Genomic DNA, 55,911 nt, shown 5'->3' on the forward strand with positions numbered 1-55,911 from the left:
GCTGTCTATTTCATGGCGTTTGGCGATCTCACCATAGCCTGCCTGACCGTCCAGGTAGCTCTGGATAACTGTCAGCCTGAACTGCTCCGAGTACCGATACATGAAAACACCCCAAAAGTTGGTGTCCAACTTTTGGGGTGCAGTTCACGATGCTCTGGCTTTTTTTGGTTCATCGCCGATCACGAATCCGGTTTGCAAATCCGTACATCGATGCAGAATATACGGATTATCATTGGCTTGAATGCATACAAACGATGTAGTTGTATGGATTGCAGTAGGCTCAGCCATCGAACTGGTTTGTCCGTCAGGCGCTGAGCCAGGCGGACTCACGATCGGCGGTTGGAACGGTTTGAGCGGACTGAGCCGACGTCTCAAATGACCTGAAACGTGTCGCGCACCGGCCTTCGCGCGAGAAGCCCTGACAGCTTCTTGAGCGCAAGCGACAACTGCCCGCGTTCGGCGACCCCACCGAGTGAAATCCGGATGGCACCTGCAACGGACGTGCCGTCCGCAAAAGCGTCGGCGCCGGTCACGCGAAGATCTTCGGAACGCGCGGTCCGGGTGAAGTCTGCCGATGTCCAGTAGCTCGGCAGTGGATGCCAGATATGAATGCCCAAGGCAGGGTTGGCATCGAAGCCCGCCAGCCATTGTCTGGCGATTTGCTGCCGCGCGTCAGCCTCCGTCCGAATGCCGTCAAGGAGCGTCTTCGCGGCACCATCGAGGATCCACTGCGTGGCGAGCGCCGTCGCCAGCGGCGACGCCATCAGCGTGATGGCCCGGAGCGCGGTCAGCATCGCGTTCTGAACGGTCGGATCCTTCACGACCACATACGCGGTCCGCAGCCCCGGGCTCAGACACTTCGAGAGCGTCGAGACATAGGCGGTCTGCTGCGGCGCCAGGGTAGCGATAGGTGGGGGCGCATCAGGTGTGAGCAGCCAGTAGGGGTCGTCTTCGATGATCAGGATGCCCTGCTGCTCCGCGACACGGGCGATGTCTCGGCGTCGTGCCTCGGGCATCGTATGCGTCGTCGGGTTCTGTAGCGTTGGATTGAGGTAGACCAGCCGGACCCCTTCCGTCTGACATGCCGCTTCCAGGCTGTCTGGGCGCATGCCGTCGCCATCGACCGCAATCGTGACGATGCGCCTGCCGAGTTGCGATGCGGCGGCCCGGACCCCGGGATAAATCAAGGGCTCGGCGGCAATCGCGCCGCCTTGTTCCGTGCCAGCCATGATCAGGGCTGCCAACGCCGTTTGCGCACCGGGGCATGCCACGACGTCGTCCTCGGCGACCGAGCCCAGCATCGGCGCTAGCCAACGCGCGCCGGCAGACCGGTCGGTTGTCGTGCCGCCACCCAGGTGGTAGGTCATCAACAGTGCCGGATCCGCGCGCAGGGTGAGTTGCCCAATTCCCCGTCGCAGCATCTCGCCGACATCGATGCCGGGCGCCGGAGGTGGCACGTTCATGCTGAGATCCACGGCCTGGGACAACTCGTAAGCCGGTAGCGCAATGAACGTCCCTTGAGAGCCACGGGCGACGGTAAGACCGCGTCGGGCCGCCTCGTTCAGGCCACGGGTCACTGTCGTCAGGTCGACGCCGAACAGGGACGCGAGCTGTCGCTGCGAGGGCAGGCGGTCGCCCGGGGTAAGACTCCCGCCTTGCATCGCCGTCTCGATCAGGTCGGCGATCTGAAGGTATCGCGATCCGCTTCCTTCTCGAAGTGGCCGGGCCCAGTCGGGCCGGGCGGGTGCCTCGTTCGAGTGTTGATTCGGCATCGAAATCTCTTGTATGGACGTTGTCTTACATTAGCATGCCTCGCGGTTCGGGTAAATCCATACAAAACAGGATAACCCGTTTTTCTTGCGAAGGTGGTTGTTATGCATGTGCGTGTGGCCGATACGCGGGGCGTCCGTCGGCGAAAGTCTCCCCGTTTCCTTTCTCCTGTTCTCTGGCGTTGGCTGACCCTCGCCGCGCTACCGCTAAGCCTGGCCGGTTGTTCGTGGGATCTGCTTGACCCCAGCGGGTCCATCGGCGTGCAAACGCGGGACCTGATCGTGCTGGCCACGGCGTTGATGCTGATGGTGGTGATCCCCGTGATCATCCTTACGCTGGTGTTTGCGTGGCGGTACCGCGAAGGCAATACCAAGGCCGAGTACGCGCCGCGCTGGTCGCATTCGACCCGCATTGAAGTGGTGGTGTGGGGGATTCCGTGCGTGATCGTGGCGCTGCTCGGCATCATCATCTGGGACACCACGCACAAGCTCGACCCGTTCCGCCCGATCGAATCGAAGGTGGCGCCGCTGGAAGTGGACGTGGTGGCGCTCGACTGGAAGTGGCTGTTCATCTATCCGCAATACGGCGTGGCGTCGCTGAACGAGCTACCCGTGCCAGTGGGGACGCCGATCAACTTCCGCATCACGGCCGAATCGACCATGAACGCGCTGTTCATCCCGCGCCTGGGCAGCATGGTCTACGCCATGGCCGGCATGCAGACGAAGCTGCATCTGATTGCCGACAAGCCTGGCGTGTTCGATGGCCGGTCCGCGGCGTATAGCGGCGCCGGTTTCTCGGACATGCATTTCCGCACCGTCGCCACGTCGCGCGCCGAGTTTGATGCGTGGATCGAGCGCGCCCGGGCATCGGGCCACACGCTTGACGAACAGACCTACCGCAAGCTGGAGCAACCCAGCAGCAAGGACCCCGTCACGCTCTACGCCAAGGTCGATCCGCGCCTGTTCCAGGGCGTGGTGGACCAGTACATGGCCAGCAATGGCGACATCTGCCGCGCTGACAGCCCGGTGACCATCAGCGCCATTGCCGGCGCCAACATGCCGCCGCTCCCGGCGCAGCAGCAGACCCTGGAGCGCTAATCATCATGCTTGGAAAACTCTCTCTCGACGCCATCCCCCTGCACGAGCCCATCATCATGGGCACGCTGGTGATGGTGCTGCTGGGCGGCGCCGCGCTGTTGGGCGCCATCACGTACTACGACAAATGGTCCTACCTCTGGAAAGAGTGGATCTGCTCCGTCGACCACAAGCGCATCGGCGTGATGTACATCATCCTGGCGCTGGTCATGCTTCTGCGCGGCTTTGCGGATGCCATCATGATGCGCACCCAGCAGGCCATCGCCGTGGGCGAGGCAACCGGCTACCTGCCTCCGCATCACTACGACCAGATCTTTACCGCGCATGGCGTGATCATGATCTTCTTCGTGGCGACGCCGTTCATCCTCGGCTTGATGAACGTGATCGTGCCGCTGCAACTCGGCGCGCGCGACGTGGCGTTCCCGTTCGTCAACTCGCTGAGTTTCTGGATGTCGGCGATGGGCGCGGTGCTGGTCATGATGTCGATGTTCGTCGGCGATTTCGCGGCCACCGGGTGGGTCGCTTATCCGCCCTTGAGCGGGCTCGGCTACAGCCCCACGGTAGGCGTCGACTACTACATCTGGTCACTGCAGATATCGGGGCTGGGCACCACGCTGACCGGCATCAACTTCATCGTCACGATCCTGCGCATGCGCGCACCGGGCCTGAACCTGATGAAGATGCCGGTGTTCACGTGGACCGCGCTGATCACCAACATCCTGATTGTCGCCATCTTCCCGGTGCTGACCGCCACGCTGGCGCTGCTGGCCGCCGACCGCTACCTGGCCATGCACTTCTTTACCAGCGAGCTTGGCGGCAACGCGATGATGTACGTGAACCTGATCTGGATCTGGGGCCACCCCGAGGTCTACGTGCTGATCCTGCCTTGCTTTGGCGCGTTCTCGGAGATCATCGCCACGTTCTCGCGCAAGCCGCTGTTCGGCTACACGTCGATGGTGTACGCCACATCGTCGATCGGTGTCCTGTCGTTCTTCGTCTGGCTGCACCACTTCTTCACCATGGGCTCGGGCGCCAGCGTCAATGCCTTCTTCGGCATCATGACGTCGATCATCTCGATTCCGACCGGCGTGAAGCTGTTCAACTGGCTGTTCACGATGTACCGCGGACGCATCCGCTTCCATTCGTCGACGCTATGGACGATTGGCTTCATGGTGACGTTTGCCGTGGGCGGCATGACCGGCGTGCTGCTGGCCGTGCCGGGCGCGGACTTCGTGCTGCACAACAGCCTGTTCCTGATTGCCCACTTCCACAACGTGATCATCGGCGGCGTGGTGTTTGGCTGCCTGGCGGCCATGACGTTCTGGTTCCCGAAAGTGTTCGGCTTCACGCTGAACGAGTTCTGGGGCAAGGTCGCGTTCTGGTGCTGGCTGATTGGCTTCTACCTGGCGTTCATGCCGCTGTACGCGCTGGGCCTGCAAGGCATGACGCGCCGCATGAACCACTATGAGAATCCCGATTGGCAGCCCTACCTGATCGTTGCCCTGGTGGGGGCGGTGGTCATCGGCTGCGGCATCCTGGCGATCCTGTGGCAGCTGTTCGTCAGCGTGCGCGACCGGAACAAGAACCGCGACCTGTCCGGCGATCCATGGGACGGCCGGAGCCTGGAGTGGGCTACTGCCTCGCCAGCGCCGTTCTACAACTTCGCGCACGTCCCGCACATCACGTCGCTGGAACAGCATTGGGATGACAAGGAAGCGGGCCGCGCCTACGTGGCGCCTGCCGCGTACGAAGACATCCACATGCCGCGCAACACGTCAGCGGGCTTCATCGTCTCGGTGTTCGGGCTGGTGCTCTGCTTTGGCCTGGTCTGGCACATCTGGTGGATGGCGGGCTTTGGCCTGGCCGCGATGATCTGCACGTTCATCGCCCGCGCCTATGACCGCGATGTGGACTACTACGTCCCGGCCGCCGAAGTGGAGCGCATCGAGCGCGCCCGCTTTGCGCAACTGAAGGGGGCCAACTGATCATGACGACGACCTTGAAACTGCGCGCAGACGCCGCGCAGGCACCGCACCACGAGACCCACGCCGCGCATGCGCACGATGACGATCACGCGCATCACGCCGAACAGGCGCAAGGCAGCCTAACGCTTGGCTTCTGGCTGTACCTGATGAGCGACTGCCTGATCTTCGCCTCGCTGTTCGCGACATTTGGCGTGCTCGTCAACGGCACGGCCGGCGGCCCGACCGGACGCGAACTGTTCGATCTGCGCTTCGTGCTCGGCGAAACGGTGCTGCTGCTGACCAGCAGCCTCACCTTCGGCGTGGCGATGCAGAAGGTACGGAACGGCAAGGGCAACCCCAACGAAGTCATCCGCTGGATGGTGCTGACGTTCGCGCTCGGTGCCGCCTTCGTCTGCATGGAGATCTTCGAGTTTCACGAACTGCTGCACGAGGGCGCAGGCCCGAACCGCAGCGCCTATCTGTCGGCGTTCTTCATGCTCGTGGGTACGCACGGCCTGCACGTCAGCGCCGGGCTGCTCTGGATCATCGTGATGGTCAACCAGGTGCAGGTGTTCGGTCTCGATGACATCGTGCGTCGTCGCCTGGCCTGCCTGAGCCTGTTCTGGCACTTCCTGGACCTGGTCTGGATCGGCGTTTTCACCATCGTCTACTTGCGGGAGTTCCTGTGATGGCCAACCAACGACATGCGCATGAGGATGACCATGGCAGCCTGCGCAGCCACCTGACCGGCTACGTGCTCTCGCTGGTGCTGACGTTCATCTCGTTCGGTGCGGTGATGGGCGAGCTGTTGCCGCCGCGCGCGGGGCTGCTGATGATCGTGACGCTGTGTATCGTCCAGTTGCTGGTGCAGCTGGTGTTCTTCCTGCACCTGGGCCCGCGCAAGGGCCAGCGGGGCAACACGGCCATCTTTGCGTGTACCGTGTTCCTGATCGCCATTGTCGTATCGGGGTCGTTGTGGGTCATGCACAACGCCAACCTGAACATGATGCCGATGCAGTCGGTGCCTGTTGGCGGCAGCCGATAGATTGCAGGCAATTGGCACGTCCATCGGTGAGGCTGATGGACGTGTCTTCAGATCATTCCCCTATCGGCGATTGCCGCGATGGTGTTGTTGCCACCGCCCCCACGCAGTACGCCGCAATCGCGTCCAGCACGCTTTCGGCCTCGCCCACCGCCGTGGCGCAGCCAATCCGCATCGCCGGAAATTGCGCCCGGCATTGGTCGATCAGCGCCGGCAGGTCGCGGCGGATGTGGCCGCCCTGGCCGAAGAACACCGGTACGACAGTGACTTCCGCCACGCCAACGCCGGCCAGTTCGGCCAGCGCCACGGGCAGCGACGGTTCCATCAGTTCGAGGAAGGCCAGCCGCACGGCGGTGTCCGGCAGCAGGGCAGACAGCTTGGCCTGCAGCCGGTCGAAGGGCTCGCGCCAGCGCGCGTCGCGCGCGCCGTGGGCGAAGAGGACCAGGCCGGTGGTGGCCATGGCCGTCAATGCCGGTCCACCCAGCGCAGGGCGCTCAGCGCCAGGGCCAGGTAGAGCGTGCCGGGGACGAGCGCCGAGACAATCGGCGGCCAGGTGTGCAGCAGGCCGACGTGCGAGAACAGCGTGTTCGACAAGTGGAACGACAGCCCCAGCATGATGCCGCCGAACACCTTCACGCCCACCGCGCCGGCGCGCGCGTGCAGGTACGCGAACGGCAGCGCCAGCGCCACCATCACGAACAGCGTCAGCGGATAGACCACCTTCTTCCAGAAGGCGATTTCATAGCGCTGCGTGTCCTGCTTGTTGTCGCGCAGGTGGCGGATGTAGCGGAACAGGTCGAGCGTGGACATCCGCTCCGGGGTGACCAGCAGCACCGACAGGATCTGCGGCGTCAGCTCCGAGTGCATCACCATGTTCGGGAACTTGGCCTGCTCGGCGCGGAAGTCCGGCGCCAGGGCGTCGCCCTTGGCGCCGTCGGGGTGGGGCAGCTCGATGAAACGGGTTTCGTTGACGTCATTGAGCTGCCACGCCTGACCGCCCTGGTAGCGGCCTTCCTTGGCCACGCGGATCACGCGCAGGCGGTATTGCTGGTCGAATTCGTAGATGGTGATGCCGTTRATGGTCTGGTCCGGCTTCAGCCCCTGCACATTGACGAAGCGGGTGACCTCGCCGCCGGCGCCCTCGGGTGTGGTGTCCTTGTCGCGATCCTTGACCCAGACCCCGGAGCGGAAGCCCGCCGACACCGTGGCGCCAATCGCCTCCAGCTTCACCTTCTGGGCGTATTGCTCAGCCGCCGGGCCGATGAATTCGCCGAAGATGAAGGTGACGACGGCCAGCGGCACGGCCAGCTTGAACAGCGAGAACAACGCCTGCCGCGTGTTCAGGCCGGCCACGCGGAAGATCGTGTATTCCGATTGGCTGGCCAGTTGCGAGAAGACGTAGATCGCGCTGATCAGCACCGCGATCGGCAGCACCTCGTACACCCGGGTGGGCGCTTCCAGCATGACGTGGAAGAACGCCACCAGCGAGGTGTAGCCGCCTTGCACGCTCTCCAGCTCATTGAGCAAGTCGAAGAAGACGAACAGCGACAGCACCGCGAACAGGATGAACGCGAACACGCCATAGATCAGGCGGCCGAAATACCGCTCGTAGACCTGGAGGATCCTCATGCCTGGCTCCCCTTGGGCGCCTTGCGGCGCATGCCGAACACGGCGCGCCAGCCGCCCAGGCTGCGGTTCTGCCGGTATCGGAACATGCCCACGGCGCCCAGGAAGGCCAGCACGTGGATCGGCCAGAGCGCCATCCAGAAGGAAAGCGTCCCGGAGCGCACCCAGGCCTGCGCCAGGTTGATCATGTTGCTGTAGGTCAGGTAGATCAGCACGGCGAAGACGAGCGGCGTATAGCGGCCCAGGCGCGGGTTCACGTACGCGAGCGGAATGGCGATCATCACGAAATTGAAGGCGAGGATCGGCAGCGAGACACGCCAGAGCAGTTCGCCCAGGTTCTCACGGGTGGGATTGCGGATCAGGTCGATCGTGTCGCGGGACTTGGGCGGGATGTCGCTCTCGCTCTCGGGTGGCTTGTTGTCCACCTTGACGGCATAGCGGTCGAATTCCAGGATGCGGTAGTCGAGCTGGCCCGGCGTGCCGGCGTAGCGCCGGCCGTGTTCCATCACCACCAGGCGGTCGCCGTTCGGCATGGTCTGGAACTGGCCCTGGTGGGACAACGCCACGCCGATCTTGCCCGCCTCGGCATTGGCCACGAAGACGTTGCGCGCGTACTTCATGTCCGCGTCGATGCCCTCGATGAACAGCACGTAATTGCCGTTGGCCGGCTCGATGAAGCGGCCCGAGGCGATCATCGACAGCACGCCGCGCTGCTGGAAGCGGTCGCGGAACAGGCTGCTCTGCTGGTTGGCCCACGGCCACGCGAACATGCCCAGCAGCAACGCCATGACGAAGAACGGCGCGGCGAACTGGAGCACCGGCTTGATCAGGTCGCGCAGGGAGATGCCGGCCGAGAACCACACCACCATCTCGGAGTCCTTGTACCAGCGGGTCAGGACGATCAGCGTGGAGATGAACAGCGTGGCCGACAGCAGGATCGACAAATAGCCGATGGTGGCCAGGCCGATCAGCATCAGCACGTCGTTGGGGCTGGCCTTGCCATTGGCGGCCATCCCCAGGATGCGGATCACGAGCGACGTGAGCATGAAAGTCAGCATCACCAGGAACACCGCGCCGGCGGTGTAGGCGAGCTCGCGTCGCAGGGCTTGTTGAAAGATCATGCGGAATCGCTTCCGGCTGCCGGCCGGAGCGGGCGATGTACCGGGGGCCGAGGGACTGGCAGGACCGCGGGCTGTCAGCGTGGCGGATCGGCGGCGGCAGATCGCGGATGAAAATCGCGGATAATGGGGCCTTTCTTTTCGACGAGCCCCTGAAGGAAGCGCGATGGAATTTAGCACAAAAGCCCTGGATTGGAGCAAAGCCGGCCAAAATGGTTTCCTGGCCACGAAGACCGACTGCCTGGTGGTTGGCCTGTTCGAGGGCCAGAGCCTGGCTGGTGTGGCCAAGGCACTGGATGTCGCCACCAAGGGGCTGGTGGCGCGTCTGGTGAAGCAGGGCGACTTCGAGGGCAAGCGCGGCACCCAGCTGATGCTGCACGAAGTGGCCGGGATTGGCGCCGCCCGCGTACTGCTGGTGGGCCTGGGCAAGGAAGCCGAGTTCTCGGACAAGGCTTTCGTGGAGGCCGTGCGCACCGCCGTGCGTGCGCTGTCCGGCACGCGGGCCGCATCCGCCCTCTGGTGCCTGGCCCAGCAGCCGCCGGCCCAGCGCGACGTGGCCTGGGCCGTGATCACCACCATCACCCTGGTGCGTGACGCCGGCTACCGCCTGCTGGAGCGCCATCCGGAACTCAAGCGCCCGCCCAAGGGCGTGGGCACGGACAAGTCGTCGCTGCGCAAGATCGTGCTGGCCGTGGATGCCGCCGACGCCAAGCAGGCCACCCAGGCCGTGGTGCGCGGTACCGCCATCGCCAACGGCATGGAGCTGACCCGCGACCTCGGCAACCTGCCGTCCAACATCTGCACCCCGACCTACCTGGCCAATACCGCCCGGGCCATGGCCAAGCGCCACAAGCTCAAGGCCGAGATCCTGGGCCGCAAGCAGATCGAGGCCCTGAACATGGGCGCCTTCCTGGCCGTGACCAAGGGCAGCGTCGAGCCGCCGCAGTTCATCGTGCTGCGCTACGACGGCGCCGCCGCCAAGCAGGCCCCGGTGGTGCTGGTCGGCAAGGGCATCACCTTCGATACCGGCGGCATCTCGCTGAAGCCGGGCGAGGGCATGGATGAGATGAAGTACGACATGTGCGGCGCCGCCTCGGTGCTCGGCACGATCCAGGCCGTGGCCGAAATGGGCCTGAAAATCAACGTCGTGGCCGTGGTCCCGACCTGCGAGAACATGCCCAGCGGCATCGCCACCAAGCCGGGCGACGTGGTGACGAGCATGTCCGGCCAGACCATCGAGATCCTGAATACGGACGCCGAAGGCCGCCTGATCCTGTGCGATGCGCTGACCTATGTGGAACGCTTCAAGCCCGCCGCCGTGGTGGACGTGGCCACGCTGACCGGCGCCTGCATCATCGCGCTCGGCCACGTGAACAGCGGCCTCTTCGCGCGCAACGACCTGCTGGCCGACCAGCTGCTGGACGCCGGCCGCAAGGCCATGGACACCGCCTGGCGCATGCCGCTGGACGATGACTACCAGGACCAGCTCAAGTCGAATTTCGCGGACATGGCCAATATCGGCGGCCGCCCGGCGGGCAGCGTCACGGCGGCTTGCTTCCTGGCGCGCTACACGGAAAAGTACGACTGGGCCCACCTGGACATCGCCGGCACGGCCTGGAAGAGCGGGGCGGCCAAGGGCGCCACCGGTCGTCCGGTACCGCTGCTGACGCAGTTCCTGATGGATCGCGCGTCGTAATCGACGGAAAAGGTAGCCGGGATGACGCGCATCGACTTCCACAGCAACGTGCCGGACACGCTGGCCTACGTCTGCCGCCTGGTTCGCAAGGCGTACGGGGCGGGCCAGAAGGTGGTGGTATACGGCACGGCGCAGCAGCTGACGCAGCTCGATGCGCGGCTGTGGACGTTCTCGCCGCTCGACTTCCTGCCGCATTGCGGGCTGGACAGCCCCAACGCGGCGGTGACGCCGATCATCCTGGCCGCCACGCTCGAGGGCGTGCCGCACCACCAGATCCTCGTCAACCTGTCGCCCGAGGCGCCGGCGCAGTTCGCCAGCTTCGAGCGGCTGATCGAGGTCGTGGGGGCCGGCGAGGCCGAACGTGCCGCCGGGCGCGACCGTTACCGTTTCTATCGTGAGCGCGGCTATCCGCTCACGCACCACGACATTGGCCAGTCCGCCAAGGGAGAATCCGCATGAGTGAACGTACCATCTCGCGGGTGATTCCGCGGCTGGGCCCGAACGACAGCGTGCCGTTGCTGACCGAGGTCGTGGACCTGCCCGACCTGCCGGAGACCGCCTTCGCGCCGCCGCCGGGGCATGCCTCCATGTCGACCAACACGCCCGCCAGCACGGTCATCGACACGGCAAACATGCCTGAGTCAGGGCTGGTGTCGTCAGTCGGAGATACCGAGGGTGGGGTGGAGGACGATCCGGAAGCGCCGATGATCGACCCGGTGCCCTTTCTGCCGGGTGAGGATGACCTGCGCGCGGTGCGCTCGGAACTGCTGACGCGCGTGATGATGCGTTTCCGCACCGAGTGGCCGCAGGTGGTGGAAGCCCATACCGAAGCCACGCTGCAATCGCGGCTGGCGCCGCTGACCGCGCAACTGGCCAGCGAGCTGACGCAGGCGCTGGAGGCGAGGCTGGTGGAATGGCTGGATGCGACGCTCGAGGAGATCGAGCGCGATCCGGGCGGGATGTAGCAGAGAAAGCAGAGAGTTTTCCCCTCTCCCGCAGGCGGAAGAGGGGAGACGGGGACCCAGGCAGGGTCAGTCCGTCACGGCGCCCTTGCTGGCCGTCGAGGCCAGTTTCGAGAACTTCGCCAGCACGCCACGCGTGTAGCGCGGCGCCGGCTGCTGCCACGTGGCGCGGCGCTTGGCCAGTTCCTCATCGGACACGTTCAGCTCCAGCTTCAGCTGGTGCGCGTCGATCGTGATCGAATCGCCTTCCTTCACCAGTGCGATGGTGCCGCCCACGAACGCCTCGGGCGCCACGTGACCGACCACCATGCCCCAGGTACCGCCCGAGAACCGGCCGTCGGTGATGAAGCCCACCGATTCGCCCAGCCCCTTGCCGATGATGGCAGAGGTCGGCGCCAGCATTTCCGGCATGCCCGGGCCGCCCTTCGGGCCCAGGTAGCGCAGCACGAGGATGTCGCCGGCGTTGATCTTGTCGGCCAGGATGGCGTCCATCGCGCTTTGCTCGTCCTCGAACACGCGCGCCGGGCCGGTGATGACCGGGTTCTTCAGGCCGGTGATCTTGGCGACCGCGCCTTCTTCGGCCAGATTCCCCTTCAGGATGGCCAGGTGGCCCTGCGCGTACAGCGCCTTGTCGAGCGGCAGGATCACGTCCTGGTCCGCACGCGGCTGGTCGGGCACGCCTTCCAGTTCCTCGGCCAGCGTGCGGCCGGTGATGGTCAGGCAGTCGCCATGCAGCAGGCCGGCGTTCAGCAGCAGCTTCATCACCTGCGGAATGCCGCCCGCGCGGTGCAGGTCGGTGGCCACGTACTGGCCCGACGGCTTTAGGTTGCAGATCACCGGCACGCGGCGGCGGATGCGCTCGAAGTCGTCGATGGTCCACTCCACCTCGGCCGAGTGCGCGATGGCCAGGTAGTGCAGCACCGCGTTGGTCGAGCCGCCCGTGGCCATGATCAGCGTCACGGCGTTCTCGATCGACTTGCGCGTGATGATGTCGCGCGGCTTGATGTCCTTCTTGATCGCCTCGACCAGCACGCGCGCCGATTCCGCGGCGCTGTCGACCTTTTCCTGGTCCGGGTTGGCCATCGTCGACGAGTACAGCAGGGACATGCCCAGCGCCTCGAACGACGAGCTCATGGTGTTGGCCGTGTACATGCCGCCGCAGGAGCCGGTGGACGGGCAGGCGTTCTTTTCCACGCCCTCGAAGTCTTCCTGGCTCATGCGGCCGGCGGTGAACTCGCCCACGGCTTCGAACGACGACACGATGGTCAGGTCCTTGCCCTTCCAGTTGCCCGGCTTGATGGTGCCGCCGTAGACGTAGATGCCCGGCACGTTGGTGCGCGCCAGCGCGATCATGCCGCCCGGCATGTTCTTGTCGCAACCGCCGATCACGACCACGCCGTCCATCCACTGGCCCTGGGCTGCGGTCTCGATGCAGTCAGCGATCACTTCGCGCGAGATCAGCGAGTACTTCATGCCCTCGGTGCCCATCGACATGCCGTCCGAGATGGTCGGCGTGCCGAAGATCTGCGGGTTGGCGTCGGACGCCTTGATGGCGTCCACGGCCGCATCGGCCAGGCGCTGCAGGCCGGCGTTGCAGGGGGTGATGGTCGAGTGGCCATTGGCGATGCCCACCATCGGCTTGTCGAAGTCTTCCTTCTGGTAGCCGAGCGCGTAGTACATCGAACGATTGGGGGAGCGCGCCACGCCTTGCGTGATGTGCTTCGAGCGTTTGTTGAATGCCATGGTGGGGGTCTCTCCGGGGAGTTTGCGGCGGGCTCGGACGTGGTCGATGCCACGGCCTGCCGGTTTGTGGCCTGAAGGATGCCGCCTGCGTAGTATCATGTCAAATATATTATTTGACATGTATTGAGTCGAAAAACCTATCACAGCGACGAACGGGAGCGTGCGTGGACCTGCGGCAACTGCGGTACTTCGTGACAGTGGCGGAAGAGCTACATTTCGGCCGCGCGGCACGGCGGCTGGCCATGACCCAGCCGCCGCTCTCGCAGCAGATCCAGTCGCTGGAGGAGGAGATCGGCGTGCAGCTGTTCGCGCGCACGCGCCGGTCCGTGATGCTGACGCCCACCGGCCAGCAGTGGCTGCCCGAGGTGCGCCGCGTGCTGGCCGATGCCGCCGCGCTGCCCGGGCTGGCCCAGCGGCTGGCGCGGGGCGAGGTGGGCTCGCTGGCGCTGGCCTTCGTCAGCACGGCCGACTACGGCATCCTGCCCGAGCTGCTGCGGCATTTCCGCGCACGGCACCCCGAGGTGCAACTGCAACTGCGCGAAGCGACGAGCGATGTCCAGCTGGAGGCGCTGGCCGAGGGCGCGATCGACGCGGGTCTCGTCATCCGTCCGCAACTGGCCGTGATGCCGCACGGGCTCTCGTACCTGCCGCTGGTGCGCGAGCCGCTGGTGCTGGCCGTGCCCGATGGCTGGCGGCCCGCCAGCCTCGCCGCCGATGCCCCCGCGCCGACCGAGATCGCCCTGCGCGACGCCGCGCACGAGCCGCTGATCATCTTCCCGCGTCGTAGCGCGCCGGCGTTTTATGACATCATTACGGGCTACTATGCGCGGGACGGCCTGACGCCGGCGATTGCCCAGGAGGCCATCCAGATGCAGACCATCGTGAGCCTGGTGTCAGCTGGCATGGGCGTGGCGCTGGTGCCTGCATCGCTATGCAACCTGCGGCGTACGGGCGTGTCCTACCTGACGCTGCGCGATGCCGGCCCGCTGATCGAGACCGGCCTGGTCTGGCGCGAAGGCGCCGCCGGGCCTTCGGCCGGGCAATCGGGGATGGCGCCGGTGCTGCGGTCGTTCATCGACATCGCGGCCGGGCTGGCCACCGCCATCGGCCTGTCGCAGGACGATGGTATCAAGGCAGCATGACCCCGACGGCATCACCCCAGACACTATATAAATACCTCTCCTCCGCCATGCTCGTTCATCCGCAATTCGACCCGGTCGCGCTTCACCTGGGCCCGCTGGCCATCCGCTGGTACGGTCTGATGTACCTGGCCGGCTTCATCATGTTCCTGTGGTTCGGCCGCCTGCGCGTGCGCCAGCCGCACATCGCCGCGCGCGGCTGGGCCACGCGCGACCTCGACGACATGCTGTTCTACGGCGTGCTCGGCGTGATCCTGGGCGGGCGGCTGGGCTACGTGCTGTTCTACAAGCCGACCTACTACCTCACGCATCCACTCGAGATCTTCAAGGTCTGGGAGGGCGGCATGGCGTTCCACGGCGGCTTCCTCGGCGTGCTCGTGGCGATGTGGGTGTTCGGCAAGGTGCGGCGCCGGCACTGGCTGGAAGTGACCGACTTCATCGCGCCGATGATCCCGTGCGGGCTGGCTGCCGGCCGCATCGGCAACTTCATCAACGGCGAACTGTGGGGCCGTCCGACCGACCTGCCGTGGGGGATGATCTTCCCGCAGGCTGGCGACAACATCCCGCGCCACCCGTCGCAGCTGTACCAGTTCGCGCTGGAAGGCGTGGCGCTGTTCCTCATCCTGTGGCTGTTCTCGCGCAAGCCGCGCCCGATGGGGGCGGTGTCCGGCGCGTTCCTGATCGGCTACGGCGGCTTCCGCTTCGTGGCCGAGTTCGCGCGCGAGCCGGACACCTTCCTCGGCCTGTTGGCGCTGAATTTCTCGATGGGCCAGTGGCTGAGCCTGCCGATGGTGCTGGCCGGCGTGCTGATGATGGTCTGGGCCTATCGCCGCCAGGGCAACGGCGCCGCGGCGGGCGCGGCGCGCTGATCGCCGTCAGTTCCCGGCGGCCCGGATGGCCTCGATCCGCTCGCGCGTGAGCGGGTGGGTCGAGAAGAAGCTGGCATCGTCCTCGGACTTGTCCGAAGATTTGTTCGACGACTTGCCGCCATGGGCGCCTTCCAGCTTGCCCAGCACATCGGCAAGGGCGGAGACCGGCAAGCGGTTCCGCCGCATCACCTCTACCGCGTAGGCGTCCGCCTCGCGCTCATGGTCACGGGAATAGCGCATGGTCAGCATCGCGGCCGGCACCGTGGCGAGCACCGTCGAAAAATCCCCGAAGAAGTACGCCGCCAGCGCGCCGACGGCCGATGCCTGGATCACCTGCTGCAGCCCGTGGCGCTGCGCCACGTGGCCGGCCTCGTGCGCCAGCACGCCCATCATGCCGGCACCGGTGCCGATCAGGGCCACCAGTTCGTCCGTGACCACGATGGTGCCGCCCGGCAGCGCCAGCGCGTTCGCGCCGAGCCGGTCGCCGTGGCGGAACAGCAGTTGGTAGGCGTGGTCGGGATCGTCGGGGCGACGTAGCGCGGCAAAGTTGTCGCGAATCCGCTGCTGGTCGGCGGCGGCCAGCTTGCTTGGCGTCACGAGGCCGTGGTCGAGGCTGTCGAGCGTGGCCTGGCCCAGTTGCGCCTCGATGGACGCCGGCACGGTCGACGCCAGCAGCCCGGCGCTCCACGGCAGCAGGTAGAAATAGGCGCCCAGCACGACGGCCAGCATCCCCAGCAGGGCGAGGCCCGTAAGCCGCCAGCTGTTCTGCGCGCGCGACACCCAGCCCTCGCGGTGGCCGGTGCTGGCCAGCATGGCCTCGAACGTGGCGTGGTCAGCCACCTCGCAGTACGCGCCGTCATCGAAGGTCACCAGGCGCGGCGCCCGCTTGTTGCGCTCGGACACCCGCAGCGAGGCCAGCGGCGCACGGCGCACCTCCACGCCCTCGGCATCGTGCAGGATGGCCTGCCCGCCCTGCACGATCAGCACGACGGGATGGGCGCGCGACGAGCGCGTGTCGAAATACCGGGCCGCTACCATGGCGATGCTCCGCGCCGCGCTCAGAGCGCGATGTCGATGTCGTACCAGTCCACGGTGGCGTCGCCCAGCGCGCTGACCTGCTCGGCTTCGCCGGCCACGAAGGCGTCCAGCGGACCGGCGGCGAACATCGTCACCGATTCCACGCGGTAGCGGGTGGAGCGGACTTTCGCGAACGGCAGGAACAGGCCGCAGGTGAGGGCGATGGCGATCCAGTTGGTAATCGTGATGAAGATCATGCGGCCCGCGCCCACGCGGCTCTCGAAGCGGTGCGGGGCCAGCGTGGTGTGGCTCCAGACCAGGTTCTGGAGCTTGGCCGTGAAGTAGGGGCCGGTCAGCATGATGCCGAAGTAGGTGAACGCGACCGTCCCACCGAGCACGATGGCCACGCCGCCCTTGGTATCGGCCCCGGCCGGGATGGCGATGGCGCTGAGCACGGCGCCGACGATCATGAACAGCGCCGTCACCATGCCGGTACGCAGGTACACGCCATAGAAGTCACCAGACGTGGCATCGAACGCGAACGGTGCCGTGCCGAACCGCGTGTGGTTGTGCTGGTACTGCTTGAAGCGCTGGTGCGCCAGCGGCGCCAGCAGGCCGAGCGTCAGCGTCGACAGGATCGGCCACAGCAGGAACACCTTGTAGGCTTCCTTGTCGCCGCCGGTGAAGGCAAAGCGCAGTCCGCGATAGCTCGAATTCGCCATGCGGAAGCGCAGCGAGCGCACCAGCAGGTACGGCCACACGGCGGCAAAGACCACCGCGAACACCAGCGGCAGCACCGGGCTCACCACGCCGCTGAACTGGACCACCATGGCCAGCACCAGCACGATGGCGCGGCCCTTGAGGATGGCGCCCGGTTTGCCGTGATAGTCGAACGCGGCGTCATCGAGCCGTGTGTTGCGATAGAAATACTGGAGCGTGCGGACCTTGGCCCACGCGGAGTAGATGCCGAGCGTGACCACCGTGAGCAGCGCGTTGACGATCCAGATACGGAAGTATTCCGAGCCCGATCCGGTGAACGAGAGCTGAAGCGGTGCCGGCGGCGGGGGCGTATGCCCAAAATCCGGTGATCCGGCACCGATGAAGTGCTCGCCCTTGTGATCCCATGCCATGTTTTGACCTCCCTGGTCGTCGGGGCGTCGTGGGTCGGCATTCTGGCGCCAACCGCCCTCGTTTCATATTTGCAACCGATTTGCCCGGGCCTTTCGTGCGCCGGGCGACACATTGTGGCACTGCGCTGACGGCTGTCCATCACAAAACGCCGGAATAGACGTGTCAGAGAGTGTTGGCGCGTCGAGGTCAGTCGTAACGACGGAGAAACATCCTGTTACATGCTCCATGAAATGTAACAAGTCGTCAATCGTCCACCTCAATAAAATCAATGACTTAACTCGGATGGCACGGTATTCGCTTTATGACTTGTTACAAAAAGACGGGTGGCATGGCGAAGCTGCCCGCGGCGATGGACCGAGGGAGGACATCGACCGGGATGACGCCACGCAGCAGAAAAGCAACGGGAAAGTCCGCGTCCAACGGGACGCTTCAGCGGGGGCAGGCGCGGGCCAGCGCCAGGTAATCACTCTGGTCCACGCACGTCGGCAACGAACGCCGGCAAGCGATGAGATGTCCGACGGCGGTTCTTTCAGGCGCGGACGATTTCCCCGGCAGGGAGGCCTGGGGAAGTCGTCCGCTGCACCTATTTGTACTCCCCGAATGTCTCCGAAACGGCTGGCGAGGTTTGCGCGCCACGCCTTTTGTCGCTTTCCGCATTGCAGCATCGAAACCGCTTGCCACGCTGCCGGCGCTCCCCATAATTATGAATTATTGCGGCGCATACGCCGCGTGGGCAGTCTTCCCCGGCATCCCGGGACCGGAGGCATCGTGCGAATCATCCGGCAGGCGCTGTACCTCGAAGTGGCAGACCGTTTGCGGGCGATGATCGACGATCACACGCTGATGCCCGGCGCATGGATCGACGAAGTGGCGCTGGCCGCCTCGCTCGGCACCTCGCGCACGCCGTTGCGTGAGGCGCTCAAGGTGCTCGCGGCCGAAGGGCTGGTGCGGCTGGAGCCCCGGCGCGGCTGCTTCGTCAACGCGCTGACCGAGCAGGATCTCGATGAGATCTTCCCGCTGATGGCGCTGCTCGAAGGCCGCTGCGCCTACGAGGCCGCGCGCAACGTCACGCAGGCCGATCTCGACGCGCTGGAGGGCCTGCACGCCGACCTCGCGCGCTACGCCCAGGCAGGCGACATCGACGCCTATTACGAAACCAACTACCAGATCCACGAGGCGCTCCAGCGCCTGGCCGGCAACCGCTGGCTGTCCGGCGTGGTCAGCGACCTGCGCAAGGTGCTGCGCCTGTCGCGCCACAAGAGCCTGAAGCTGCCGGGCCGGATTCACGAATCGTGCGCCGAGCACATGTCGGTGTTTTCCGCGCTCAAGGCGCACGACCCGGAAGGGGCCGAGGCGCTGATGAAGACCCACGTGCTGCGCCAGCGCGGCGCGCTGCGGGCGCTGGATCGTGCCGATCCGGCCCCGGAGCCTGCCGCGTCCGCAGCCGCCGCCTCACCCGTTCTCCGCAACGTTCTCGCCGCAGGAGTCTCATGAGCGCCCTCGATCCCGCCGAACAGAAAGTCAGCGCCCCGCTGGAAGCCACGGAACCGGTCGGCGATACCTTGTTGTCGCGCTTCGGCCGCTGGTGGAGCCGCAAGGGCGAAGGGGAAACCGCCCCGGCCAAGCGTGCCAAGGCGGAGGAGGCTGACGCCCCGGCGCTGTCCACGCGCGCGATGAAGCGCCAGCGCGAGCAGCTTCGCCCCTGTTTCGATGCCCGGCTGACCGATGGCGCCGCCAACGCCGCCGCACAGGCCTGGCAGGCCGAGTACGAGGCCGCGCCGGAGCCGGTGCGCCAGGCGATGCTGACGGTGCTGGCCGAAGTGGCGGCGGGTGCCGATGGTGCTGGCGCGAAGTCGGGCAGCGCGCAATCGGCCTCCCAATCTGGCGCGGCGTCCGGCCTGTCGCAGGCGCTGTCCAACGCACGCATCCGCTTCTTCAAGCGGCTGGCCGCGCACCATGGCAAGAGCGACAACAGCGCGTGCGGCCTGCACTTCCTGATCCAGCTGCGCGCGGACATGCTCCGCTGGCACAAGCGCGTGCCGGGCCTGCGCGTGCTCGACGAAGATCTGGAAGCGCTGTTTTCGAACTGGTTCGATGTCGGCCTGCTCGAGTTGCAGCCCATCACCTGGGACTCGCCCGCCTCGCTGCTGGAAAAGCTGATCCGCTATGAGGCCGTGCACGAAATCGCCTCCTGGACCGATCTGCGCAACCGGCTCGACTCGGACCGCCGCTGTTACGCGTTCTTCCACCCGCGCATGCCGCGCGAGCCGCTGATCTTCGTCGAGGTGGCCTTCGTGCCCGAGATGGCGGCCAACGTGCAGGCGCTGCTCGACGAAGCCGCGCCGCTGGAAGACCTGCGCCGGGTCAAGTGGGCTATCTTCTATTCGATCTCCAACACGCAGGCCGGGCTGCGCGGCGTGAGCTTCGGCAATTTCCTCTTGAAGCGTGTCATCGAGGAATTGCAGCGCGAGTTCCCCAAGCTGAAACAGTTTGCCACGCTGTCTCCGCTGCCCGGGTTTGCCGACTGGCTGCGCAAGCAGCACGGCGACGCCATCGTGACGATCCTGGGCGAGAAGCGCCTGGCGCGCTGGACCGAGCGCCAGGGCACGGCGCCCACGGATGGCGCCGGCTGGCTGGCCGCGCTGCCCGCCGACGCGCCGGACCCCGTGGTGCGCGATACCGCGCTGACGCTGGCCGCCCACTACCTCGTGCGCGAGGGCGCGCCGGGGCAGCCGGCGGACCCCGTGGCGCGCTTCCACCTGGGCAATGGCGCCTGCGTGGAGCGGCTGAACTGGGCTGCCGACCTGTCGCGAAAAGGCCGCGCCCAGTCGTGCGGCATGATGGTGAATTATCTTTACGTGCCGGAGGCGCTGGATGACAATCTGGCACGCCTTGGCGATGGCAATCCCCGCATGAGCCGTGCGGTGGGCAAGCTGCTGTGACCCCTGGGTCGGGCACGGATGGCGCCAGGCATTTTTGTCGGGTGAATGTAGTACTTCGATTGACTTTCCGCAGCAAGTAGAGAGAGGAGACAGTACATGAATCGTCGTCAGTTCCATCTGACCGCGTGCGCGCGTGCGTTCGCGGTCGTGGCGGGTGTAGCCGCCGCGTCGGCAGGGTCGATGTATGCGCCGGCCGCGCTGGCCGATACGTGGCCGAGCAAGCCGGTCACCGTGATCGTGCCGTTCCCCGCCGGCGGCGGCACCGACGCCTTCGCGCGTCCGCTGACCGCCCAGTTGTCCAAGCAGCTCGGCAAGCAGTTCGTGATCGATAACCGCGGTGGCGCGGGCGGCACCGTGGGCGCCAGCATCGCCGCCAAGGCCGCGCCGGACGGCTACACCATCTTCATCGGCGGGGCGCACCACGCCATCGCCCCGTCGTTCTACAAGAAGCTCGATTACGACATCGAGAAGGACTTCATCCCCGTCACCGTGATTGCCCAGCCGCCGCAGGTGGTGGTGGTGAATCCGACCAAGGTGCAGGCCAACACGCTCAAGGAGCTGATTGCCTACGCCAAGGCCAATCCGGGCAAGCTGAACTATGGTTCGGCCGGCAATGGCTCGTCGCACCATCTGGCGGGCGAGCTGTTCAAGCTGCAGACGCAGACCTTCATCACGCACATCCCCTACAAGGGCGCCGGCCCGGCGCTGTCGGATTTGATCGCCGGCCAGGTGGACATGCTGTTCGACGGCCTGGGCTCGTCGGCGCAACACATCCGCGCGGGCCGCATCAAGGCGCTGGCGGTGGCGGCGAACAAGCGCTCGCCGGCCTTCCCGAACGTGCCGACGGCGGCCGAGGCGGGCGTGCCGAACTACGAGGTGTCGACGTGGTACGCGCTCTGGGCGCCGAAGGGCACGCCGAAGGAAGTGATCGACCGGCTCTACACCGAGACGACCAAGGCGCTGAACTCGCCGGAAATGAAGCAGATCTGGCTCCAGAACGGCTCGGAAACGCCGGCGTTCACGCCTGACCAGTTCGCCACGTTCCAGCATGCCGAAATCAAGCGCTGGGCCGAGGTGGTGCAGCGCTCCGGCGCCAAGATCGACTGATGGGCGGCACCGTCACGTTCGCGCGGGACGGCGCCGTGGCCACGGTCACGCTGTCGCATCCGGGCAAGCTCAACGCGATCTCGACCAGCATGTGGCAGGCGCTGACCACGGGCTTCGCGGAGCTGGCGGCGGATACGTCGCTGCGCTGCGTGGTGGTGCGGGGCGCCGAAGGCAATTTTGCCGCCGGCGCCGACATCGCCGAGTTTCCGGTCGTGCGGGGCGACGAGGCGTCGGTGCGCCGCTACCACACGGAGATCCTCGCGCCGGCGCTGGCGGCCATCGCCACGTGCCCGCATCCGACGCTGGCGATGATCGAGGGTGTCTGCGTGGGCGGCGGGCTGGAAATTGCCTGCCACTGCGACCTGCGCATCGCCGCGGCGGGCAGCCGCTTCGGCGTGCCAATCAACCGGCTGGGATTCCCGATGGCGCCCGGCGAGTTGGGCGGGCTCCTCGCGCTGGCCGGGCGCGCCGTCACGCTGGAAATCCTGCTGGAAGGCCGTGTGTTCGATGCGGCCGAGGCGGAGCGTAAGGGCTTGCTCACACGCGTGGTGGCCGAGTCCGCGCTCCACGACGAGGTAGCCGCCACCGTGCAGCGCCTCTGCGCCGGCGCGCCGCTGGCCGCCCGGATCAACAAGGCGACGATCCGTCGCCTGTCGCCCGATCCCGCGCCGCTCACGGCGGCCGAGATCGACGCGCATTTCGCCTACGCCGGCAGCCGCGATCACGCCGAGGGCGTGGCCGCCTTCCTGGCGCACCGGCGGCCCGAGTTCACCGGGGAGTAAGATGGCGGCCGGCCGGCACGTCCGCGTGCCGGTTTCGCCACCGTAATCCCGTCTTATTCGCCGGCATCCTATTTCCTTCGATTCCGTACCATGAACGCCAATCTGTTCGCCCTGTTCGAATCCCGCTTTCCCGTCGACCGCAGCGCGTGCTGCATCGAGACCCATGACGGGCTGTACTACAGCTGGGATGACCTGGACCGTGCCACCGCCAAGATCGCCAACCTGCTCGCCGGGCTGAAGCTGCCGGCCGGCGCGCGCGTGGCGGTGCAGGTGGAGAAATCGCCCGAGGCGCTGTTCCTGTACCTGGCCACGCTGCGCGCGGGCTATGTGTACCTGCCGCTGAACACCGCGTACCAGGAATCGGAAATCGACTATTTCGTGGGCAACGCCGAGCCCGCCGTGGTGGTCTGCGGCAGCAAGAACTTCGGTTGGGTGTCGAAGGTGGCGTTCCGCCACAACACCGCGCACGTGTTCACGCTGGACGACGACCGCAGCGGCTCGCTGCTGGCCCGCGCGGCCGCCCAGCCGGACACCTTCGAGACCGTGACGAAGGGCGACGATGACCTCGCGGCCATCCTCTATACCTCCGGCACCACGGGCCGCAGCAAGGGCGCGATGCTGACGCACCGCAACCTGGCTTCCAACGCCCAGACGCTGCACGAATACTGGGGCTGGCGCAGCGACGACGTGCTGCTGCACATGCTGCCGATCTTCCACGTGCACGGGCTGTTCGTAGCTTCCCACGGCGCGCTGCTGGCCGGCGCCAAGATGATCTGGGCGCCCAAGCTCGACATGGCGCAGATCCTTGCCTTCCTGCCGCGCGCGACGGTGATGATGGGCGTGCCGACCTACTACGTGCGCATGCTGCAGGAGCCGCGCTTCAACCGCGAGGTGTGCGGCAACATGCGGCTGTTCGTGTCTGGCTCGGCGCCACTGCTGCTGGAGACGTTCGACGGTTTCCGCGAGCGCACCGGCCACACCATCCTGGAGCGCTACGGCATGAGCGAGACCGTGATGCTGGTCTCGAACCCGTACGATCCCAAGCTCGGCGAGCGCATCGGCGGCACGGTGGGCATGCCGCTGCCGGGCGTGTCGGTGCGCGTGATGGATGGCGAGGGCAACCCCTGCGCGCCGGCCGCGATCGGCAATGTGGAGGTCAAGGGGCCGAACGTGTTCAAGGGCTACTGGCGCATGCCGGAGAAGACCGCCGAGGAATTTACCGCTGACGGCTGGTTCAAGACCGGCGACGTGGGCCGCTTCGGCGGTGCCATCGTCAGCCAGGCCGGCGAGCGCAAGGTGCCAGACGACTACCTGACGATCGTGGGCCGCAGCAAGGACCTGATCATCTCGGGCGGCTACAACGTCTATCCGAAGGAAATCGAGAGCTTTATCGACGAACTGCCGGGCGTGGTGGAATCGGCCGTGATCGGCGTGCCGCATGCCGATTTCGGCGAGGCCGTGGTGGCCGTGGTGGTGCGCAAGCCGGGGGCGGAGATCGACGAGGCGGGGATGATCGGCACGCTGCGTGGCCGTATCGCCAACTTCAAGGTGCCCAAGCGCGTGCACGTGGTGGACGAGCTGCCGCGTAACACGATGGGCAAGGTGCAGAAGAACGTGCTGCGGGAGCAGTTCGCCGCGCTGTGATGGATTTCCCCCTCGCCCTGTAGAACTGGGGGAGGGGGAAGCCGAACTACCTGTTTACTTCACCATCTGGACCGACCCATTGACCGACACGGTCACATGGGCTTTGCCGCCTTCCATGGGGATCGGCGCGCCGGCGTCTGCGGACATCGCCTTGGCGGCATACATGCGCGGCGTCGGCGGCACCACGCCGCCGCTGTCGTTCATCGACACTTCACGAATCGTATAATTGCTATAGCCGAACAGCTTGGTGCTGGTCTGGGCCTTGTCGCGGAACGCTGACACGGCCTGCTCGGCCAGCTTCGCCTCGGTGGCCTGGCGTGCCTCGCGCGAGAGCGAGAAGGCGACGTTCTGCACCTGCATCTGGTTGGCCAGTTCGCCGGCCAGCTTCGACACCGCCGCGAAATCCTTCGACTTCAGGATCACTTCTGAGCGCCCGCGCCACGTGCTGATGCGGCCGTTGCGGTCCGTGCTCGGATGGATGGTGAAGCCGCCCGACTGCGCTTCCACGCCCGAGGTGCGCTTGGCCTGCGCCAGCACGGCCTGCGTGCGGGCCGACAGCGCGGACGAGATCGCCGACGGCTCGGCGCCTTCCTGTTCCGCGGCCAGCGTCAGTTGCACCACGTCCGTGGGTACTTCGGTGACCGCCTCGGCGGACAGCGACAGTACGCCGGCGGGCGGCGGCAGGGTCTGGGCCGATGCCACGGCAGCGGTGGTACACAGCAAAGTGGCCGCAAGCAGTTGTTTCATTGTTGTTCTCCCGATCAAAGTGGTGGCTTTCAGACGCCTTTCCGCGCACTTCGTTCCGTGCGCGGCTGCAATGACTGTATCCGGGTGTTTCGCCGTGTAATACGGAGGGAGCGGCGCGCTCAGAACGTCCGCCACGCCTTCCAGAGCATGTACGAGGCGAGGCAGGCCAACAGCACGGCGAACACGCGCCGCAGCGCGTTGACGTCCATGTTGTGCGCCGCCCGCGCGCCCAGCGGCGCGGTGAGCACGCTGGCGATGGCGATGATGCCCAGCGCGGGCAGGTACACATAGCCGAGCGAGCCGGCCGGCAGGCCGCCCACGTCCCAGCCGCCCCAGACGTAGCCGACCACGCTGGCGAGCGCAATCGGGAAGCCGAGCGCGGCCGACGTGGCCACGGCGTTGTGGATCGGCACGTTGCACCAGGTCATGAACGGCACGGAGATGAAGCCGCCGCCGGCGCCCACCAGGCTCGAGATCAGGCCGATGACCGACCCCACGCCGACCATGCCCGGTGTGCCCGGTAGCCGGCGCGCGGCCGGTGGCCGGCGGCTGCGCAGCATCTGGAGCGCCGAGAAGCCGACGAAGACCGCGAACAGCAGCGACAGCCAGCCGGTCTTGAGCACGCTGAAGATCTTGCCGCCGCCGATCAGGCCACCCACCAGGATGCCCGGCGCCAGCGCCAGCACAATGCCCCAGCGCACCGCGCCGCGCTTGTGGTGGGCGCGCACGGAGGAGAGCGAGGTGAACAGGATGGTCGCCATCGACGTGGCGATGGCCATGTGGACGATGTGGCTGTCGGAGACCTGCATGGCTGTATAAAACAGCGTCAGGAAGGGCACCATCAGCATGCCGCCGCCCACGCCGAGCAGCCCGGCGCAGAAGCCGGTGAAGGCGCYGAGGATCAGCAGCCCCGGAATCAGGACAGGACTCATGGTCGCCCCGTCACTTCATCAGCCGTTCGGTGATATAGCGCCATTCGGCCGGCGTGACCGGCGTGATGGAGAGGCGGTTGCCGCGCCGGAGCACGACCATGTCCGCCAGCGCCTCGTGCTCGCGCAGCGCGGGCAGCGGGACCAGCGCGCTCTTGCGCACGAAACGCACGTCCACGAGCGACCAGCGCGGCTCATCGGGCTTCGAGGCCTTGTCGTAGTAATCGCTCTTGGGATCGAACTGCGTGGGATCGGGGTAGGGCTGGGAGCAGACCTCGGCCAGTCCGGCGATGCCGGGCTCGGGGCAGGAGGAGTGGTAGAACAGCACACCATCGCCGATGCGCATCTGGTCGCGCATGAAGTTGCGCGCCTGGTAGTTGCGCACGCCCGTCCACGGCAGCGTGCCGCGCCTGGCAAGATCGTCGATGCTGGCTTCGTCCGGCTCGGACTTCATCAGCCAGTACTGGGGGGCGCGTTGGCCCGATTTGGCGGCGGGTGGCGTCACGATACCAGTATCCGTCGATCAAAGAAAAAAGGCGGTGGTTCTGAAAACCACCGCCTTCTGAGGGGTCCCCGCCTCGGCCGCTGGGTCGGCATCCTGAACCCAAGTGAGGTTCAGAGTGGCTGCGGAAGTCGCATTTTGGGTACATCACCCACTCAGGGAGTCCAGGCAGAACCAAGACTATGAATGCGGTGACGCGCTCGCCCACACGACATAATCCCGCACCATGCAATGCATATCGGTTCAAGGAGTTATGACCCTCACGAACCAGGCAGGGAAACTGTCAAACGTCTGACTTTATATTCACCTTACGCTGCGAGCAGCTGGGGTGATGTCAGACGTTTGCCGTTTCGAAACAGGATGGGATGAAAACGGCGGTCGGGCGCGATAACCTGACCTGTATGCTGCACCGGTAAGGCGTTTGTGCAGTCTGGCTACACTATACACCGCGTCGTCTGGCATACCAAGTTCGGCATGTTGCATCGTTACATTTTCAACACCGGACATCGGCCAAATCCGACATTGCGCCATCGGCTTCACATGCCTGTCATGTGCGGCCGATGCGGTGTGATTTCAAGTCCGGCCAGATCCGTCCGATGTCGATGTCAGCCCGGCGCGCGCGGGTCGGTGCCCACGTGCGCGTACTGCCGCAGTGCCTCGTCGGCGCGCTCGTTCAGCTCGCGGATGCGGGCGCGCACGGCGTCCACGGGAATCTGCCCGTCCTCCTCCTGCTTGCGGCGCATGGCCAGCAGGTCCGAGGCGATGCTGATGGCCGCCATCACGGCCACGCGCTCCACGCCCTTGGCGGAGACGTTGCCCTTGAGCTTGTTCATCTGGTTGTCCACCAGCGCCACCGCCTCCAGCAGCGCGGCTTCGTTGTCCGGCGCGATGGCGAAGCGGTAGGGCTGCCCCGCGATGTTCACTTCGACTTGCTTATTGCTCATGCGTGTTCTCCGGGGGCGGGGTGCGCGCCGCTGGCATCGGGGTCCGAGCCGGTGGCCGGGGCGCCTTCGCCCAGCAGGTCGAGCTGGCGCGCATCGCTGGCCGTGGGCAGCTTGTCCAGAATCGACTGGATGCGCAGCTGGGCTTCCTCGATCTTGATATTGAGCAGTTCGCGGTCGGCCGCCATGGATTCGCGGTCCGTGCGCAACTGGCTCGCCTCGGCCCGCAGGCGGTCGATCTCCGCGCGCAGCCGCTGGTTTTCCGCCGCCAGGGTGTCTGCGTGATGCAGCACGCGCCCGATCTTGGCGGCCAGTTGTTCGAGTTCGTTGAGCATAGTGCCTGTCTGTCCGATGGAATGTGGGTCAGGTTTCGGGATTCTAGCCGATGCCGGATCGGCCACGTCGTCAACGAGACGTTTCTGACTGTAGCGTCGCCAGGAAGTTGCATCGATCGTCACGCAACGTGCGGGTAACCGGCCCCGGAGTGGACGGTTCCGCACCACGTCCGCCAGATTGACGGCCCCGGTGAAACTGCCTACACTCGCGCACGTTCCAGGTGCTCGCGACCCTGCCCACAGGGCCGCAGTTCAACGGGAAACAGGGAGTCCGGGGCGCGCCGCGCGCTGGGCCAACCTGTGCTGCCCCCGCAACGGTAAGCGACCGCGCACGCGCCATGCGCCGCGCAAGGGCCTGCCAGCATGCCACTGATCCACCCCGCCATTTGACGGGGATCCAGCGATCGGGAAGGCGGCCGGCCTGATGTCGTCAGCCCGGATACCGGCCTGAACGCGGGCGCACTGCTCCACAGCGGCGCGCCACTTCGCCACAAGGCCCGCGGGGACGGGCCCGGCCGTACTTCCATCCATCCAGCAACATGCGTTCCTCGCTCCACAGGCAGACCGCCGCGACCCAGCCGCCGGTCCGCCCGCGCGTGCCCGCCATCCTGGCGGCCATCGCCGCCTTCGTGCCCGCCCTTGTACCCGCTTTCTACCCCGCCATGGTCCACGCGCAAGCCGCGCCGGATGCCAGCGGCGCCGCCCCCGGCCAGACGCTCGCGCCGGTGGTCGTCACCGCCTCGCGCACCGCGCAGGCCGTGACCGAGGCGCTGCCGCACACCACGGTGGTCACTCAGGAAGACATCGTCAACACCCAGGCGCCGGACCTGCGCTCGCTGCTGCGCGGCCAGGCGGGCGTGGAGTTCGCCACCACGGGCGGCATGGGCGCCAACACCACGCTGTTCATGCGCGGCGCCAATTCCAACCAGGTGCTGATCCTGGTGGATGGCGTGCGCATTGCCGGCGCCAGCGGCGGCACCGCGCAGCTCGCCAATATCCTGCCGGACCAGATCGACCATATCGAAGTGGTGCGCGGCAACGTCTCGGCGCTGTACGGCTCCGACGCCATCGGCGGCGTGGTGCAGATCTTCACCAAGAGCGGCGCCGGCCAGGCCCCGGCGGCCAACGCTTCGGTGGAGTACGGCAGCAACAATACGCGCCAGGGCACCGTCGGCTATGGCGGGCAGGTGGGCGATACCTCGTTCAACGTTACCGGCTCGATGTTCAAGACCGACGGCTATTCGTCGATCGACGCCGCGAAATGGAATCGCGACAACCCCACGCGCGCCCGGCAGGGCATCGGCCCGAACCCGGCCGACAACCCGTACGAGAACAAGAGCGTCTCCGGCCAGGTGAAGCACAAGTTCAGCCAGGACTGGGACGCCGGCGTGGCCGCGTACTACTCCAACAGCCAGTTGTCGTACGACAGCACCAGCGGCAAGCCGACCGACGACCTGCGTATGGATAGCGAGCTGTACACGCTGTCCGCCTTCGTCAACGGCAAGCTGCTGCCCGACTGGCGCACCCATTTCAAGGTCGCCCAGAGCGAGGACCGCGCCGAAACCACCAAGAACGGCCTGTTCGACAGCCTGTTCAGCACGCGCTCGCGCCAGTTCAACTGGCAGAACGAGTACGCGCTGACGCCTGACCACACGCTGCTGTTCGGGACCGACTACCTCCAGCAGGAACTGTCGTCCAGCGCCTACAACGCGCCCATCCGCAATGTGTTCTCGGTCTACGGCGGCTACGAAGGCAAGATCGGGCGCCACCAGCTGCAGCTGAACGCGCGCAACGACCATTATTCGGACTTCGGCAACCAGGGCAGTTTCTTCGCCGGCTATGGCTTCCACCTGACCCAGGCGGTCAAGCTGATCGCCAACGTCAGCAACGCCTTCCGCGCGCCGACCTTCAACGAACTCTATTACCCGAACTTCGGCCAGCCGAACCTCCAGCCCGAGCGCGCGAAGTCGGCCGAGCTGGGCGTGCAGGTGGAGACTGCCGCCACCGGGTTGCTGCGCGTGACCGCGTTCGAGACCCGCTACAACGACCTGATCGTCTCCACGCAGCAGGCCAACGGGCTGTTCCTGGCGCAGAACGTCAACAAGGCCAAGGTGCAGGGGGTGGAGGCGTCCTGGCGCGCCAACCTGCTCGGCACCGATGTCGGCGCCAGCGTGACCTTCCAGAATCCGGTCGATGAAACCAACGGCACCCAGTTGCTGCGCCGCGCGCGCCGCCATGCGTCGTTCGATGTGGGCCGGAATATCGGCGATTTCCGAGTCGGGGGCGAGTGGCTGGTGTCGTCGTCGCGGATGGACAACGGCTCGCGCCGGCTGGGCGGATACGGTATCTTGAACCTCACCGCCCGCTACAACATCGACAAGCAATGGTACGTCGCCGCCCGCGTGGAAAACCTGTTCGACAAGAACTACCAGCTCGCCTATCCGTACGCCACGCAGGGCCGGGCGGGGTTCGTCACGCTGGGATGGCGCCAGAAATGAGGCCCGGCAAGGCGCCGCGCCCGGGCGGGGTCCGCCATGGCTGAGGCGCGCCGCGCGCTGGCCGTCTGGCTGCTCCTCGCCCTGGCGGGGCTGGCCGTGTTCGGCCTGTCGCTCGCGCTGGGCAGCGTATCGCTCGATGCCTCGCAGCTCTGGCAGGCCCTGACCGCCACCGATGCCGGCATGGCCGGCGCGATTGTCAGGGAATTGCGACTCCCCCGTGCCGTCGCCGCCTTCGCGTGCGGCGGCCTGCTGGCGCTCTCTGGCGCGCTGATGCAGGTGCTGCTGCGCAACCCGCTGGCCGAGCCCTATGTATTAGGCGTCTCGGGCGGCGCCGCCACCGGCGCGTTACTGGCGATGCTGCTGATGCTGCCGCTGTGGACCGTGCAGGCCGGCGCCGCCGGCGGGGCGTTGCTGTCGATGGTGCTGGTGGCTTCGCTGGCGCGCCGGGACCTGCTGCACCCGCGCGTGCAGGGCGGCCACCACGAGGCGGGCGCCCGCCTGCTGCTGACCGGCGTGATCCTGGCCGCCGGCTGGGGCGCGCTGATCACGCTGATCCTGGCCATCGCGCCGGAATCGCGGCTGCGCGGCATGCTGTTCTGGCTGACGGGCGACCTCGGCGGCACCGCCAGCTACGGCGCCGCGCTGGCCACGCTGGCCGTGGCGCTGGCGCTGGCCATGCCGATGGCCCGCTCGCTCAACGTGATGCTGCTCGGCGAGACCGTGGCGCAATCGCTGGGCGTGCAGGTGGGCCGGGTGCGGCTGGCCACCTTCCTGATCGCCTCGTTCGCCATCGCGGCGGCGATCACCACGGCGGGGTCGATCGGCTTCGTCGGCCTGGTCGTGCCGCATATGGTGCGGCTGGCCTGGGGCAACGACCAGCGGCTGCTGCTGCCGGCCTCGGTACTGCTTGGCGGCACGCTGCTGATGGCGGCGGATCTGATCGCCCGCACCGTGATCGCCCCGACCCAACTGCCGGTGGGCGTGATTACCGCGCTGCTCGGCGTGCCGACCTTCCTTTATCTGTTGCTGCGGAGGCCGCGATGAACCATTGGTCTACGCCGCTCGCGCCTTGTCCCAGCCTGCACCTGCGCGATGTCGCCCTGCGCACCGGGTCGCGCGTGCTGGTGGAGCATCTGTCGATGGCCATCGCGCCGGGCGAGTTCTGGTGCGTGGTCGGCCCCAATGGCGTGGGCAAGTCCACGCTGATGGGCGTGCTGGCCGGCCTGCGCGCGCCCGAGGGCGGCGAGGTGCGCATCGACGACACCCCGGTCACCCGCGCCGTGCCAGCCGCGCTCGCCCGCCAGCGCGCCTACCTGCCGCAGGCCGTGCACGACACCTTCTCGATGGCCGTGCAGGACGCCGTGCGCGTGGGACGTCATCCGCACATGAGCGGCTGGGGCTGGGGCCAGGGCGACGATGACCGCGTGGTGCGCGACGTCATGACCGAACTCGACCTCGACGCCCTGACCACGCGCGATGTCCTCACGCTCTCCGGCGGCGAGCGCCAGCGCGTGTCGCTGGCCGCCGCCATGGCCCAGCAGGCGCCGCTACTGCTGCTGGACGAGCCGGTGGCCCACCTCGACCTGCGCCACCAGATCCTCGTGCTGGAACTGCTGCGCCGCCTGACCACGGCAGGCCGCCACGCGGCCGTCGTGATCCTGCACGATCTCAACCTGGCGCGCCGCTACGCCACGCATGCGCTGCTGATGTCCGAAGACGGTCAGGCGCTGCACGGCCCCGCGCCGGAAGTCCTCACCCCCGCGCAGTGCTCCCGGGCGCTGCGCACCCCCATCGTCAGCGTCAGCGACGGCCTCCATACGGCGCTGATTCCCGATGGGATGACTGGAAATTCGTAAATGAGCGATATCGATAACAACACGCCGGACACCCCGGAAACGCCCGACACCCCAGACGATGCCGGCCGCGACGCCCGCCACAAGGCCCGCATGGCGCGCAAGAAGGAAGTGGTGGACGCCAAGATCTCCGCCGCGCAGACCGAGCGCGGCGTGATCGTGATCACCACCGGCAACGGCAAGGGCAAGTCCAGTTCGGGTTTCGGCATGGTCGTGCGCGCGATGGGCCACGGCATGCGCACGGGCGTGGTGCAGTTCATCAAGGGCGCCATCCCGAGCGGCGAGGAGATGTTCCTCCAGCGTTTTCCGGAAGCCTGCGCGTTCCACGTGATGGGCGAGGGCTACACCTGGGAGACCCAGGACCGCGCGCGCGACGTGGCCAAGGCCGAGGCCGCCTGGGAAATCGCCCGGCGCATGCTGCAGGATCCTGCCATCGGGCTGGTCCTGTTCGATGAACTGAATATCGCGCTGAAGCTGCACTACCTCGACGTGGAGCAGGTCATTGCCGACCTGCGCGCCCGTCCGCCGATGCAGCACGTGGTCATTACCGGCCGCGGCGCGCCGCCGGCGCTGGTCGAGGCCGCCGACACCGTGACCGAGATGACCCCGGTCAAGCACGCGTTCCAGCAGGGCATCAAGGCCCAGCGCGGCGTGGAAATGTAAAGACACTGCGGAAATGACGATGTCCACCTTCACCGACACCCCCCTGCAACTTCCCCCGATCGCCCCGCTCGACGATTCCCTGCGCGCCGCGCTCCAGGCCGCCATCGACGACAAGACCAAGCCGCCCGGCTCGCTGGGCCGGCTGGAGTCGCTGGCGATGCAGATCGGCCTGATCCGGGGCGAGACCCAGCCGGTGCTGACCCGCCCGACCATCATCGTGTTTGCCGGCGATCATGGCGTGGCCGATGCCGGCGTGAGCGCTTTCCCGCCCGAAGTCACGGCCCAGATGGTGCTGAACTTCCTCGGCGGCGGCGCGGCGATCAATGTCTTCACGCGCCAGCACGGCATGGTGCTGGAAGTGGTCGATGCCGGCGTGCGCGCGCCGCTGCCGGCCGCGCCGGGTCTGGTCAACTGCCGCGTGGCGGACGGCACGCGCAATTTCGTCGAGGAAGCCGCGATGACGCCGGCGCAGGCTGGCGCGGCCATCCAGGCCGGCATGGCGCGCGTGCTGCGCCATGCGGAGCAGGGCACCAACGTGATCGGCTTCGGCGAGATGGGCATCGCCAACACCTCCGCCGCCGCCTGCCTGATGAGCCGGCTGACCGGCCTGCCGCTGGCCGACTGCGCCGGGCGCGGCACCGGGCTGGACGACGCCGGCGTGGCCCGCAAGCGCGAGATCCTCGAGCGCGCGCTGGCCCGCCACGCCGAGGTCACCGCGCCGCTGGACGTGCTGGCCACCTTCGGCGGCTTCGAGATCGCGGCGATGACCGGCGCCTACCTGGCCGCCGCCGCCTGCCGCATGGTGATTCTGGTCGATGGCTTCATCGCCTCCGCCGCGCTGCTCGTGGCGGCGCGGATCGACCCGGCCGTGCTCCAGTACTGCGTGTTCTCGCATTGTTCCGATGAGCGCGGCCACAAGGCCCTGCTGGCCGAGTTCGGCGCCGAACCGCTGCTGGCCCTGAACCTGCGCCTGGGCGAAGGCACCGGCGCAGCGCTGGCGTGGCCGCTGGTGGCGTCGGCGGCGGCGTTCCTTAAGGAAATGGCGACGTTCAGCGGTGCCGGCGTGAGCGCCGGCACGGCCTGATCCGTCCCAGGACCCGACCATGGCCGACGAACTGCGCTTCTTCCTGACCGCCCTCGGCTACTTCACGCGCGTGCCGTTGCCGCAGCGGCTGGCCGGCTGGGTCGGTTTCCAGCCGCACTTCCTCAACGCGGCGGCGCGCTACTTTCCGCTGGTGGGTCTGCTGGTGGGCGTGGCCGGGGCGCTGGTCACCTGGGGCGCGCTGGCGTTGTGGAGCGCGCCCGTGGCGGTGGCGCTGGGCATGATCGCCACGCTGCTGCTGACTGGCGCGTTCCATGAGGATGGTCTGGCCGATTGCGTGGATGCCTTCGGCGGCGGCTATCGGCGCGAGGACGTGCTGGCCATCATGCACGACTCGCGCGTGGGCGCCTTCGGGGCCATCGCCATCGTCATGGCGCTGCTGCTCAAGTGGCAATTGCTGCTGGCCACGGGCGAGGCGGGCGGGCTGGCCGTGCTGCTGGCGGTGCTGGTGGCCGGCCATGGCGCGAGCCGGGCGATGGCCATCTCCTTCCTCGCCACGCACGACTATGTGCGCGCGGAGGGCAAGGCCAAGCCGGTGGCGCAGCGGCTGGCCGGGGCCGGGTTGCTGTTCGCGCTGGTCTGCGGCGTGGCGCCGCTGGCGCTGCTCGGGCCGACATTCGCGGGCGTGGCCATCGTCGTGCTGGTTGTCGTGCGCGCCGCGCTGGGCGCGTACTTCGTGCGCCGGCTGGGCGGCTATACCGGCGATTGCCTCGGCATGGCGCAGCAATGCGGCGAACTGTCGATCTACCTCGTGGCGGCCGCATGGACGTGGTCCTGATCCGCCACGCCCGGCCAGAGGTGGCGCCGGGCATCTGCTACGGCGCGCTGGACCTCGCGTTGGCGCTGCCCGTCTCGCCGCCCGCCGAGCGGATCGTCGCCACGCTGGACGGTCTGCGGCCGGACCGCATCCTGACGAGCCCGGCGGCCCGCGCGCGCGACACGGCGTCGGCCTTGTCCCACGGCATCGACACCCGCATCCATCCGGAACTCGAACCGCGCCTGCGGGAGCTGGACTTCGGCCAGTGGGAAGGGCGGGAGTGGGCGACCATCGACCGCGCCGATCTCGATCACTGGGCGGCCAACCTGATGGCGGCGCGTCCGCACGGCGGCGAGAGCGCCGCGCAGGTCATGGCGCGCGTGGTGGACTGGGCCGGATCGCTGCCGGCCGATGCGGGCGGCTGCCTGTGGGTGGTGACCCACGCCGGCCCTATCCGCATGCTGGCTGCGCACTGGCTGGGCCTGCCGCTGGCGCGCACGCTGTCGTGGGAGTTGGGCTTTGGGGCCACGTGCCGCTTCCATCTGGATAGTGCGGATGGCATGGGCGCCCGGCTCGGCTGGTGGAACCGGCTGTCGAACTAGATCGAATTCGGTCGAACGAGTACGAATCTGAGTCAGGACGGCCGGCGCGAGCGCGCGATATCGAGATCCTTGCAGATCTCGGCCGCGCCCTGCACCACGCGCGGGCCGGCGCGGTTGACCAGGTCACCGTCGATGATGAACAGGTTGTTGCGCGCCACCGCCGTCACCGACTTCCATTTTTCCCACATCGAGAAATCCGCCAGCGGCTTGTCCGGCCGCGTGGCGCCGATGCCCGCCGTCATCATCGCCTCGGGGTTGCCGGCCACCACCGCTTCCACGGACACGGTCGGCACCAGCGGCGGCTCGTTCCCGAACAGGTTGCGCCCGCCGCACAGCGCCAGCATGTCGCTGACCATGTGCTGGCCGTTCAGCGTCATCAGCGGCTGCTGCCAGACCTGATAGAAGACCGTCACCGGCGGCCGGTTGGCGTAGGTCTTGCGCAGCGTCTCCACCTGCTGGCGGAAGTCCGCGGCGGCGCGCGTGGCCACCGGGCCGGTATCCATCAGCTTGCCGAGCTTCTCCAGGTTTTCCGGGATCGATTCGAGCTTGCGCGGCTCGCTGTAGAACAGCGGCAGCCCGAGCGCGCGCAGGCGGTCGGTCTGCTTCTGCGCGTTGCCGTGGCGCCAGACCACGATCAGGTCCGGCTTCAGCGCGGCAATCCGTTCGAGGTCCAGCGCCTTGTTGTCGCCCACGCGCGGCAGGTCGCGCGCCTGCGGCGGGTAGTCGCTGTAGGAGACCGTGCCGACGATGCGGTCGCCGCCGCCAGCGGCGTAGAGCAGCTCCGTCACATGCGGCGCCAGCGAGACGATGCGGCGCGCGGGCTGGGCCAGCGTCACGGTGTTGCCGGCATCGTCGATGACCGAAACGGCCGCGTGGGCGGCGGAGGTCAGGAGCGCGCAAAGCAGGGCCAGCGCGGCGGTGGACTTCGTCATGTCAGGGTGCGAGAGAGGAGGTGGCATCGGCCAGCGCGCGGTCAAGCCGGCGCCAGCAGGGTTCGTCATCGGGTGGCAGGCCCAGGCGCAGGCTGGCGGGGCAGCCGCCGGCCGCATCGAACAGCCGGGTCCACACGCCTTGCTGCGCCAGCGCCGCGTGCAGGGCCGGCGCGCGGGCATCGGGGATCCAGCTGAACAGCGGCTGCGACACCGGGGCCAGCCCGTGCTCGCGCAGCAGCATGGCCAGCCGCTGGCCAGCGGCGGCGAGCCTGACGCGCGCGGCGTGCTGCCAATCGGCATCGGTGAGGGCATGCTGGGCGACGGCGCGCGCCGGGCCGGAGACGGTCCAGTGGCCGAGCTGATCGCCAAGTGCCGCGAGCAGGTCCGGCGCCGCGAACACGAAGCCGCAGCGCACGCCCGCCAGCCCGTAGAACTTGCCGAGCGAGCGCAGCACGACGAGGCCCGGCGCGGCGGCGTCCGCCACCAGCGACGGCGCGGCCAGCGCATCCATGAAGGCCTCGTCCACGACCAGCGTGCCGTGCCGGGCCGCCACTTGCCGATGCCAGTGGCGCAGCGTCTGCGCCGGCAGCAGCCGTGCGGTGGGGTTGTTCGGATTCACGACCACCAGATGGTCGAGGTCATCGGCCAGATCGACCCGGGCGAAATCGGCTTCATCGAGCGGCACGACCGTGTGCCCGGCCAGCGCGAACGCCGGGGCGTACTCGCTGTACCCGAGCGCGGCAATGCCCACCCGCCCGGGCCGCAGCAGGCGCGGTAGCGTGCGGATGGCCGCCTGCGAGCCGGCGACCGGCAACGCGTGCGCACCGCCGTAGGCGCGCGCGGCGATGTCCGCCAGGGCGTCGTCGTCCTGCGGCAGCCGTTGCCAGACCTCGGCGGGCAGCGGCGGCACCGGGTAGCCATCGGGATTGATGCCCGTGGACAGGTCGAGCCATTCGGCCACGGGCCGGCCATAACGGCGCGCGGCGGCGAGCAGGTTGCCGCCATGGCGGATCGGGGCGATGGCGGTCACTGGGCGAATCCCACTACCAGCGGCACGCTCAGCATCGCCAGCCCGAGCCAGAGCCACAGCGTGCGTTGCACCAGCCGCAGGCAGGCATCGACATGGGCCGCGCCGGGCCGCTCGCCCACGCCGAGGGGCGGGCGCTCCTCCCACTCGCCGTGATAGCGCGCGCCGCCACCGAGCGCCACGCCCACCGCGCCGGCGCCGGCCGCCATCACCGGACCCGCGTTGGGGCTGGACCACGCGGGCGCCTGCGTGCGCCAGCATCGCAGCGCCTGCCCGGTAGCGCCGAGCAGCGCATAGGTCAGCGCGGTCAGCCGGGCGGGGATCAGGTTGAGGCCATCGTCGATCCGCGCGGCGGCCCAGCCGAAATGCAGCAGGCGCGGCGTGCGATAGCCCCACATCGCGTCGAGCGTATTGGCGAGCCGGAACACGATCACCGCCGGGGCGCCGCCGATAAAGAACCAGAACAGCGCGCCGAAGATCGCATCATTGCCGTTTTCCAGCGCCGATTCGCAGGCGGCGCGGGCCAGCGCCTCGGCGTCGGCATTGGTGGTGTCGCGGGAGACGATGCGCGCGGTCAGCCGGCGGGCATCGGCCAGGTCATGGCGCGCCAGCGCGGCGGCAATCGGCGCGATGTGCTGCGTCAGACTGCACGCGCCCAGCGCCGCGTAGAGCGCCACCGCGTGCAGCGCCCAGGCCAGCGCCGGGTGCGCCTGCTGCGCAAGCGCGACCAGCCCCCAGGCCAGTGCGGCTGGCACGAGCACCATCGTCGCCCAGGCCAGCAGCCCGGTGGTGCGTTGGCGTAGCGGCGAGCGTGTGGGGCGATTAAGACGCGCTTCCAGCGCGGCGGCCAGACGGCCGAAGCCGACCAGCGGATGCCAGCGGCGCGGCTCGCCCAGCCAGCGGTCCAGCAGCACGCCGGCGAGCGCGGCGGCCACGCAGGCCGCCCAGGACATCATCAACATGGTGGGAAGATCACGCGGGGTCGGCGCCCTTGACCGCAACCGGAATGCCGGCCACGAGCAGGCGCACGCGGTCTGCGGCGGCGGCCAGCTTCTGGTTCAGGCGGCCCAGTTCGTCCACGTAGAAACGGGTGATGGCGCCCGTGGGCACCACGCCGAAGCCGATCTCGTTGGAGACCAGGATCACGTGGCCCGGCAGCATCGGCAGCGCGGTGAGCAGCGCGTCGATTTCCTCGGTGAAGGCGGGCGGCGGGGTAATCACGCCGTACTCGGGGTAGGCGCGGTTCTCGTCGAAGATCAGGTTGTTGAGCCAGAGCGTGACGCAATCGACGAGGATGCAGCCGTCATGGCGCGCGTGCGCGTAAAGGGCATCGGCTAGGTGTACCGGCTCTTCCACCAGCGCCCAGTCGGCCGGGCGGCGGGCGCGGTGCAGCGCGATGCGCAGCTCCATTTCCTCGTCGGCCGGCTCGGCGTCATGGCGCGCGGTGGCGATGTAGGTCACCGGGCCGCACGTCAGCGTGGCGTGGTCCGTGGCGAGCTGTTCGGCGAAATGGCTCTTGCCCGAGCGCGCCCCGCCCAGCACCAGCGTGAGCATGCGCGGGACCGCCGTGCCGGCCTGCGGCTGCGGCGCGGTCTCCGTCTCGGGCGTGCTGGCAACGGCGGCGCCGGCCGACGCGGGGTCGGCGGGTCCGGTGATGCCGAGTGACTTGGCGATGGCCTTGGTTTCCATCCGGCGTATTGTAGCGGCGGCATGCGGTGCCCGCACGCATGGAACTTGCAGGGCCACCGTGCGTGGCGCACCGGCCGGGCAACGACGCTGCGATAATCGCGCCATGCAATCGAAAACTATTTCCAGCGGCGCGCCGCTGCCCGGCGGGCGTGCCCTGCGCGGCACCCTGATGGTCCAGGGCACCACCTCCGATGCAGGCAAGAGCACCATCGTCGCCGGCCTGTGCCGCGTGCTGGCGCGCGCCGGTGTGGCGGTGGTGCCGTTCAAGCCGCAGAACATGGCGCTGAACAGCGCGGTGACCGTCGATGGCGGCGAGATCGGCCGCGCGCAGGCGTTGCAGGCGCAGGCGGCGGGGCTCGCCCCCCATACGGACATGAACCCGGTGCTGCTCAAGCCGAGCAGCGACATCGGCGCGCAGGTCATCATCCACGGCCGCGCGCGCATGGACCTGGACGCCCGCGCTTATCACGCCTACAAGCCGCAGGCGATGGCCGCCGTGCTGGAGAGCCACGACCGCCTGAAACAGGCGTACGAAGTGGTGCTGGTGGAGGGCGCCGGCAGCCCCGCTGAAATCAACCTGCGCGACCGCGACATCGCCAACATGGGGTTTGCCGAGCGGGTGGACTGCCCGGTGGTGCTGGTGGCCGATATCGACCGGGGCGGCGTGTTTGCCCATCTGGTAGGTACCCTCGATTGCCTGTCCGAGACCGAGCGCGCGCGCGTGACCGGTTTCATCATCAACCGCTTCCGGGGGGATATCCGCCTGCTGGAGCCGGGGCTCGACTGGCTTACCGCGCGCACCGGCAAGCCGGTGTTCGGCGTGCTGCCTTACCTGCACGGGCTGCATCTCGATGCCGAGGACGCGATCATCGACGCCCAGCCCGCCCGGCAAGGCGATGACGTGCTGCGCGTGATCGTGCCGGTGCTGCCGCGTATCTCGAACCATACGGATTTCGATGCCCTGCGCGCCCATCCCGGCGTGGACCTGCGTTTCATCGGCCCGGGCATGCCGGTGCCGCCGGCGGACCTTGTGATCCTGCCCGGCAGCAAGAGCGTGCGCGCGGACCTGGCCTTCCTGCGCGCCAACGGCTGGGACCACGCGCTGGCGCGGCATCTGCGCTATGGCGGCAAGCTGATCGGCATCTGCGGCGGCATGCAGATGCTGGGCCGGCGGATTCATGACCCGGACGGCCGTGAAGGCCCGGCCGGCAGCAGCGATGGCCTCGGCTGGCTCGACTTCGACACCACGCTGGCCCCGGAAAAGCAGTTGCGGCTGGTCGGCGGCCGGCTGGCGGGCGATGACGCGGCGCCGGTACGCGGCTACGAGATCCACCTCGGCGTGACCGAGGGGCCGGCGCTGGATCGGCCCGCTTTGTGGCTGGAAGACAACATTTCGGGCGATGGGGCCGGGCGGCCCGATGGCGCCCGTTCGGACGACGATCAGGTGCTGGCGACCTACGTCCACGGCCTGTTCGACGACCCTGCCGCGTGCGGCGCGCTGTTGCGCTGGGCCGGTTTGCGGCACGCGCAGGGGGTGGACCTCGACGCGCTGCGGGAGGCATCGATCGACCGGCTGGCGGACACCATGGCCGCCCATCTCGACCTGGCTGCGTTGCTCGGACCGCTTTCAGGGCAGTCCTGACCGTTCAGTCCGGGGCGCCGAGCCGGTAGACTATCGCAGCCATCGGTTCCTGGAGCTTTTCATGCCGGTAGTCGTGATCGCGAATCCCAAGGGCGGCGTGGGCAAGACCACGCTGGCCACCAATCTGGCGGGCTATTTCGCCCGCCACGGCCATGCCGTGATGCTGGGCGACACGGATCGCCAGCAGTCCTCGCGCGCCTGGCTGGGGCTGCGTCCGGCCGCCGCGCCGCCCATCCGCACCTGGGAAATCAATGGTGACCACATCGCCCGGCCACCCAAGGGCACCACCCACGTGGTGCTGGACACCCCGGCCGGCCTGCACGGCTGGCGCTTCGGCGATGTCATGAAGCTGGCGCACCGCGTGGTGGTGCCGCTGCAGCCGTCGATGTTCGACATCCTCGCCACCCAGGACTTCCTCACCAAGCTGGCCGATGAAAAGCGCGTGCGCCACGGCGAGGTAGCCGTCGGCGTGATCGGCATGCGCGTGGACATGCGCACGCGCGCGGCCGAGCAATTGCAACGATTTGTCGAAGGTCTTGGCTTGCCGGTGCTCGGCTACCTGCGCGATACGCAGAACTACGTGCAACTGGCCGCGCACGGGCTGACGCTGTGGGACGTGGCGCCGTCACGCGTGGCGCGGGATTGGGAGCAGTGGCAGCCGATTTTGCACTGGCTCGATGGGGGTTCGGCGATGCAGCCGGCCGCGCCTTCCCCTTCAGCCGCCTGAACTCCCGGTCAGCCGCCGCAACAGCGCGTCCACATCGACCCACGTCACCCGGCGGATCGGCACCATCAGGTCGGTGCCGGGGAACGGGTCGTCGAAACTCGCCGATTCCTCGCCGCCCAGCGCCTGGTAGAACGCCCGCGCCTGGGCGTTGCCATCCAGCACATAGAGAAACAGGGGCTTGCCGGGCCATTCGTAGGCCACACGCGCGGCGCAGTGCGTCATCAGCCGCTTGCCGAGGCCGAAGCCCTGGTAATCGGCCATCACATGGAGGTTGTCGAGGTAGATACCGTAGCCCGGTTCGGCCAGCGGCATCAGGCAACTGAAGCCGGCCGGCTTGCCGTCCACGCGCAGGATGGTGACGATCAACGGCGCCTCGGCGTCCTCCAGCATGCGCGCGCGCCAGGTGGCGAGGCGCTCGGCCGGGGCGTGGTCTTCGAGGTATTCGGTGGGAATCAGGCCGCCATAGGCGCGGCGCCAGCTGTCGGTGTGCAGCGCGGCCAGCAGGTCCGCGTCAGCGGCAGTGGCGGGGGCGAGTTCGATATCGGACATGGCAGGGCAGGTGTGGGCGGCGCACGACGGCAACGCCCCCGCACGATCACCGATCTTAACGTGCCACTGTTAGAATCGCGAATTCTTCGCATTTGCATTTGCGGGCTGCCCCACAGATGCCGAGCGATCGCCTCCGGTGTGGTGGATCGGCACGTTACTTAGTGACTGATGCGGCACTCTACAATCCCAATCCGCCCCTGACACCATGGTCTCCGGCCGTCTTCGTACCGTCTTCCTCAAGCTCCATCTCTATATCGGCCTGACTTTCGGCCTCTTGTTCGTGCTGATGGGCCTGACCGGCACCATGATTGCGTGGCGCGAGGAACTGGACACCTGGCTCAACCCGGACCTGCTCGTGGCGTCCTCGTCCGCGCGGATTCCGGTGGGTGCGGCCACGGTGGAGACGGTGACCGCCAAGCTGATGGCCGACCCGCAGTACGGCAAGCCGAACCTGCTGATGCTGCCCACGCACGAGCACGGCGTGTTCACCGCCTATTACCCGCTCAAGGGGCCCGAGGCCGGGCTAGGGCGCTCCCGGCAGGTGATGATCGATCCGATCACGCTGACCGTGAAAGGCGAGCGGCTCTGGGGCATTCCGGGGCTGTCGCGCCAGCAACTGATGCCGACGCTGTTCCACCTGCATCGCTACCTGCTGAGCGGCGAGACCGGCAAGACCATCACCGGCGTGGGCGGCATGATGCTGCTGATCCTGGTGCTGGTGGGGATCGTGCTGTGGCTGCCGAAGCTGACGGCGCGCGGGCTGAAGCAGTCGGTGCGCATTGCGCACGGCGGCTCGTGGTCGCGCTTCACCTACACGCTGCACCGGGCGGGCGGCATCTTCGTGGCGCCGGTGCTGGCCACCATCGCGTTCTCGGGCTGGTACCTGAATTTGCCGAAGTGGGTCACGCCGATCATCAGTAGCGTGATGACGGTGAGCCCCAACGACAAGCCGCAGTCGGCCACGCCGCCGGCTGGCGTGCACGCGATCACCCCGGCCCAGGCCATGACGGCCGCCCAGCGCGAGTATCCGAACGCGCTGGTCACGCGCATCGGCCTGCCCCGCAAGCCGGGTGATTCCTATGAGATGCGCGTGCGCCAGCCCGGCGAAGTCCGTAACGACAGCGGCTCCACGCGCCTCTGGCTGGACGCTTACACGGGCCAGCGCCTCGGCGCCCGCGACCCGCTGGCCGCGGAAACGCCGTCCGGCGACACCCTCATCACCTGGCTGTACCCGCTGCACTCCGGCGAAGCCTTCGGCACCCCGGGCCGCGCCTTCATCACCGCCTTCGGCCTGATCCCCCTGATCTTCGCCATCACCGGCGTGCTGATCTGGTGGAAACGCCGCAGCGGCCACCGCCGCCATCTGGCGCGGGAACGGGAGAGGATGCTGCGGGCGGGGTGAACTGACGGCGTCAGTTCATCGAGACACTGCGCAGCGGCGTGACGATGCCAGCAAGCTCTCGCTCGGCCAGTTGCGCCGCGGCCAGCAGGCTGTCCCAGTCGTCGGGCGGATTGCCGTTCGCCAGCATCTTCGCGAACACGCGGTACGCATCGGTCTTGCTTTCGTAGGCGCGCTTGGTGGTCTCGTCGTTGACCCAGCCAAACACGATGACCTTCTGCTGCGCGTTGAAGCGGTAGAACAGCCGGTACTGCTGGAAGAACCGCGCGCGGCACCAGTGCTTGTGCGTGTCGCCCAGCGTCCCCCCGAGCCGGTATTCGGCGTTCGACGGGTCGGACGGAATCCTGTTCATCATCAACTCGAAGATCGCCCTGAGCCGCTTCGCGGCGTTCTTCTGCCGATAGCCTTCCGGATCTTTTCTTGCCAGCCCCTCGACGGTGATGGTCAGCGACGTCAGTTGATCGATGAACAACGGATGGGCGTACAACCGCCACCCGTTGACGACCGGGGTCTCGGTTTGCGGCTCTGCCATCAGTCTTCGTCCGGCAGCGGGGCGTCGAGGTCGATCCCGATTTGACGCGTGAGTTCGTCGATCCGGGCCAGCAGATCCACGCTCAGCGCACGCAGGCGTTCCGGATGCTGGGCGATGTCGCGCTCCAGCAGGTCCAGGAAGGGGGCGAGTGCCGGGTCATGGGATACCGCCGCGCCCGTTGCTCGCTGCATGACGACTTCGCCACTTGGCCGCACCACGTAACGGATCTTGTCGCGGCGCTCAAGTTTCAACGCGCGCCGGATGACGTCGGGCACGGTGGTCTGGAATCGGTCGGTCAGCGACGATTCCGCCTCGACAACGGCCTCCTCGGGCGCGTGGTACACGAGCGGCATGGTGGAACTCCTCAACACAATGCCGTGATGGTAATGCAAGTGCATTACCTGAGCAATGCAAATGCATTACCGATGGGCCGAAAAAAAGCCCGCGCAGCGACGGGCTTTTTTGCAGCGACACGCTAAAACCTCAAATCTCGAGGTTATCGATCAACCGCGTCGCGCCCAGTTTGGCGGCGGTCAGCACGACCAGCGGTTCGCCGGCGGCGAATTCCTCGCGGGTGGGGGCCTGCAGGTTTTCGCGTTTGCGGATGGACACGTAGTCGGGCTTCCAGCCGCGCGCGGCCAGCTTGGTGACGGCATCGGCTTCCACCTGGAGCAGGTCGACCTTGTCGCCCGCGAGTACCGTATCGCGCACCTCATGGAGAGACTTATAGAGCATCGGCGCTTCGGCGCGTTCGGTCTCGGTCAGGTAGCGGTTGCGCGACGACAGCGCGAGCCCGTCCTCGGCGCGGATGGTTTCCGCCGGGATGATGTCGATGGGCAGCGCGAACTGCTTGACCATGCGGCGCACGATCATCAGCTGCTGGTAATCCTTCTTGCCGAACACGGCTACGCGCGGCTGGGCGCACGAGAACAGCTTCATCACCACCGTGCACACGCCCTTGAAGAAGCCGGGGCGGAACTCGCCTTCGAGGATGTCGCCCAGGTCGTGCGGCGGCTCCACGCGGTATTCCTGCGGCTCCGGGTACATGTCGCGCTCGGTGGGCGCGAACAGCACGTAGACGCCTTCCCTCTGCAGCTTTTCGATGTCGTCCTGCAGCGTGCGCGGGTACTTGTCGAAGTCCTCGTTCGGGCCGAACTGCAGCCGGTTGACGAAGATCGATGCCACCACCGGGTCGCCATGCTGGCGGGCCAGGCGCATCAGCGACAGGTGGCCTTCATGCAGGTTGCCCATAGTGGGGACAAACGCCGCGCGATTCTGCCCGCGCAACTGGTCCCGCAGCTCTTGGATAGAGGAAATGACTTTCATGTACGTGGTGTGCTGTCGTGGTAGGAGAGCGCCCGGGTGCGTGCCCGGGGTGCACCGGCTCTTGAAATCGCTGAAACGGGGGATGGCCGGTTGTCGGCGGATTGTAGAGCATCCGCGCCATTCGAAATGCCGCCTTGGCGGCTTGACCCGTGGGAATCAGGTCGGCGTGTACGTCAATCGCACATAAATTGGTGCGAACGGCTCGGCCTGCGTGATCTCGACGAGGGCCTCGCGCGACAGTTCCAGCATGGCGATGAAGTTCACCACCACCACCGGCACGCCCTTGCCGGAGCGGATGGCGTCGTCGAACAGTTCGGTGAACTCCATGAACCTTGAGTGCTGCAAACGCCGCAGGATCTGGCTCATGTGCTCGCGCACGGAGAGTTCCTCGCGCGAGATCTTGTGATGCTGGTTGAGCTTGGCGCGCCGGAGCACGTCAGCCCAGGCGGACTGCAGGTCAATCGTTTCCACGTCCGGGAAACGCGGCGACAGGCTCTGCTCGATATAGACCTGCGAGCGCAGGAAGTCGCGGCCGAGTTGCGGGACGGTGTCCAGCCGCTGCGCGGCCAGCTTCATCTGCTCGTATTCGAGCAGGCGGCGGACCAGTTCGGCGCGGGGATCCTCGGCTTCGTCGTCGCTGTCGGCCTTCTTCACCGGCAGCAGCATGCGCGACTTGATCTCGATCAGCATCGCGGCCATCAGCAGGTATTCGGCAGCCAGCTCGAGGTTGGTCTTGCGGATCTGCTCGATGTACAGAAGATACTGACGCGTCACCTGGGACATCGGAATGTCCAGCACATTGAAGTTCTGCCTGCGGATCAGGTACAGCAAGAGGTCCAGCGGCCCTTCGAATGCTTCCAGGAAGATCTCGAGCGCGTCGGGCGGGATGTAGAGGTCCTGCGGCAGCTTGAACAGCGGCTCGCCGTACAGGCGCGCGAAGGCCATGCCGTCGACCATGTCGCCGGGGCTGGTCGAGGCCGCACCGCCGGCGGGCGCCACGGTTGGCAGCTCCACGGGCAGCGTCAGCTTTTCCTGCGCGTCTTTCTCGCTCGGATGCATCCGGGTCAGGTCGGGTTCGGGATCGGGCGGGCCGGGATCGGGGCTCAATCGGGCTTAGTTGCCCGACGAGTACACGTACGGCTTCTGGGCCACGCGCGAGTCGTTGGCGCGGGCGCGTTCCTCGAGGTCGATCGGGGTCTTGTCCCACAGCAGGGCGCGGCCTTCGCGCTGCTCGGCTTCAAGGGCAGGACGTTCCTGCTTGAGCGTCTTGATGAACTGGGTGATTTCCGATTCGTACATGGCCATGATGAAACTCGCCGCCCGGTGGCGGAGTGGGGGAATAGTGGGGCACGATTTTACCGTATCGGCGACCGGGCAAGGAGGAATCGGCGGACGATGTCCGGGGCGCGAACCGGGAAGCGGCCCCGGGCGCCGGTTTCCGGTGTAATTTGACGCGATTCCGGCGTCGGACGCGGGGCCGGGTGTGGTCAAATAGCGACTTTGCCGGATCGACACGGACGGATGAGGATCGACTTGGGTCACGTGGCCACAAGGAGCGCCGCAAGCCGGGCGTTGCAATGCCCCCCACAGCCCCCCCAAGCCGGGGACGGTTGCCGCGCGCGCCTGCGCCGGGCTGGGCTGGCCCTGATGCTCGGGCTGGCCGGGCTGCTGATCCAGCTGCTGGCGTCCGAGGCGCTGGCCGCCCGCGCCGCCTACAAGGTGGAGATCGAGGCCCCCAAGGTCCTCAAGGACATCCTCGAGGAACACCTCGACCTCGCGCGCTACACCACCCGCACCGACATTTCCGAAGACCAGTTCGCCTACATGGTGGAAACCGTGGGCGAGCAGGTGCGCCAGTTCGCCTCCACCGAGGGCTGGTTCGATCCCGAAACCAAGGCCACCGTGACCGGCGAGGGCGACAGCCGCGTGGTCCATATCAGCGTGGACGCCGGTGCGCGTACGCTGATCCGGCGCGTGGACCTGGAGGTGACCGGCCCGGCCGCCACGCAGAACCCGCAGCAGGTGAACGAGATGCGCGCCAAGTGGGGCCTGCCCGTGGGCGACCCGTTCCGTCAGGCAGACTGGGACAAGGCCAAGGAAGATGCGCTGGTCGCCCTGCAAAGCCATACCTACTATGGCGCGAAGCAGACGGCGTCGCGCGCGCGGGTGGAGCCGGACGAGCATGCCGCCGATTTGTCGGCGCGCTTCGAGAGCGGGCCGGCCTACGTGCTCGGGCCGCTCGAGGTGGAGGGCACGCGCCGCTATCCCGAACAGATCGTCCGCAACGTGAACCCGCTCCGCGAGGGCGAGCCATACCGCGTAGAGCGGCTGCTGGAGTTGCAGCGGGCGATCCAGAACCAGCCGTACTTCTCCAATGTGCAGGTGGATCTGGCCGAGCCGACGCCGGCCGAATCGGCCGAGGCCGCCGCGAAGGACGAGACCGTGGTGGCGCCCGTGAAGGTGCGCGTGCGGGAATATCCGACGCACCGCGTCAGTTCCGGTGTCGGCTTCACCACCGATACCGGCGCGCAGGTGGAAGGCCGCTACTCGTACTACAACCTGTTCAACCGCGCGTGGGTGCTCGACACCCAGGCGCGCATCGAGCAGAAGCGCCAGTACGGCTTTATCGAGGCGGCCATGCCGCCGGACTCGCATACCTATCGCAACAGCATCTACAGCAGCTACGAGCGCACGATCGACATCGAGAGTACCGACCTGACCAGCTGGCGCGCCGGCCTCAAGCGCTCGCGCTCGCGCGAGAAGTACGACACCACCGTGTCGCTCGATTTCTACTACGACAACCTCGTGCCGTTCGGCCAGCCGGAGCAGATCTCGAAGGCACTCGTGCCGGCCTTCGCCTGGACCCGCCGCGACGTGGACAACCCCGTGTTCCCGCGCCGGGGCAATGTCATCAGCACGCAGATCGGGGTGGCGGCCAAGAATATCCTGAGCGATGCCACCTTCCTGCGCATGTATGGCCGGATTCGCCAGTACGTGCCAGTGGGCAACCGCGACCTGTTCATCGCCCGGCTGGAACTGGGTGCCAATATGACCTCGGCCGATCCGGCGCTGATTCCGGCCTCGCTGCGCTTCCGCGCGGGCGGTACCGATTCCATCCGCGGCTACAGCTACCAGTCGATCGGCACGCCGAACGGCGCCAGCGTGCTGCCGGCGCGCTTCCTGGGCACCGGCAGCCTGGAATACCAGTACTGGTTCAAGCCCGAATGGGGCGTGGCGGCGTTCTGGGACATGGGCACGGCCACCAACGACCTGCACGGCGTGAAGCTCTATCACGGCGTGGGCGTGGGCGCGCGCTGGCGCAGTCCGGTGGGCCCGGTGCAGCTGGACATCGCCTATGGCATCCAGCAGAACCAGTTCCGGCCGCATATCTCGCTTGGGGTGGCGTTCTGATGCATATGGACATGCCACCCGTGCCTCGCCGCAATGAAGATGAACCGCGCGCGCCTCGCTCCCCCCGTCCAATACGCCGCCGCGTCTGGCGAGTGCTCGGCTGGACGCTGGCCGTACTGCTGGCGCTGCTGATCGCCGCCATCGCCACCGTCGTGGTGGCGCTGCGCACCGAGGCCGGCACGCGCCAGCTCTGGACGCTGGCCACGCGCTTCTCGGCCGGCATGCTGGCCGGCACGTTCGAGGGCGGCACGGTCGTCAGCGGCCTGCGGCTGCGCGATGTGGTCTACGCCAGCGGCGACACGCGCGTCAGCATCGACAAGATCGATAGCCGCTGGAGTGCGACGTGGTCGCCGGCGCGCCTGCATGTGGAATGGCTGCGCCTGGGCAAGATCGACGTGCGCCTGCCGCCGTCCGCGCCCACGCCGGACACCGGGCCGGCGCAGATGCCCAAATCGCTGGAGCTACCACTGGCCATCGACGTCGACACGCTGACGATTGCCGAACTGTCGCTGCTGCAGGGCCCGCCCGCAACGGCCACGCCGCAGGTGTTTTCCGATCTTGCCGGCGCGCTCCATTCCGATGGCATGCGTCACCGCGTGGTGGTGGACAAGCTCGTCACGCCGTACGGCAAGCTGCAGGCCAATGCCCAGATTGCCGGGCAGGCGCCGTTCGCGCTCTCCGCCGAGGCGCTGCTGGAGGGCCATTGGCAGGACGAATCGTTCGCCGTATCGGCCACCGCCAGCGGCGCGCTCGACGCGCTGCGTGCCGAGGCCGAAGCCACCGGCGACCGCATCCGCGCGCGGGCCGGCATCGACGTGACGCCGTTCGGCAAGGTGCCGTTCACCCATCTGCTGATCGATGGGGACCGGATCAACCCGCGCCTGTTCAGCCCCACGGCGCCGCAGGCCAACCTGACCGTGCATGCCGAGCTGCGCCCCGTGGAAGCGGTGGCACCGCCGCCGCAGATCGCCCAGCCGGCGCCGGGGCAGTCCACGGCGAGTGCGGTGGCGGCGGCTTCGGCGGCATCGGCCTCCGCGCCGGTGCCACAGCCGGCGCCGCGCACGCGCAACCCGCTGGCCGTGGCTGGCGAGGTCACCGTGCGCAACCTCGATCCCGGCCCCATCGACAAGGAACGGCTGCCGGTGCACAGCGTGCGGGCGCGCGTGGAGGTCAGCGAGATGGCCCAGACGCTGCGCGACCTGCGCATCGCGCTGCCGGGCAAGGCCGAGATCGTCGGGCAGGGTGCGCTGCGCGACGGACGCGGCGGCTTCGACCTCGACGTGCACCGGCTCAACGCGGCCGATCTGTATACAACGCTGGTGCCGACCAACCTCTCCGGGCCGGTGATCCTGCGGCTGGAGCCGGGCCGCCAGAGCGTGGCGCTAGACCTGGCCGGCGGCGAGCTGAAGCTGTTCGCCGATGCGCGCGTGGACGAGGACGCCGTGACGCTGTCCGCGCTGCGCGCCGGGCTGGGCGCCGGCACGCTGACCGCCGAGGGCAAGCTCGGCCTCAAGGACACCCAGCCGTTCAGCTTCAAGGGCAAGCTGGCCAATTTCGATCCGGCGCGGCTGGCCAAGGTGGCGCCGGGCCGCATCAATGCCGATTTCTCGACCACGGGCTCGCTGGCCAAGGTGCTCAGGGTGGCGCTCGATTTCGGTCTGCACGAGAGCGAGTACGCCGGACTACCGATGACCGGCACCGGCAAGATCCGGCTTGAGGGCGAGCGGCTGCTGCCCAGCGAGGCGTCCCTGCTGATGGCCGGCAATCAGGTCAACCTGCGCGGCAGCTTCGGCGCGCGCGGCGACCGGCTCAAGGTCAATGTCGATGCCCCGCAACTGGAGCGCCTCAAGTTCGGCGTGGCCGGGCGCGCCAAGCTGGACGCCGAGGTCACCGGCACGCTCAAGCGTCCCGAGGTGGTGGGCGACTACAGCGCGCAGGCGCTGGTGATCGGCCCGCACAAGGTGGCCAGCGCCAGCGGGCATGCCGAACTGCGCGGCGGCCTGGACGGCACCGTGTCCGTGCAACTCGCCGCGCGCGACTATCAGGGGCCGCAGGCCACCGTCCATACGCTCGATGCCAACCTGAGCGGCACGCAGGGCAATCACACCTTCGACGCCAAGGCGGCCGGCACGGTGAACCGCCAGCCGATGCAGCTGACGCTGGCCGGGCAGGGCGCGTGGCAGGGTGACAAGGGCTGGAACGGCACCATCCGCACGCTCGACTTGCGCGGCACGACCATCGTGCGGCTGGCGGCGCCGACGCAGCTGCTGGTGGCGGACCAGCACATCCGGCTCGGGCAGGCGCGGCTGTTGTTCGAGCGCGCCACGGCCAACATCGACGGATTCGAGTTCGACCATGGCCGCATCCGCACGCAGGGCAATCTCGATGGGGTCGAGGTGGCCAATATCTTGAAACTGATGCAAACGCTGACCGGGGAGCCGCCGCCGCTGCGCTCGGACCTCGTGCTGGACGGCCGCTGGAACCTGAACCTGGCCGAGACGGCGACCGGGTTTGCCGAGATCCGCCGGCGCAGTGGCGACGCCTCGATCAGCGCCGGGCGGGGCTGGACCACGCTGGGGCTGGGCGAGACCGCGCTGCGCGCCGAGTTCGTTGGCAACCGGGTCACGTTGCGCGGCGGCACCACGGCGGCACGGATCGGCAAGATCGACGTCGATGCGTCGGCAGGGCTTGTGCAGGAGCAGGGGCTGCTGACCGTGGGGCCGGCTTCGACGCTGGCCGGCACAGTGTCGGCGGACATCCCCCGGTTGAAGTCGCTGGAATCCCTGACCGGCCCGCAGTACGCGTTCGAGGGCAAGCTGGCCGCCGCGATGCGGCTCGGCGGCACGGTCGGCAATCCGCTGCTGACCGGCACGCTCGACGGCAGCGATATCGCCGTCACGCTGTACGACCAGGGCATTCGCCTGACCGACGGCGTGGTCCATATCGTGCTGGACCAGAACACGGTGGAAATGAAGGAAGTGCGATTCCGGGGCGGCGACGGCACGCTGGTCGCCACCGGCAACGTCAAGCTGGGCGAGACCGACCCGAACCTGACCGCCAAGATCGTGGCCGACAAGCTCCAGTTGTTCGCCAGCCCCGAGCGCACGCTGATCGTCTCGGGCGAGGCCGGCATCGCCAACGAGAACAAACAGATTGCGATACGCGGCAAGTTCCGCGTCGATCGTGGCCTGTTCGACCTGCCCAAGTCCGGCGCGCCGGTGCTCGGCGACGACGTGGTGGTGGTGCGCCGCAGCGACCAGCGCGAACTCAAGACCGCCGCCACGCCGGTGGTGCCCGAGTCCCAGCCGGCAAGCCGCTTCAGCCCGCTGATCGACATCACCGTGGATCTGGGCGACGACTTCCGCTTCCGCGGCGCCGGCGCGGACATCAAGCTCGCGGGCCAGCTCGGCGTGAAGAGCGAGCCGCTGGCGCCGATGCGCGCCACGGGAACGGTGCGCGTGGTGGATGGCACGTACGAGGCGTTCGGCCGCAAGCTCAACATCGAGCGCGGCATCATCAACTTCAACGGGCCGATCGACAATCCGAACATCAACATCCGCGCCATGCGCCGCAACCAGGAGGTGGAGGCGGGCGTGGAGGTCACCGGCACGGTGCGGATTCCGCGCGTGCGGCTGGTGTCGGAGCCGAATGTGCCGGAGGAAGACAAGCTGTCTTGGCTGATGTTCGGCTACGGGGCGGAGAGCGCCGGGGCGGGCCAGCAGCGCCAGCTCAGCGGCGGCGCGCTCGGTGGCGCGGCGCTGGGCATGATCGGCGGCCGGGCGGGCAAGGGCATCGTCTCGCACCTCGGCATCGACGAATTCTCGATCGGGCCGTCCACGGCGGGCCTGAACGACCAGCAGGTGGTCAGCGTCGGCAAGGCCGTGACCGAGCAGATCTCGGTCGGCTACGAGCAGAGCCTGACCTCGGCGTCGAACGTGGTGAAGCTGACCTGGGCGTTCTCGCGCCGCTGGTCGCTGATTGCCAAGGGCGGGTCGATCAACGGGCTGTCGGTGCTGTTCAACCGCCGCTTCAATAACTGGAGTAGCCTGTTTGCCGCCGAACCACCGCGCCGGTCCACGGCTGCCGACGCTGGCACCGCGTCGGCCAGCGAGCCGGCCGGCGACCCTGTGGAAGCCATCAAGCGATAACCACCATGACCTTCACTTACGCGTCGCGCAGACGCCTTGCCACCATGGGACTGATTGCCTCCTTGCTTGCGCTGGTCGGCTGCGACCAGCAGAAAGTGGACGAAGCGATGAAAAAGGCCGGCAACGTGGCCCGCGACACGTGGAACAGCGTGAAGCCGGACAGCCAGCTATTCAAGGGCATCGAGATCGGCAAATCGACCGAGGATGACGTGCGCCGCCAGGCCGGCAAGCCCGAGATCGTGTGGGAGGAGGCCGATGGCGGCAAGCGGCTGGAGTACCCGCGCGGGCCCGAGGGCGTGACCACGTGGATGGTGCGCACCGCGCCGGACGGCACCGTGCGCACCATCGAACAGGTGCTGACGGCCGAGAACTTCCAGCGCGTGCGCCCGGGCATGAGCCAGGACGGCATCCGGCGCATGCTCGGCAAGCCGACCAAGGTGGAAGCGTTCGCGCTGAAGCAGGAGGAGGTGTGGGGCTATCGCTGGCAGGAGTCGCCCGCGGACCGGGCATTCTTCAACGTCCACTTCAACAGCCAGGGCGTGGTGACCACCACGTCACGCAGCGACGACCCGTCGCGGCAGGGGGGATGAAGTCTTTTCTCCCCTCTCCATTGGGAAGCGGGGAGCGAACACACGGTAGGCGAACTTAGCCGATCCGCATGCCCGGTACCGCGCCGCTGTGCGGTTCCAGGATGTACAGGCCCGGATTGGCCTTCTCGTCGGCCGCCGAGGCTGCCAGCACCATGCCTTCGGACATGCCGAACTTCATCTTGCGCGGCGCCAGGTTGGCCACCATCACGGTCAGCTTGCCCACCAGCTGCTCCGGCGTGTAGGCCGACTGGATGCCCGAGAACACGCTGCGGGTCTTGCCTTCGCCCACGTCCAGCGTCAGTTGCAGCAGCTTGCTGGAGCCTTCCACCTTCTCGCACGCCACGATCTTCGCCACGCGCAGGTCGATCTTCGCGAAATCATCGATCGTGATGGTGTCGCCGATCGGCTCGATGCCGGCCGGGGCGCCTTGGGCGCCCTGGGCACCATCAGCGCCAGCCGGGGCGGCGGTGGCCTGGAGCGAGTCGCGGTTGGCGGCCACCAGCGCCTCGATCTGCTTGGTGTCGACGCGGGTCATCAGGTGGGCGTACGGCTGCACCGGACGGTCGGCCGACAGTTGCTTGTCGATGGCGCGCCAGTCCAGCGGCTCGATGTTCAGGAAGCGCTCCACGCCGGCGGCCATGGCCGGCACCACGGGCTTCAGGTAGACCGTCAGCAGGCGGAAGGCTTCGAGCGAGACCGAGCAGGCTGCGTGCAGCGCATCGCGCTTCGCCTCGTCCTTGGCCAGCTCCCACGGCTTGTTGGCGTCCACGAAGCCGTTCACGGCATCGGTCAGCTCCATCACCAGGCGCAGTGCCTTGCTGTACTCGCGGCCCTCGTAGAAGGCGGCGAGCTGCGGCGCGGCCTGCCGCAGCTGCACCAGCAGCGGGTTGCCGAGCGCGGCCTCGTTGACCTTGCCGTCGAAGCGCTTGACCAGGAAGCCCGCCGCACGGCTGGCGATGTTCACGTACTTGCCGATCAGGTCGCTGTTCACGCGGGCGACGAAGTCGTCCAGGTTCAGGTCCAGGTCTTCCATGCTCGCGTTGAGCTTGGCCGCGAAGTAGTAGCGCAGCCATTCCGGGTTCATGCCGGTGTCGATATAGCTCTGCGCGGTGATGAAGGTGCCGCGCGACTTGCTCATCTTGGCGCCATCCACCGTCAGGAAGCCGTGCGCGAAGACGTTGGTCGGCGTGCGGTAGCCCGAGAAACGCAGCATGGCCGGCCAGAACAGCGTGTGGAAGTACAGGATGTCCTTGCCGATGAAGTGGTACTGCTCGGCGGTGGAGTGCGGGCCGACCCAGGCGTCGAAGTCGATGCCCTTCTTTTCCGCCAGGTTCTTGAAGCTGGCGTAGTAGCCGATCGGGGCGTCCAGCCAGACGTAGAAGTACTTGCCCGGGGCACCCGGGATCTCGAAGCCGAAGTACGGGGCGTCACGCGAGATGTCCCAGTCGCTCAGCGTGGAGGCCTCGCCTTCGCCGCCCAGCCATTCCTGCATCTTGTTGGCGGCTTCCGGCTGGGCCAGGTCGGCCACCCACTCGCGCAGGAAGCTCTCGCAGCGCGGATCGGACAGCTTGAAGAAGAAGTGCGTCGACGTCTTGCGCACCGGCGTGGCACCGGAGACCACCGAATACGGGTTCTTCAGGTCGGTCGGCACGTAAGTTGTGCCGCATACTTCACATGAATCGCCATATTGGTCCTTGGCGCCGCACTTCGGGCACTCGCCCTTGATGAAGCGGTCCGGCAGGAACATGTTCTTGACGGGGTCGTAGAACTGCTCCACCTCGCGCTCGGCGATCAGGTCCTCAGCCTTCAGGGCCAGGTAGATCTTCTCGCAGAGCTGGCGGTTTTCCTCGGCGTCGGTGCTGTAGTAGTTGTCGAAAGAGACCAGGAAGCTGTCGAAATCGCGCTTGTGCTCGGTCCAGACGCGGTCGATCAGCTGTTTCGGGCTGATGCCTTCCTTCTCGGCGCGCAGCATGACCGGCGTGCCGTGGGTGTCGTCGGCGCCCACGTAATAGACCTCGTTGCCCATCATGCGCTGGAACCGGACCCAGATGTCGGTCTGGATGTATTCCACCAGATGGCCGATGTGGATCTGGCCGTTGGCGTACGGCAGGGCGGATGTGACGAGGATGCGACGTGCGGTCATGAAGGAGGCCGGGGAATGATGATGAGGTCCGGCGAGCCGCCGGAGGGCGGGCGCGAGGACGGAAAGCGGCTATTTTAGCAAGCGGGGCGCCGGCGCGTCCGGAATCGGCATTGCAAACCGTTCGACCAAAAAAAAGCGCCGGTTGGTACCGGCGCAGCTTTCCACAACGGAAAAGGAGGAGAAATCAGATACCGCCCGGGAGGTCAGCCACCCATCGCGAGCCAGCAACGGTGGCAAGCGGTATCTGAACGGTATGACCCGCTCACCCCTGAATTGGTTTCAAGAAAATTTCGACTCGTCGATTTTGGGCCCGGCCGGCCTCGGTGGCGTTGTCCGCCACGGGCTGCGTCTGGCCCCGGCCCTCGGCGCTCAGGCGGTTCCGGGCGACGCCGCGGTCACCCAGGTACGACGCCACGCTCTGGGCGCGGCGCTGCGAGAGCTGCATGTTGTAGTTCGGGTTGCCGGTGCTGTCCGTATGGCCCACCACGTTGGCGACCACGTCCTGGTGCTGGCCCAGGGTCTGCGACACCTGGTCGAGCACTGAGCGGAACGACGGCTTGATGCTCGCGCTGTCCGTATCGAACGTCACCTGGCTCGGGATATTCACCTTGAGCGAGCCGTCCGGCTGCTCGGTGATCTGGGTGCCCGTGCCCGCCGTGTCCTTGCTCAGCTTGCCGCGGATGGCATTCCAGTTGTAGCCGGTGGCCCCGCCCACGGCACCGCCCACCGCCGCGCCCACGAGCGTGCCAGTGGTGTTGCCGCCGATCAGGTTGCCCAGGCCGGCACCCACGGCCGCGCCCACGCCAGTGCCGACCGCGGTATGGGTCTGCTGCTCCGTGGCGCAACCGGCCAGGGCTGCGGCAACGGCGAGCGAGACGGTGACGAGCTTGAATCTCATGCTTTCTCCTTCTGATGACATGCTGGGATATTTCACAAATGTTCGGCCAACGGCATACCGCATGGTAACTGCATCCGCCGGATTGACGCATCGAGCGCCCACAAGTTTCATCATGCGTTTGAAAACAAGCAGGACGATCGGGGCCGGGCGCCTTGCCGGCGTTGCCCCAGGCGGGTGGCCGGGCACTGGCGCACTACAATAGGGACATGGCAGTACCCGCACAAGGGCAAAGGTGTCAGAGATGTAAATGTCTGTAATTCCACACTCGATGGAGGGGATCTCGCCCGGCGCTATCGCGCCCCTGGCTGCTCCTTCATACTTTG

The 55,911-nt window shown here is 67.4% G+C and carries 52 protein-coding genes, 1 other RNA gene and 1 riboswitch; of the genes, 27 read left to right on the forward strand and 26 right to left on the reverse strand.

The window, feature by feature from the left end; genetic code table 11:
* Both AC1DP9_RS00005 and AC1DP9_RS00010 read right to left on the reverse strand, forming a co-directional pair.
* Positions 1 to 102 (reverse strand): transposase (locus tag AC1DP9_RS00005; protein ID WP_477106569.1); only part of this gene is annotated, 102 nt, incomplete at its 3' end.
* A gap of 269 nt (positions 103 to 371) precedes the next feature.
* Positions 372 to 1,772: an aminotransferase-like domain-containing protein gene (locus AC1DP9_RS00010; RefSeq protein ID WP_477106270.1), complete on the reverse strand. Its 1,401-nt coding sequence runs from the start codon at positions 1,770 to 1,772 to the stop codon at positions 372 to 374.
* Positions 1,773 to 1,874: 102 nt separating this feature from the next.
* On the opposite strand from AC1DP9_RS00010, the gene cyoA reads away from it, so the two are divergent.
* From cyoA to cyoD, 4 genes are read left to right on the forward strand one after another with little or no spacing between them, the layout of a single operon-like run.
* Positions 1,875 to 2,867 (forward strand): ubiquinol oxidase subunit II, encoded by a 993-nt coding sequence (cyoA, locus tag AC1DP9_RS00015; RefSeq protein ID WP_477106271.1) that lies wholly within the window; start codon positions 1,875 to 1,877, stop codon positions 2,865 to 2,867.
* Between the two features lie 5 nt (positions 2,868 to 2,872).
* A complete protein-coding gene (cyoB, locus tag AC1DP9_RS00020) occupies positions 2,873 to 4,849 on the forward strand; it encodes a cytochrome o ubiquinol oxidase subunit I (protein WP_477106272.1) in 1,977 nt (658 codons plus the stop codon).
* Between the two features lie 2 nt (positions 4,850 to 4,851).
* Positions 4,852 to 5,517 (forward strand): cytochrome o ubiquinol oxidase subunit III, encoded by a 666-nt coding sequence (gene cyoC, locus AC1DP9_RS00025; RefSeq protein WP_092290781.1) that lies wholly within the window; start codon positions 4,852 to 4,854, stop codon positions 5,515 to 5,517.
* A complete protein-coding gene (gene cyoD / locus AC1DP9_RS00030; RefSeq protein WP_441590739.1) occupies positions 5,517 to 5,873 on the forward strand; it encodes a cytochrome o ubiquinol oxidase subunit IV in 357 nt (118 codons plus the stop codon). Before cyoC ends, cyoD begins: the two co-directional genes overlap by 1 nt.
* A 52-nt stretch (positions 5,874 to 5,925) precedes the next feature.
* Here cyoD and AC1DP9_RS00035 read toward each other — a convergent pair whose 3' ends face one another.
* From AC1DP9_RS00035 to lptF, 3 genes are read right to left on the reverse strand one after another with little or no spacing between them, the layout of a single operon-like run.
* Positions 5,926 to 6,330, reverse strand: a complete 405-nt coding sequence (locus tag AC1DP9_RS00035) for a sirohydrochlorin chelatase (protein ID WP_369825672.1) — start codon at positions 6,328 to 6,330, stop codon at positions 5,926 to 5,928.
* A gap of 5 nt (positions 6,331 to 6,335) precedes the next feature.
* The gene (gene lptG / locus AC1DP9_RS00040) at positions 6,336 to 7,499 is read right to left on the reverse strand and encodes an LPS export ABC transporter permease LptG (protein ID WP_092290775.1); all 1,164 of its coding nucleotides are present in this window, start codon (positions 7,497 to 7,499) and stop codon (positions 6,336 to 6,338) included.
* Positions 7,496 to 8,617 carry an LPS export ABC transporter permease LptF gene (gene lptF, locus AC1DP9_RS00045; protein ID WP_092290773.1) on the reverse strand — a complete coding sequence of 374 codons (1,122 nt, stop codon included), beginning with the start codon at positions 8,615 to 8,617 and terminating at the stop codon, positions 7,496 to 7,498. The genes lptG and lptF overlap by 4 nt, the downstream gene beginning before the upstream one ends.
* A gap of 163 nt (positions 8,618 to 8,780) precedes the next feature.
* On the opposite strand from lptF, the gene AC1DP9_RS00050 reads away from it, so the two are divergent.
* From AC1DP9_RS00050 to AC1DP9_RS00060, 3 genes are read left to right on the forward strand one after another with little or no spacing between them, the layout of a single operon-like run.
* Positions 8,781 to 10,310, forward strand: coding sequence for a leucyl aminopeptidase (locus AC1DP9_RS00050; protein WP_092290771.1), 1,530 nt, complete (start codon positions 8,781 to 8,783; stop codon positions 10,308 to 10,310).
* Between the two features lie 21 nt (positions 10,311 to 10,331).
* The gene (locus AC1DP9_RS00055; RefSeq protein WP_092290769.1) at positions 10,332 to 10,769 is read left to right on the forward strand and encodes a DNA polymerase III subunit chi; all 438 of its coding nucleotides are present in this window, start codon (positions 10,332 to 10,334) and stop codon (positions 10,767 to 10,769) included.
* Positions 10,766 to 11,275: a hypothetical protein gene (locus AC1DP9_RS00060; RefSeq protein WP_477106273.1), complete on the forward strand. Its 510-nt coding sequence runs from the start codon at positions 10,766 to 10,768 to the stop codon at positions 11,273 to 11,275. The genes AC1DP9_RS00055 and AC1DP9_RS00060 overlap by 4 nt, the downstream gene beginning before the upstream one ends.
* Before the next feature lie 66 nt (positions 11,276 to 11,341).
* On the opposite strand, the gene ilvD is transcribed toward AC1DP9_RS00060, so the two are convergent.
* On the reverse strand, positions 11,342 to 13,015 hold the full coding sequence (ilvD, locus tag AC1DP9_RS00065; RefSeq protein WP_477106274.1) for a dihydroxy-acid dehydratase: 1,674 nt from the start codon (positions 13,013 to 13,015) through the stop codon (positions 11,342 to 11,344).
* 164 nt (positions 13,016 to 13,179) lie between these two features.
* Here ilvD and AC1DP9_RS00070 point away from each other — a divergent pair, with 164 nt between their 5' ends.
* Positions 13,180 to 14,157 carry a LysR family transcriptional regulator gene (locus AC1DP9_RS00070; protein ID WP_092290763.1) on the forward strand — a complete coding sequence of 326 codons (978 nt, stop codon included), beginning with the start codon at positions 13,180 to 13,182 and terminating at the stop codon, positions 14,155 to 14,157.
* Between the two features lie 47 nt (positions 14,158 to 14,204).
* A complete protein-coding gene (gene lgt / locus AC1DP9_RS00075; protein ID WP_441590758.1) occupies positions 14,205 to 15,023 on the forward strand; it encodes a prolipoprotein diacylglyceryl transferase in 819 nt (272 codons plus the stop codon).
* A gap of 6 nt (positions 15,024 to 15,029) precedes the next feature.
* Here lgt and AC1DP9_RS00080 read toward each other — a convergent pair whose 3' ends face one another.
* The gene (locus AC1DP9_RS00080) at positions 15,030 to 16,061 is read right to left on the reverse strand and encodes a M48 family metallopeptidase (RefSeq protein ID WP_477106275.1); all 1,032 of its coding nucleotides are present in this window, start codon (positions 16,059 to 16,061) and stop codon (positions 15,030 to 15,032) included.
* A gap of 20 nt (positions 16,062 to 16,081) precedes the next feature.
* On the reverse strand, positions 16,082 to 17,170 hold the full coding sequence (locus AC1DP9_RS00085) for a YjgN family protein (protein WP_477106276.1): 1,089 nt from the start codon (positions 17,168 to 17,170) through the stop codon (positions 16,082 to 16,084).
* A 769-nt stretch (positions 17,171 to 17,939) separates the two neighbouring features.
* Between AC1DP9_RS00085 and AC1DP9_RS00090 the strand changes: the two genes are divergently transcribed.
* The 5 genes from AC1DP9_RS00090 to AC1DP9_RS00110 all read left to right on the forward strand — a co-directional run bounded on the left by AC1DP9_RS00090 (position 17,940) and on the right by AC1DP9_RS00110 (position 23,646).
* Complete coding sequence (locus tag AC1DP9_RS00090; protein ID WP_477106277.1) at positions 17,940 to 18,665, forward strand: GntR family transcriptional regulator; 726 nt, start codon at positions 17,940 to 17,942, stop codon at positions 18,663 to 18,665.
* Positions 18,662 to 20,113 (forward strand): malonyl-CoA decarboxylase domain-containing protein, encoded by a 1,452-nt coding sequence (locus AC1DP9_RS00095; RefSeq protein ID WP_477106278.1) that lies wholly within the window; start codon positions 18,662 to 18,664, stop codon positions 20,111 to 20,113. The genes AC1DP9_RS00090 and AC1DP9_RS00095 overlap by 4 nt, the downstream gene beginning before the upstream one ends.
* 96 nt (positions 20,114 to 20,209) lie before the next feature.
* Positions 20,210 to 21,220 carry a Bug family tripartite tricarboxylate transporter substrate binding protein gene (locus AC1DP9_RS00100; RefSeq protein WP_454757312.1) on the forward strand — a complete coding sequence of 337 codons (1,011 nt, stop codon included), beginning with the start codon at positions 20,210 to 20,212 and terminating at the stop codon, positions 21,218 to 21,220.
* Positions 21,220 to 22,002, forward strand: coding sequence for an enoyl-CoA hydratase/isomerase family protein (locus AC1DP9_RS00105; protein WP_092290750.1), 783 nt, complete (start codon positions 21,220 to 21,222; stop codon positions 22,000 to 22,002). The genes AC1DP9_RS00100 and AC1DP9_RS00105 overlap by 1 nt, the downstream gene beginning before the upstream one ends.
* 90 nt (positions 22,003 to 22,092) lie before the next feature.
* A complete protein-coding gene (locus AC1DP9_RS00110; RefSeq protein ID WP_477106279.1) occupies positions 22,093 to 23,646 on the forward strand; it encodes a malonate--CoA ligase in 1,554 nt (517 codons plus the stop codon).
* A 54-nt stretch (positions 23,647 to 23,700) separates the two neighbouring features.
* Here the strand turns inward: AC1DP9_RS00110 and AC1DP9_RS00115 are convergent, their stop codons facing one another.
* The 6 genes from AC1DP9_RS00115 to AC1DP9_RS00140 all read right to left on the reverse strand — a co-directional run bounded on the left by AC1DP9_RS00115 (position 23,701) and on the right by AC1DP9_RS00140 (position 27,100).
* Positions 23,701 to 24,393: an SIMPL domain-containing protein gene (locus AC1DP9_RS00115; RefSeq protein ID WP_477106280.1), complete on the reverse strand. Its 693-nt coding sequence runs from the start codon at positions 24,391 to 24,393 to the stop codon at positions 23,701 to 23,703.
* Between the two features lie 119 nt (positions 24,394 to 24,512).
* Complete coding sequence (locus AC1DP9_RS00120) at positions 24,513 to 25,325, reverse strand: sulfite exporter TauE/SafE family protein (RefSeq protein WP_477106281.1); 813 nt, start codon at positions 25,323 to 25,325, stop codon at positions 24,513 to 24,515.
* Between the two features lie 10 nt (positions 25,326 to 25,335).
* A complete protein-coding gene (locus AC1DP9_RS00125) occupies positions 25,336 to 25,776 on the reverse strand; it encodes an EVE domain-containing protein (RefSeq protein ID WP_092290742.1) in 441 nt (146 codons plus the stop codon).
* A 112-nt stretch (positions 25,777 to 25,888) separates the two neighbouring features.
* Positions 25,889 to 26,105, reverse strand: a non-coding RNA gene (gene ssrS, locus AC1DP9_RS00130) — 6S RNA.
* Between the two features lie 324 nt (positions 26,106 to 26,429).
* Positions 26,430 to 26,768: a cell division protein ZapA gene (locus AC1DP9_RS00135; protein ID WP_092290740.1), complete on the reverse strand. Its 339-nt coding sequence runs from the start codon at positions 26,766 to 26,768 to the stop codon at positions 26,430 to 26,432.
* Positions 26,765 to 27,100, reverse strand: coding sequence for a hypothetical protein (locus tag AC1DP9_RS00140; RefSeq protein WP_092290738.1), 336 nt, complete (start codon positions 27,098 to 27,100; stop codon positions 26,765 to 26,767). Before AC1DP9_RS00140 ends, AC1DP9_RS00135 begins: the two co-directional genes overlap by 4 nt.
* A gap of 201 nt (positions 27,101 to 27,301) precedes the next feature.
* A riboswitch (cobalamin riboswitch) is annotated at positions 27,302 to 27,565 on the forward strand.
* 74 nt (positions 27,566 to 27,639) lie between these two features.
* Between AC1DP9_RS00140 and AC1DP9_RS00145 the strand changes: the two genes are divergently transcribed.
* From AC1DP9_RS00145 to cobC, 7 genes are read left to right on the forward strand one after another with little or no spacing between them, the layout of a single operon-like run.
* A complete protein-coding gene (locus AC1DP9_RS00145) occupies positions 27,640 to 29,598 on the forward strand; it encodes a TonB-dependent receptor plug domain-containing protein (RefSeq protein WP_477106282.1) in 1,959 nt (652 codons plus the stop codon).
* 36 nt (positions 29,599 to 29,634) lie between these two features.
* The gene (locus tag AC1DP9_RS00150) at positions 29,635 to 30,642 is read left to right on the forward strand and encodes a FecCD family ABC transporter permease (protein ID WP_477106283.1); all 1,008 of its coding nucleotides are present in this window, start codon (positions 29,635 to 29,637) and stop codon (positions 30,640 to 30,642) included.
* Entirely contained in the window at positions 30,639 to 31,454 is an 816-nt protein-coding gene (locus tag AC1DP9_RS00155; protein WP_477106284.1) for an ABC transporter ATP-binding protein, read from the forward strand. Before AC1DP9_RS00150 ends, AC1DP9_RS00155 begins: the two co-directional genes overlap by 4 nt.
* Positions 31,455 to 32,114, forward strand: coding sequence for a cob(I)yrinic acid a,c-diamide adenosyltransferase (cobO, locus tag AC1DP9_RS00160; protein ID WP_477106285.1), 660 nt, complete (start codon positions 31,455 to 31,457; stop codon positions 32,112 to 32,114).
* Positions 32,115 to 32,157: 43 nt separating this feature from the next.
* Positions 32,158 to 33,198: a nicotinate-nucleotide--dimethylbenzimidazole phosphoribosyltransferase gene (cobT, locus tag AC1DP9_RS00165; RefSeq protein WP_477106570.1), complete on the forward strand. Its 1,041-nt coding sequence runs from the start codon at positions 32,158 to 32,160 to the stop codon at positions 33,196 to 33,198.
* A gap of 19 nt (positions 33,199 to 33,217) precedes the next feature.
* The gene (locus AC1DP9_RS00170) at positions 33,218 to 33,994 is read left to right on the forward strand and encodes an adenosylcobinamide-GDP ribazoletransferase (protein WP_477106286.1); all 777 of its coding nucleotides are present in this window, start codon (positions 33,218 to 33,220) and stop codon (positions 33,992 to 33,994) included.
* Positions 33,979 to 34,575: an alpha-ribazole phosphatase family protein gene (gene cobC / locus AC1DP9_RS00175; protein WP_477106287.1), complete on the forward strand. Its 597-nt coding sequence runs from the start codon at positions 33,979 to 33,981 to the stop codon at positions 34,573 to 34,575. The genes AC1DP9_RS00170 and cobC overlap by 16 nt, the downstream gene beginning before the upstream one ends.
* A gap of 32 nt (positions 34,576 to 34,607) precedes the next feature.
* Here cobC and AC1DP9_RS00180 read toward each other — a convergent pair whose 3' ends face one another.
* From AC1DP9_RS00180 to cobU, 4 genes are read right to left on the reverse strand one after another with little or no spacing between them, the layout of a single operon-like run.
* Complete coding sequence (locus tag AC1DP9_RS00180; RefSeq protein ID WP_477106288.1) at positions 34,608 to 35,507, reverse strand: cobalamin-binding protein; 900 nt, start codon at positions 35,505 to 35,507, stop codon at positions 34,608 to 34,610.
* A gap of 1 nt (position 35,508) precedes the next feature.
* A complete protein-coding gene (cobD, locus tag AC1DP9_RS00185) occupies positions 35,509 to 36,537 on the reverse strand; it encodes a threonine-phosphate decarboxylase CobD (RefSeq protein WP_092290721.1) in 1,029 nt (342 codons plus the stop codon).
* A complete protein-coding gene (gene cbiB / locus AC1DP9_RS00190; RefSeq protein WP_477106289.1) occupies positions 36,534 to 37,496 on the reverse strand; it encodes an adenosylcobinamide-phosphate synthase CbiB in 963 nt (320 codons plus the stop codon). Before cbiB ends, cobD begins: the two co-directional genes overlap by 4 nt.
* 10 nt (positions 37,497 to 37,506) lie before the next feature.
* A complete protein-coding gene (gene cobU, locus AC1DP9_RS00195; RefSeq protein WP_092290717.1) occupies positions 37,507 to 38,223 on the reverse strand; it encodes a bifunctional adenosylcobinamide kinase/adenosylcobinamide-phosphate guanylyltransferase in 717 nt (238 codons plus the stop codon).
* Between the two features lie 169 nt (positions 38,224 to 38,392).
* On the opposite strand from cobU, the gene AC1DP9_RS00200 reads away from it, so the two are divergent.
* Entirely contained in the window at positions 38,393 to 39,865 is a 1,473-nt protein-coding gene (locus tag AC1DP9_RS00200) for a cobyric acid synthase (RefSeq protein ID WP_477106571.1), read from the forward strand.
* A 61-nt stretch (positions 39,866 to 39,926) separates the two neighbouring features.
* The gene (locus AC1DP9_RS00205) at positions 39,927 to 40,592 is read left to right on the forward strand and encodes a nucleotide-binding protein (protein ID WP_441590713.1); all 666 of its coding nucleotides are present in this window, start codon (positions 39,927 to 39,929) and stop codon (positions 40,590 to 40,592) included.
* On the opposite strand, the gene AC1DP9_RS00210 is transcribed toward AC1DP9_RS00205, so the two are convergent.
* Complete coding sequence (locus AC1DP9_RS00210; protein ID WP_441590711.1) at positions 40,581 to 41,141, reverse strand: GNAT family N-acetyltransferase; 561 nt, start codon at positions 41,139 to 41,141, stop codon at positions 40,581 to 40,583. The genes AC1DP9_RS00205 and AC1DP9_RS00210 overlap by 12 nt on opposite strands.
* Before the next feature lie 205 nt (positions 41,142 to 41,346).
* Here AC1DP9_RS00210 and AC1DP9_RS00215 point away from each other — a divergent pair, with 205 nt between their 5' ends.
* A complete protein-coding gene (locus AC1DP9_RS00215) occupies positions 41,347 to 42,543 on the forward strand; it encodes a PepSY-associated TM helix domain-containing protein (RefSeq protein WP_477106290.1) in 1,197 nt (398 codons plus the stop codon).
* Between the two features lie 10 nt (positions 42,544 to 42,553).
* Here the strand turns inward: AC1DP9_RS00215 and AC1DP9_RS00220 are convergent, their stop codons facing one another.
* From AC1DP9_RS00220 to AC1DP9_RS00240, 5 genes are all read right to left on the reverse strand, one after another.
* The gene (locus tag AC1DP9_RS00220) at positions 42,554 to 43,072 is read right to left on the reverse strand and encodes a type II toxin-antitoxin system YhaV family toxin (protein WP_477106291.1); all 519 of its coding nucleotides are present in this window, start codon (positions 43,070 to 43,072) and stop codon (positions 42,554 to 42,556) included.
* On the reverse strand, positions 43,072 to 43,425 hold the full coding sequence (locus tag AC1DP9_RS00225; protein ID WP_477106292.1) for a type II toxin-antitoxin system PrlF family antitoxin: 354 nt from the start codon (positions 43,423 to 43,425) through the stop codon (positions 43,072 to 43,074). The genes AC1DP9_RS00220 and AC1DP9_RS00225 overlap by 1 nt, the downstream gene beginning before the upstream one ends.
* Before the next feature lie 130 nt (positions 43,426 to 43,555).
* Positions 43,556 to 44,398, reverse strand: coding sequence for a pantoate--beta-alanine ligase (gene panC, locus AC1DP9_RS00230; RefSeq protein ID WP_441590705.1), 843 nt, complete (start codon positions 44,396 to 44,398; stop codon positions 43,556 to 43,558).
* 156 nt (positions 44,399 to 44,554) lie between these two features.
* Positions 44,555 to 45,457 carry a segregation and condensation protein A gene (locus AC1DP9_RS00235; protein WP_092290703.1) on the reverse strand — a complete coding sequence of 301 codons (903 nt, stop codon included), beginning with the start codon at positions 45,455 to 45,457 and terminating at the stop codon, positions 44,555 to 44,557.
* 54 nt (positions 45,458 to 45,511) lie between these two features.
* Entirely contained in the window at positions 45,512 to 45,703 is a 192-nt protein-coding gene (locus tag AC1DP9_RS00240) for a DUF3460 family protein (RefSeq protein ID WP_092290701.1), read from the reverse strand.
* A 342-nt stretch (positions 45,704 to 46,045) separates the two neighbouring features.
* Between AC1DP9_RS00240 and AC1DP9_RS00245 the strand changes: the two genes are divergently transcribed.
* The 3 genes from AC1DP9_RS00245 to bamE are packed head-to-tail and all read left to right on the forward strand — an operon-like array spanning position 46,046 to position 52,547.
* Positions 46,046 to 47,809 carry an autotransporter assembly complex protein TamA gene (locus tag AC1DP9_RS00245; RefSeq protein WP_092290699.1) on the forward strand — a complete coding sequence of 588 codons (1,764 nt, stop codon included), beginning with the start codon at positions 46,046 to 46,048 and terminating at the stop codon, positions 47,807 to 47,809.
* A complete protein-coding gene (locus tag AC1DP9_RS00250; RefSeq protein ID WP_477106293.1) occupies positions 47,809 to 51,957 on the forward strand; it encodes a translocation/assembly module TamB domain-containing protein in 4,149 nt (1,382 codons plus the stop codon). The genes AC1DP9_RS00245 and AC1DP9_RS00250 overlap by 1 nt, the downstream gene beginning before the upstream one ends.
* A gap of 44 nt (positions 51,958 to 52,001) precedes the next feature.
* The gene (bamE, locus tag AC1DP9_RS00255) at positions 52,002 to 52,547 is read left to right on the forward strand and encodes an outer membrane protein assembly factor BamE domain-containing protein (RefSeq protein WP_477106572.1); all 546 of its coding nucleotides are present in this window, start codon (positions 52,002 to 52,004) and stop codon (positions 52,545 to 52,547) included.
* 55 nt (positions 52,548 to 52,602) lie between these two features.
* Here bamE and metG read toward each other — a convergent pair whose 3' ends face one another.
* Positions 52,603 to 54,690, reverse strand: a complete 2,088-nt coding sequence (metG, locus tag AC1DP9_RS00260; RefSeq protein ID WP_477106294.1) for a methionine--tRNA ligase — start codon at positions 54,688 to 54,690, stop codon at positions 52,603 to 52,605.
* A 262-nt stretch (positions 54,691 to 54,952) separates the two neighbouring features.
* Positions 54,953 to 55,588 carry a YiaD family glycine zipper/OmpA-like lipoprotein gene (locus AC1DP9_RS00265; RefSeq protein ID WP_092290695.1) on the reverse strand — a complete coding sequence of 212 codons (636 nt, stop codon included), beginning with the start codon at positions 55,586 to 55,588 and terminating at the stop codon, positions 54,953 to 54,955.
* Positions 55,589 to 55,911: the final 323 nt, after the last annotated feature.

Source organism: Cupriavidus sp. 01L43, from assembly GCF_056399925.1.

Bases quoted from the DNA above. Each gene is read 5' to 3' on its own strand.
- AC1DP9_RS00245 (WP_092290699.1), top strand. From the start codon at position 46,046: ATGCTCGGGCTGGCCGGGCTGCTGATCCAGCTGCTGGCGTCCGAGGCG.
- metG (WP_477106294.1), bottom strand. From the start codon at position 54,690: ATGACCGCACGTCGCATCCTCGTCACATCCGCCCTGCCGTACGCCAAC.
- AC1DP9_RS00145 (WP_477106282.1), top strand. From the start codon at position 27,640: ATGCGTTCCTCGCTCCACAGGCAGACCGCCGCGACCCAGCCGCCGGTC.
- AC1DP9_RS00235 (WP_092290703.1), bottom strand. From the start codon at position 45,457: ATGCATCCGAGCGAGAAAGACGCGCAGGAAAAGCTGACGCTGCCCGTG.
- cobU (WP_092290717.1), bottom strand. From the start codon at position 38,223: ATGGAAACCAAGGCCATCGCCAAGTCACTCGGCATCACCGGACCCGCC.
- AC1DP9_RS00265 (WP_092290695.1), bottom strand. From the start codon at position 55,588: ATGAGATTCAAGCTCGTCACCGTCTCGCTCGCCGTTGCCGCAGCCCTG.
- AC1DP9_RS00200 (WP_477106571.1), top strand. From the start codon at position 38,393: ATGGTCCAGGGCACCACCTCCGATGCAGGCAAGAGCACCATCGTCGCC.
- AC1DP9_RS00215 (WP_477106290.1), top strand. From the start codon at position 41,347: ATGGTCTCCGGCCGTCTTCGTACCGTCTTCCTCAAGCTCCATCTCTAT.
- lptF (WP_092290773.1), bottom strand. From the start codon at position 8,617: ATGATCTTTCAACAAGCCCTGCGACGCGAGCTCGCCTACACCGCCGGC.
- AC1DP9_RS00010 (WP_477106270.1), bottom strand. From the start codon at position 1,772: ATGCCGAATCAACACTCGAACGAGGCACCCGCCCGGCCCGACTGGGCC.
- AC1DP9_RS00240 (WP_092290701.1), bottom strand. From the start codon at position 45,703: ATGGCCATGTACGAATCGGAAATCACCCAGTTCATCAAGACGCTCAAG.
- cyoD (WP_441590739.1), top strand. From the start codon at position 5,517: ATGGCCAACCAACGACATGCGCATGAGGATGACCATGGCAGCCTGCGC.
- AC1DP9_RS00150 (WP_477106283.1), top strand. From the start codon at position 29,635: ATGGCTGAGGCGCGCCGCGCGCTGGCCGTCTGGCTGCTCCTCGCCCTG.
- AC1DP9_RS00085 (WP_477106276.1), bottom strand. From the start codon at position 17,170: ATGGCATGGGATCACAAGGGCGAGCACTTCATCGGTGCCGGATCACCG.
- AC1DP9_RS00180 (WP_477106288.1), bottom strand. From the start codon at position 35,507: ATGACGAAGTCCACCGCCGCGCTGGCCCTGCTTTGCGCGCTCCTGACC.
- lgt (WP_441590758.1), top strand. From the start codon at position 14,205: ATGCTCGTTCATCCGCAATTCGACCCGGTCGCGCTTCACCTGGGCCCG.
- AC1DP9_RS00220 (WP_477106291.1), bottom strand. From the start codon at position 43,072: ATGGCAGAGCCGCAAACCGAGACCCCGGTCGTCAACGGGTGGCGGTTG.
- AC1DP9_RS00135 (WP_092290740.1), bottom strand. From the start codon at position 26,768: ATGAGCAATAAGCAAGTCGAAGTGAACATCGCGGGGCAGCCCTACCGC.
- AC1DP9_RS00225 (WP_477106292.1), bottom strand. From the start codon at position 43,425: ATGCCGCTCGTGTACCACGCGCCCGAGGAGGCCGTTGTCGAGGCGGAA.
- AC1DP9_RS00105 (WP_092290750.1), top strand. From the start codon at position 21,220: ATGGGCGGCACCGTCACGTTCGCGCGGGACGGCGCCGTGGCCACGGTC.
- cobO (WP_477106285.1), top strand. From the start codon at position 31,455: ATGAGCGATATCGATAACAACACGCCGGACACCCCGGAAACGCCCGAC.
- AC1DP9_RS00050 (WP_092290771.1), top strand. From the start codon at position 8,781: ATGGAATTTAGCACAAAAGCCCTGGATTGGAGCAAAGCCGGCCAAAAT.
- cbiB (WP_477106289.1), bottom strand. From the start codon at position 37,496: ATGTTGATGATGTCCTGGGCGGCCTGCGTGGCCGCCGCGCTCGCCGGC.
- AC1DP9_RS00060 (WP_477106273.1), top strand. From the start codon at position 10,766: ATGAGTGAACGTACCATCTCGCGGGTGATTCCGCGGCTGGGCCCGAAC.
- AC1DP9_RS00035 (WP_369825672.1), bottom strand. From the start codon at position 6,330: ATGGCCACCACCGGCCTGGTCCTCTTCGCCCACGGCGCGCGCGACGCG.
- AC1DP9_RS00140 (WP_092290738.1), bottom strand. From the start codon at position 27,100: ATGCTCAACGAACTCGAACAACTGGCCGCCAAGATCGGGCGCGTGCTG.
- AC1DP9_RS00170 (WP_477106286.1), top strand. From the start codon at position 33,218: ATGGCCGACGAACTGCGCTTCTTCCTGACCGCCCTCGGCTACTTCACG.
- AC1DP9_RS00100 (WP_454757312.1), top strand. From the start codon at position 20,210: ATGAATCGTCGTCAGTTCCATCTGACCGCGTGCGCGCGTGCGTTCGCG.
- AC1DP9_RS00080 (WP_477106275.1), bottom strand. From the start codon at position 16,061: ATGGTAGCGGCCCGGTATTTCGACACGCGCTCGTCGCGCGCCCATCCC.
- AC1DP9_RS00095 (WP_477106278.1), top strand. From the start codon at position 18,662: ATGAGCGCCCTCGATCCCGCCGAACAGAAAGTCAGCGCCCCGCTGGAA.
- AC1DP9_RS00210 (WP_441590711.1), bottom strand. From the start codon at position 41,141: ATGTCCGATATCGAACTCGCCCCCGCCACTGCCGCTGACGCGGACCTG.
- AC1DP9_RS00250 (WP_477106293.1), top strand. From the start codon at position 47,809: ATGCATATGGACATGCCACCCGTGCCTCGCCGCAATGAAGATGAACCG.
- bamE (WP_477106572.1), top strand. From the start codon at position 52,002: ATGGGACTGATTGCCTCCTTGCTTGCGCTGGTCGGCTGCGACCAGCAG.
- AC1DP9_RS00155 (WP_477106284.1), top strand. From the start codon at position 30,639: ATGAACCATTGGTCTACGCCGCTCGCGCCTTGTCCCAGCCTGCACCTG.
- cyoA (WP_477106271.1), top strand. From the start codon at position 1,875: ATGCATGTGCGTGTGGCCGATACGCGGGGCGTCCGTCGGCGAAAGTCT.
- cobC (WP_477106287.1), top strand. From the start codon at position 33,979: ATGGACGTGGTCCTGATCCGCCACGCCCGGCCAGAGGTGGCGCCGGGC.
- AC1DP9_RS00205 (WP_441590713.1), top strand. From the start codon at position 39,927: ATGCCGGTAGTCGTGATCGCGAATCCCAAGGGCGGCGTGGGCAAGACC.
- panC (WP_441590705.1), bottom strand. From the start codon at position 44,398: ATGAAAGTCATTTCCTCTATCCAAGAGCTGCGGGACCAGTTGCGCGGG.
- ilvD (WP_477106274.1), bottom strand. From the start codon at position 13,015: ATGGCATTCAACAAACGCTCGAAGCACATCACGCAAGGCGTGGCGCGC.
- cyoB (WP_477106272.1), top strand. From the start codon at position 2,873: ATGCTTGGAAAACTCTCTCTCGACGCCATCCCCCTGCACGAGCCCATC.
- AC1DP9_RS00055 (WP_092290769.1), top strand. From the start codon at position 10,332: ATGACGCGCATCGACTTCCACAGCAACGTGCCGGACACGCTGGCCTAC.
- AC1DP9_RS00115 (WP_477106280.1), bottom strand. From the start codon at position 24,393: ATGAAACAACTGCTTGCGGCCACTTTGCTGTGTACCACCGCTGCCGTG.
- cyoC (WP_092290781.1), top strand. From the start codon at position 4,852: ATGACGACGACCTTGAAACTGCGCGCAGACGCCGCGCAGGCACCGCAC.
- AC1DP9_RS00110 (WP_477106279.1), top strand. From the start codon at position 22,093: ATGAACGCCAATCTGTTCGCCCTGTTCGAATCCCGCTTTCCCGTCGAC.
- AC1DP9_RS00125 (WP_092290742.1), bottom strand. From the start codon at position 25,776: ATGAAGTCCGAGCCGGACGAAGCCAGCATCGACGATCTTGCCAGGCGC.